Here is a 49,563-nt window from a genome sequence, read left to right as displayed (position 1 = left end):
GGACAAGCCCGCTGGTGGCACTGCCACATTATCTTTTAATTAACCTTTTACTACTGCGGCAGGCGCTACCGATACAGCCTGCGGCAGATCAAGCAACTGCTTCGCACTGGGCATCACCACCCCCAGCGAAATCACGTATTTCAATGCTTCATCCACGCTCATATCCAGCTCTTTAACGTCATCGGTTTTAGCCATAAACAAAAAGCCCGATGTCGGATTTGGCGTCGTAGGCACAAACACCGAAATCAATTCGCCACCGAGTTTGTCGCTAATTTCGCCACTGGGAATACCGGTCACAAAACCGACTGACCATGTACCCTGATGAGGAAATTGCACCAAGACCGCTTTACGAAACGCATTGCCAGAATCAGAAAACAAAGTATCTGAAACTTGCTTCACACTCATATAAATCGAGCGAACGATCGGAATGCGCTTCAAAATCGATTCGCCCAGCCCCAACAAGCGACGACCCAAAATATTAGCCGCCAAAATGCCGGTTAAAAACAGCACCAGCACCGTCAAAATCACCCCAAATCCAGGGATGTTTTCTACCCCTTTTAAATCGGGAAATAACTGCGCTAACGCTTGCAAAATCCAAAAATCAGGACGAACTTGATTCGGTACAAATGCCCCTAGCTGATCCATGGTGCTAATCAATAGATTAAGCACCCACAATGTGATCACTAAAGGAATCCAAATCAATAAACCAGTAAAAAAGTAGCGCTTAAATAATGAGGTCACAATTTTACTCAAGTAAAAATCAATTAAGAATCCGAACCGGTTGCGCTAGAACCGCCTTTAAAATCAGTTTGATACCAGCCCGAACCTTTTAAAGTAAAGCCCGCCGCCGTTACACATCGAGTGTATTTTTCGACTTGGCAAGCTGGGCATTGCGTTAAAGCATCCGCCGACATTTTTTGTAAGTGCTCGTCTTGATGACCACACTCAGTACAGCGATAAGCATAGATAGGCATAAAATATTCATACGCGACAAACCAGAAGGCGCTGATTATACCTTGTTCACACGCCAAGGTCGAAACCACGACTCATTCAAAGCAAATATTCAAACCAAATCAAAGCCGCTTTACCCCGCGCCGCATGGCTTTTGACTGGGTGCCGCAAAGGCATCACCGCATTAGCCGCAAACGTCGACGGCTGATTTCTGACTACCCATTACTTACAAAGACTTCACACCATTGTCATATTGAAACCCTATGATGTCGCATTTCGCGTACTCGAGATTTTTACCTATGCTACTTCGCCATTTCTGTTTACTACTTTGCTGCTTGGCGCTGCCGGTGCAGGCGGAGATCACGATAGGTTTACTCACCTCACGCAATAACGAACAAACGCTAGAAGATTGGCAACCGATTCTCAATGATCTTGCCATCGCCATTGGCCAGCCGGTGAAGGCATGGGTGGGCAACGATAGAGCGGTTTTATTGAATAAAATAAAAAACAATGAAATCCAAGTCGCCCGCGTTGACAATAAGCTGGCACTCGATGCCGTCGAAAATGCCAAGGCCGAAGTGTTTGCCTCCTTAGTGCAAAGTGGCAATCAGGCAACCTATCGCAGCGTGATGTTAGTCAGCGCCAACAGCCCGATCAAAAATGCCGAGCAACTGCTACAACACCCGCAACAACTGAGCTACGCTTCGGGCATCAACGGCAGCACCGCTGACTATTACATTCCGCAATACCATTTGTTTTTACAAAAAAACATCATCCCAGAAAATTATTTCAAACACATTGTGTATGGCAATGCAGAGCAATCCTTTATTGCACTGGCCACTCAGCGCGTTGACGTGGCGGTGAGTAATTCTTTTGACTTAGAGCAACTCAAAGAAAAATACCCCCGCGATCACGCCAAAATGCGCGTGATTTGGCAGTCGCCAGAATTTGCTTTTGATCCCCTGATTCAACGACAAGACCTCCCAGCGCCACTCAAAAACAAAATCAACGTCTTTTTTACTCAGTACGGCAAAACGGGTAGCAATACGGCTCTCGCCAAACAGCGGCTGTATTATGCCGATCAATTGGCGGGTTTTACCGCAGCAGACAATCGCAGCCTACGCCAAGTCACTGATTTGCAACTGTTTCATGATTTATTCAAACTGACCTTCAATAAAAAACTCGCTCAGCCCGAAAAAGCCCAGCGCGAAGAAGCCTATTACAAACGCTACCGCCAACTCACGCAATTACTTGGCGGGGCCAAATAACCCCCGCATCACGTCTGGGGTATACGCCGCTTACTTTTATTAAATTTAAGTTTCAGCAATATACCCAGACTGATGATTGCGGCTAATCGCGTAATTAAATCCCAAAGCCACGCTTGATGCGCCTATGATGAAACGAACCTCGTGCGCGACGCACCGTGCGGGTTGCATTCAGCATTACCTTACTCAATCATCAAACCGGAGCAACATCATGGCCAAGGGTCAAGCACGCAGCAATAAAGAAACTAAAAAACCGAAGAAAGAAAAATCAGCCACAGCACCGGCAGCTGGCTTTATGCCTGCAGCAAAATCCAGCGACAAAAAATAATAAGCCCCTTATGGCTTAACGATCGGCTTGAAACTAAGCCGTTCATTTTTTAGCCCAGCGGCTTGCTCATGCAACACTCTGCAATACCCTCCTTGTAACTGCTTGTACCTACTTATTCCGATCTGTGGCGTAATTTTATCCTTTCGCACCCGCCAAAAGATTCAATGGATGATTCAATTGAATCTCGCCCTATCACACCAAAAACCTGCCCAAAAAAAAGTCAGTCTTTATTTATCCTAATAAATCATTGAGATAGATCGCTTATCCACAGCTTATGCACGCATCAACTCACGCCAGTTGAGCATAAAGCCATGAAATGGCCTATTTTTTCACATGGGCTTAGCCACTTTACAAGAGACACTTAATTTCAACGACTTAAGTGACTTACCCACAGCTGGAGCTGGATTTTATCCACGACTTCTGGGGATAAAATTCAACGCTACTGCGCCAGCCATCTCTTGCCAGCCCCCGCCCTTCGGGCTTGGTAAACCCAACGTCAACAGACCCTAGCGAGCTGTAATAATTACACCTCGGTTTACAGTGAATGATTTGACCAGAAAGAGGAAGCAAAGCATGATGCGCCACGACTGAAAGGCCGATCGCTGGCCCTTATGATTGACTGCCGTATAGGCGCTGATTTAATGCGCAGCTCACAGCGACCCATTATCGGCTCATGATTTACTAGATTGGAACTTCATCATGAATTTAGAAAAAGTCATCTTTGGCTTCTTTATTTTGCTGGCCTTTACGCTCAATTTTGGCTTTGTCATTGGCCAAATCGACGTCGCCCACCAGCACGATGTGAATGAGCTGTTTGCGGCCATCGTCGTCAATTTAATCGCCACGGTGATTAAATTTGGTGATCGCACTCAAGTGGGCGCGCTGCATTTGGCCACCAGCTTGGTGGCTGATTTACAACTGATTGCCGCCAGCTTGGTATGGTGGAATGCGCTCTACATTACCCAACTCGGTATGACGCCAGCGATTACCACCACCATTGTGTCGCTCTCAGCAGGCGCTTTGGCGGCCAATCTGGTCTCGGTGATTTTATTAATTGGCGAAACCTTGCAACATCGCCGTTAAGCCTGCCATGCCCAATATTTTCTTTTTAATGCTGCGGCGCTTACGAACGCCCATCATCACGCTGATTTTGATTTACGCCGTTTCGGTGTTTGGTCTGGTACTCATTCCAGGCATGGATGACGCCGGTCAGCCTTATCGTATGGATTTTTTCCATGCGATTTACTTTATTAGCTACACCGCCACCACCATTGGTTTTGGTGAGATTCCTTATGCCTTTACCAGCGCGCAAAGGATGTGGGTTTTAGTGTGTATTTATCTGGCGGTGATTGGCTGGGCTTATGCATTAAGCTCAATTTTTGCCCTCACGCGTGATCAAGCACTCACCAAAGCGATTCAGTACACTCGCTTTACTAGCAAAGTAAAGCGCATGAACGAACCGTTTTATTTGATTTGCGGCTACGGGCAAACTGGGCGCATTCTTTGCCAAGTGCTCGACACCCAAGATATTCGTTTTGTGGTGATTGATCTGCGCGAAGAACGCATTAACGATGTGGCACTGGCCGATTATCATTTTGACGCGCCATTTTACGCTGGCGACGCCGCCAATCCTGAGTTACTCAAAATCGCCGGTCTATCTCACCCACGCTGCATTGGTGTGCTGGGCATTACCGGTAACGAAAACACCAATTTATCGATTGCCATTACCGCCTTTGTTTTACGGCCTAAGCTACTGTCGATTTGCCGCAGTAAAAACCAAGAAATTAGCGACAATATGGCGTCATTTGGCACCAATAAAGTCATTAATATGTTTGAAGCCGTGGGCCAGCAGTTTCAATTGGCAATGCATGCGCCTGCTGTTTCGCACTTACGTAAAATTTTGTCGGACTTTCCTGGCAACCCTTTCCCGCCAAGCATTAAGCCACCCAAAGGGCATTGGGTGATTGTCGGTTATGGGCGCTTTGGCCGCTCCATCCACAAAGCTTTATCGCAAGAAGGCATTAGCGTTCACATTATCGACCCCGACCCACAACCCGAGCTCGACCCGCAGATCTACCACCAAGCCTTAGGCGTGGACGCCGCCTCGCTCAAAACCGCCGGTATTGAGCACGCCGTGGGCTTATTTGTCTGCCACGATGACGACGCCAATAATCTCTCGTCGCTGGCCACCGCACGGGCGATTAACCCCGCGCTGTTTATTGTTGCGCGGCAAAACCTAGCCACCAATCATTTATTGTTCAACGCCTTTGCGCCGAATTTTATTTCAATTCGCAGCGAAGTCGTCGCGCATGAAGCATTACGTGCCATGGCCAATCCGCTATTGGCTCAGTTTGTATTGGCTTTAGTGACTAAAGAGGACGAATGGGCCAGCCAATTGACCATCGACATCGACAATCTCTGCCAAGGGATTGTGCCGGAGCACTGGACGGTGCGGTTAAACGCTAAAAACCCAGCCGCAGTGCAAGCTTTTCTAGCCCGTCCGCTGCCTTCATTACAGATCAAACATTTTTATCACAGCGTGATTGATCACGGCCGGCCACTGCAATGCATTGCATTACTGCGCCGCCATGGTGAGAAGGATATTCTATTGCCCAAAGCCGATGACATGCTGCGCTATGGCGATGAATTACTGTTTATTGGCGACCATCATGCCCAGCAATCACATCAAGCCATGTGTAGTGAAGTCAGCCTAATGGAGTACGCTCGCACCGGTGTTGAGCAACCACAAAGCTGGATATTTCGCAAAATTGCCGCGTGGCGCGAACGCAGCTAAACGGCAACGCTTTCGATCAGCCCGCCGTGTTCAGGCGGGCTACAGGCGAGTACACAGCATCACACACCATCTCGAACCACCTCCAACCATCTACAACCAGCAAGCTCAAAGTAAATTGCGTGCTTGGCCTTGCAAAAAGCCAGCCATATTATCGATCAATTGATCGGCCAAGGTTTGCATGGTTTCCACGCTGGCCCACGCTATATGCGGCGTAATCAATAAATTGGGTAGCACGACATCCAGTAATGCATTGCCCGCAGTCGGTGGCTCAGTCACCAATACATCCAAGCCCGCACCGGCAATTTGTCCGGTTTGCAGCGCCGTTAGCAAATCCGCCTCATCGACTAAACCACCGCGTGCCGTGTTAATCAGTAAGCTGGTGTTTTTCATCGCCGCCAATTCGGGCGCAGCAATCATGCCACGCGTTGCGTCATTGAGCGGGCAATGCAAACTTAAAATATCCGCCGTTGCCAACGCCTCATCCCATGCCAAATACCCCGGTCGAACACTGGCCGCGCCGCGATGCTCAACAAAAAACACCTGCATACCAAAAGCGCGTGCCAACGCCGCAGTCGCCTGCCCGAGCGCGCCCGAGCCGATCAAGCACAAACGACTCCCAGACAAATCATGCAGTGGCGCGCCAAACACACAAAAACCACTGGCCGCCTGCCACGCCCCAGCCAACACCTGCTGCCGATACGACAGCAATTGTCGCCGCAAAGCCAACATCAGCATCAGCGTATGCTCGGCCACACCATGAATTGCATAATCACGAATATTGCATACCGCAATATTCAATTCTTTCGCCGCCGACACATCGATCTGGTTATATCCGGTTGCCGCCACCGCGATGAGTTTTAAATCGGGCAAAGCGGCCATCATTTCGCGGTTAATAGGCACTTTATTACTAATGGCAACCGTCGCCCCCGCCAGCCTAGCTACCACCTCCTGGGCCAGCGTTTGCGGATACTCTTGCCAATGATGCGGCAAAGCCAACGGTTTTAAGCGCACCGGCAAACTGGCTCGATCCAAAAAAACGATTAAAGGTTCATGCATCACATTCACTCCGTAAAAAACCAAGCCAAAACTCACCCTCTAAAAAACACGCTACCCGCAGGACTGTTAACGTGTGGTTTGCTCGCCGCCTTAGTTTTGCACTAAGACAAGGCAAGCAGCGTAATCATTCTACGCCAGCGTTTTGTAAAGCAGTATCAGGGCAAAATCTGTGCACCAGCTTACGCGCCCCTCATCATCGCCCTTCAACGGCAAAATGATGGGCGGCAAATTGCTCAATCGCGGCAGTCAAGGCCAAAGCGGGCCGTGTTGGTCGCGCCCAATGGTGCCAATACAGCGGCACCGTCGTCGCCAATTCGGCGATCTCGCACATCGTTCCAGCAGTGAGCTCTGCTGCCGCTTGTGCGCGCGGCACAATCGCATACGCCAACCCCGACTTGGCCGCGGCATACAGCGCGTGGCTTTCGGGGATCACATAGCAAGGAAATTGCGCATCGAGCAAAGCAAAGCGTTCACGCAGCAAGCGCCGATGCAAGCTCTCTTTTTGCCCAAACACCGCCGCCGGTGCGCCAGCCAAACTGTGTGCATTCACCCCGCCAGCAAAATATTGCGCAACAAACGCCGCATTGGCCACGCCCACATAGGCAAGCTCACCCAAGGGTATTGCCACGCAGCCAGCAACGGGCAATGGCTGCGTACTAATACATCCAATCACATCACCCGAGCGCAATAAATCGAGCGTGTAGGCTTCATCCTCCACCACGCAATCGAGCAATAATTTTGCCGGCACTAAATTGGGCGCGATCGCCGCAATCAGGCCAATGGCCAAACTATCGGCGGTGATGCCAACACGTAAATTGCTCCATGCAACATCGTCATTGCTGGCGTCAAATCGCGTGGCTAAATCGGCTTCCAGCAAGCGAACTTGCCGCACATGCGCGAGCAGTTGTTCGCCGCTGGCGGTGGCGCTAAGCGGATTTTCCCGCCGCAACAACACTTCACCATGGCGCTCTTCGAGCTGGCGAATGCGCTGCGAAATCGCTGACGGCGTTAAATGCAAACGTTTGGCCGCCGCATCAAAGCTACCACAACGCAAAACCATATCCAGTGCTTCGAGTAATTTGTAATCAAACATAAGCAAAAATGGTGGGGGCATAGAATTAATCGTTTTACCACGATTTAGCAATCTGATTGAATAGCCGTCATAAAAATGCCAACCACAGCGCTAACGCGGCATGACCGCGATGAATGCTTAGCCCGACCCAAACCACTGGAAAACCCCATGAAAGCGCTAAACGCCGAACAGATTTGCAGCATTGCCAACGAGTTTTCGACGCCAATCTGGACTTACAACGCCGCGACGATTCGCCAGCGCATTGGCCAACTCAAGGCATTTGACACCATTCGTTTTGCGCAAAAAGCCAATTCAAACATTCACATTCTCAAATTGATGCGCGAGCAAGGCGTCAAAGTCGATTCGGTCTCGCTCGGTGAAATCGAGCGCGCGATTGCGGCGGGCTTTGCCACCGGTGTCGATGCCGACGACATCGTGTTCACTGCCGATTTACTCGATCGCGCCACGTTGGCGCGCGTGGTTGAGCTTGATATTCAAGTCAATTGCGGTAGCCCGCAAATGCTAGAGCAACTGGGCGAAGCGCATCCAGGACACCGCGTTTGGCTGCGGATCAACCCCGGCTTTGGCCATGGACATAGCCAAAAGACCAATACCGGTGGCGAGCAAAGCAAGCACGGTATTTGGCACACACAACTGCCCGAAGCATTGGCTTTGATTGAAAAATACCAACTCGATTTGGTCGGCCTGCATATGCACATTGGCTCGGGCGTGGATTACCACCATTTGCAAGACGTTTGCGCGGCGATGGTGGCGCAAGTGAAACAATCAGGCCGCGATATTCGGGCGATTTCAGCGGGCGGCGGTTTATCGATCCCTTACCAAGTGGGTGGCGAGCCGATTGATACCGCGCATTACTTTCATTTATGGGATGGCGCGCGCCAAGAGATTGCCGCCTTTTTAGGCCATCCAGTGCACTTAGAAATTGAACCCGGTCGGTTTTTAGTTGCAGAAAGTGGACAGTTAATCACCGAAGTGCGTGCCAAAAAAGACGTTGGTAGCAATCATTTTGTCTTGGTCGACGCTGGTTTCTCTGATCTGATGCGCCCAGCAATGTATGGCAGTTATCATGAAATCAGCATCTTGCGCGCCGATGGTACCCCGGCTGATGGTGCGCTACGCCCAACGGTATTGGCTGGGCCTTTGTGTGAATCGGGGGACGTATTTACTCAGGCCGAAGGCGGCGTGGTTGAGCCACGCTTACTGCCCAGCACTCAAATTGGCGATTGGGTGGTTTTTCACGATACCGGTGCTTATGGCGCCAGCATGTCGTCCAATTACAATACCCGCCCGCTGATCGCGGAAGTGCTGATTGATGGTGATGCGATCCGGCAAATTCGCCGCCGGCAAACCGTCGCCGAACTGTTAGCGCTTGAATTGTAAAGCGAAATAGTTAACACCGTGCCACATTGTAATTACTGGTAATAGGCGACACAATTGGGCCGCCCTTATTCTTACAGCGCCACATTCCACATGGGCATTACTTAGGAAACCCTTATGATTACGATTAGTGGCTACGGCACCTTAGTTGCTGCCTCACTGGTTTTGCTATTTGGTCGAATTCTGGTCGAAAAAACAGCGCCGCTAAAAGCCTTCACCATCCCCGAGCCGGTCGCAGGTGGTTTGGTGGTGGCGTTATTGATGCTATTTGCGCAGCAAGTGGCTGGCGTGACCGTTAAATTTGATACCTCATTGCAAACGCCTTTAATGCTGGCCTTTTTTGCCACCATTGGTTTATCGGCCAATTTAGCCAGCCTTAAAGCCGGCGGCAGCGTGATGATTAAATTTTTATGCGTCGTGGCTGGCTTGCTATTAATGCAAAACATCATTGGCATTAGCTTGGCCAATCTATTGGGGCTGGATGGTCATTTAGGGCTGCTGGCTGGCTCAGTCACGCTGTCGGGTGGTCACGGTACGGGAGCCGCATGGAGCTCGGTGTTTAGCGAACAATTTGGCATTCAAGGTGCCACCGAATTGGCGATGGCGTGCGCCACGTTTGGTTTGGTGCTAGGCGGCTTAATTGGCGGGCCAGTGGCCAAGTTTTTGCTGCGTAAGGTCAAAGTCCCCGGCGCAGAGCACAACCAAGATCAAGCGCCAACCGGCTTTGAAGAGCCACAAGCCACGCGCCTGATCACGGTGAATTCATTTATTGAATCACTGGCCTTAATTGCTTTGAGCTTGGCAGGCGGGCAGTTTTTGGCCGAAGTCTTATCGGGCACGGCGTTTGAATTACCGACCTTTGTGTGCGTGCTCTTTACCGGTGTAGTGCTACGTAATGTCTTGTCTGGCCTTGGCTGGTACCAAGTGTTTGAACGTGAAGTTTCGGTGTTGGGTAACGTCAGCTTGGCGCTATTTTTAGCGATGGCCTTGATGAGTTTGCGCCTGTGGGAATTGGCAAATTTAGCGCTGCCGATGGTGATTTTGCTCGCAGTACAAGCGATGGCCATGGCCGCTTACGCCATCTTTGTGACTTTCCGCGTGATGGGGTCAAATTATGATGCGGTGGTATTGGCAGCCGGTCATTGCGGCTTTGGTCTGGGTGCAACGCCTACGGCGATTGCCAATATGCAAGCGGTAACGCATCGCTTTGGTCCATCCCACTTGGCGTTCATCGTGGTACCGATGGTTGGCGCTTTCTTTATCGATATTTTAAACGCCATCATTATCAAGCTCTTTTTGGCTTTGCCGATTTATTAAGCCACGCCGCGAACGGCAAATCTGCACAATCATCAGGGTTGGTGCTAGCGCATCAGCCCTGATTCACATCTAGGCCATCACCATTGACCGCGCATTCCGATTTGCTGTTGATCCGTGCCGCGCTCATCACGCGGAAACGACGACTGTAAATCGCCGCACCACAGCCACTTAACACCATCGGCACCAAATCGAAGTATCCCAAAATTTATGCCGGTATCTGGTTGCAGAGTTCATCGGCATTCACTTAGCTGCATATACCCACCCAACGCTCTGCAAATATTAAGCACATCGCGGCTTTCACTCTGGCTCATTCAATCCACACCAATTTGCTGAGTAGCAAGCCTTCGAGCAAAATCCAGAGACATACACTAACCTTGATTCAAGCGGCACAAACAAGCTAACAGAAAGGTGGTGTTATGAAAAACGTAAGACTATTTGCAGCATCCGTGCTTGGCATGCTTTTTCTACTCTTTAATACCAGCCTCTATGCTGGCGAATTCATGATGACGCCGGCAATTCAAAGTCAGCTCGATAAACAAAAAACCCTGATTGCCACATGGGCAGCCAATCCAATCGTGGTACAAGCGGTAGAAAAACAAAATCAAATCGGCCCATTGCCCGGCATGGATAACGCCAAATGGAAACTCATTCGGCGCAGTGATGCACTGATTAATGAGTTTCAAACCAATGCCGCAGCGCAATACCTCAAATCGATGCAAGCCAAAAGCAAAGTCGCAATTAGCGAAGCATTTTTATCTGCAGCTAAAGGCGAAAAAGTCGCTTTTATAGAAAAAACCTCAAGCTATATCCATCAAGGGCAAGCCAAGTTTGACCTGCCGTTTACCACCGGAAAAGCCTGGCAAGGCAAACCAGAGTTTGATGAATCGACCCAAACCTATGCCATCCAAATCGCAGTACCGGTATTGAGTGCCAGCAAACCGATCGGGGTTTTAGTGGTCGGCATCAATTTGTCACAGCTCGAAAAGCTCGCCAATTAAAGGACGATAATGAATACCCGCACAGATCGATTTTCGGTATTAGCCAGACTGATGATTAGTTTTGGCGCATTGGCCATGTTAACGGGGCTGATCGGTGGCGTTGGCATTTGGGCATTTTCGAGAATGACCACCACCTTTCAAACCGTTGCCACCCAAGACGTGCCGGCACTGCTCAAATTAGAGCAAGCGCAAAGCGAAATGCATCAAGTCATTTTGGCCGAACGCAGTCTGCTATTTATGCAAACCGCAACCCCCAGCGCACAAGAAACACAGCAAAAGCACACCGAACACCTCGCCCAACTGGATGTACTCTGGCAGCAATACATGGCCTTAAATAAAGCCAAAATCACCCCTCCGCCCGCGTTTGAAAAAACCTTAGCCGCTTGGGCCAATGCCTCTCGCGAGGTGCTGAAGATTTTGTCTGAAGACACGCCAGCCGCTCGGCGCGACGCCGTGGATCTGTCGCTCAATGATGCGGCAGAAAAATACAATCAAGTACTCAACGCCCTCAAACAAATGACCCAGCAGCAAGTGCTGTCGCTCAGCGAGCGGGTGAAACAAGAGCACCTGATGGCCAATCAAATGGAAAAAATGATCTTTATTTTTGTCTTCGGCACATTTGGACTGGCCGGTGGCCTCGCCATTTGGTTAGCGCGCTGGGTGGGTGGCCCATTACGCCAAATTATGGTGGCCGCCCGCACCCAAGAGCTCAATAACGCCAATGCTTTGTTGTTTGATCAAAGTAATACCGACTCACTCACCCAACTCAAAAACCGCCGTTTTCTCGAAACCACCATGCAGGGCATGAGCGCCATCACCTTGAAGGCGCATCGCGCTAATCAGCTTAAAAATCAAGCCGATCAGCACGCCAACCAAGATTTGGCCTTATTAATGATTGATGTTGATCATTTTAAACGGGTGAACGATCAATTTGGCCACCATGCGGGCGATCTGGTGTTGCAACAAATTGCCCAAATTTTGCAAAAAGCCGCTCGCGATAGCGATACCGTGGTGCGCTGGGGTGGAGAAGAATTTTTAATTGTGGCCAGCAACGTCAATCGGCATAAATTTCCGATTTTGGTCGAACGAATTCGAGCTGATATCGAAAATCACCACTTTAATATTGATACCGCTCAACCCATTCGGCTCACTTGTTCAGTTGGTTTTGCTTTTTTTCCATTCATCGATCAGCACCCCGAAGCCTGCAGCTGGGAATACGCCGCCAGTCTGGCCGATTACTGCCTTTATCTAGCGAAAAATAATGGCCGAAATACTTGGGCAGGCATCTGCCCAGCCAGTGACTTTAGACCTGAAGAGCGCCCAGTTAATCTAACCAATGACATCCCACAATTGATCGAGCAGCGCAGGCTCATCGTGCTTTTGCGTCAGCAATCGTCTGATGACAGCCCAGCAGTTAAAATCACGGCGAGTGAGAGCCATGAAGCAGTGCTGATCAACGCCATCTCACCGAGCCCGAGCTAAAGCAAACCGTGAATGAAGGGCAATGCTATAATCCGCGCATTCCCAAGTGTGTAGCCAGACCAAAATGACCTTAGCGCCCTCTCCAGCCGATCTTTCTGCCGCCCTAGCCTTACTCCGTGCCGGAGAACTGGTCGGCATCCCAACGGAAACCGTCTACGGTTTGGCGGCCGACGCTAGTCAAGATGCCGCAGTAGCCAAAATATTTGCCGCCAAAGGCCGCCCCAATGATCACCCAGTCATTGTGCATATTGCCGGCGTAGCGCAACTGGCGGACTGGGCGCAGAACATTCCCGATAGCGCGTATCAACTGGCCGAAGCATTTTGGCCCGGCCCGTTAACGCTAATTTTAGAGCGCCAAGCGCATGTCAGCGATGCGGTCACCGGCGGGCAAGACACCGTTGGCCTGCGCGCGCCAGCGCACCCGATCACCCATGAATTACTGCTGCAATTTGGCGGCGGCCTCGCCGCGCCCAGCGCCAATCAATTTGGCCACGTTAGCCCCACCACCGCTGAACATGTCCGCCATGAATTTAGCACTGAGCAAGTGCGTTTAATTTTGGACGGCGGTGCCTGTGACGTTGGCGTTGAATCCACCATCGTTAGCCTAGTCGGTGACCAAGCCAAACTACTGCGCCCGGGCGGCATTTCACGCGCCGCCATCGAAGCCGTATTGGGGCACGCGATTGAGCATCACAGCACCAGCAGCACTGCCAAACAACGGGTATCGGGTTTACTCGATTCACACTACGCGCCACGTACTCCGCTCATTACCGGCCCCTTAGCCAGCATGCAGCAATTGGCAGCCACAGAAAGCGCCAATGGTAAGAAAGTGGTATTACTCACTTCGCATAGTCAAGACCATGCAGCGTATATCGAGCATGTAATGCCGGATAATCCGGCCGACTACGCCCAACAAATCTACGCCACACTGCGCCAGCTAGACCGTGAAGGCTACGATCAACTATTACTCGTTACCCCGCCGGAAGGCGCAGAATGGCTCGCTATTCACGATCGGCTGAATCGTGCAGCACACAAAAAAATCAACGCCTAGTTAAGTTGTTAACCGTAAGCAACAACAAACTACCGTTCGTCACCAAGATAAGACCGCTCTTCCCACACTAGAAAAGTGGTCTTGTCCCCAGTAAGCAAAACCCCGTACCATCAAATCACAATAACAAATCCAATTTGATCGGACATCATGCGGCACCCTAGCCAAGGCTTCACACTCATTGAACTACTCATTACGATTGCTATCGCCGCCACCTTAATGGCAATCGCCATCCCAAGCTTTAGTGACTGGCTAATCAAAACACGAGTAAAAGGCGCAGCGGAAGAAATTCAATCAACGTTGAGTTATGCCAGATCAGAAAGCATTAAACAAAACAAAGAAACTTGCCTCACCATTACCGATAAAAACAGCAGTACCTGGCAACTTGCAATTACGGCCAATTGCAGTAACAGCACAATTTATCGGCTTATCAGTGCTAACGAATTTAATAACGCAATTACCTTAACCATCGACAACACCAGCAAAATAGACAAAACACGCTTCACACCGAGGAGCCAACGCCCAGGTTTTAACAACAACGACATTACGGTAAAAACAACACAAAGTATGTCAATTGCTGGTGGTAATTACCAATTAAGAATCAATCTCACGCCAACTGGATTGATCTCAATCTGTAGCAATGGAACTTCAAGCATCGGTGGATATGTAACATGCGCTTAACTCGCCTCTCCAAACAAACAGGCTTGTCTTTAATCGAAATAATGATTTCACTGACCATCGGTTTAATGCTGATTGGTGCAGCATCGGCGATTGGCTTAGGTAGCGTGTTATCAGGTAAAGAAGGGATTCAACAAACCAATTTACATGAAGCCCTACGCTCAGTGATGGCTGAAGCCAGCCGCGATTTACGCCGTGCAGGTTACAGCAAGGACATGGATTTAAGCCCACAATTTAGAAAAGTCTACCTCAGCCAAGCCGCAACCATCGAAGGAAAAAACGCTTACCAATGCGTTATTTTTCGCTACGACAATTACGATAGCGCGGCCATTTCTTCTGGCAATGGAACTTTCGGAAGTGAGGATGTTTTTGGCTTAACCTTTAAAAACAACCAAGTATTAGTGCTACTCAATGGCGCAACTGGCACTACAAGCTGTACTGGCGAGGAAGTGGATGGCTGGTTTCCAATTAATAGCGCCAATAGTGGCGCACCCAACATCAGTAATTTTTTCTTTACTGTACGCACTACACCAACCGTAACTAAAAATACCGCCACGCCAGCCAAGCAAATTGGCGCTTTAGCGGCAGGCAATATCACACTCTATATCCGCGGCCAAAGCGCGCAAGGTGCAGGAGTTAACCTCCCCGCGTTTAATGCTGAATTAGAACAAACAGTGCAATTAAGAAACTTGCCAGTAATACAGTAATTAAGGAATACATCATGAACTTTAAACAAAGTGGCGTAGTTGCACTCACTACGACCATAGTTATTTTATTTATTGCGACCTTAGGTGTTTTATACGCCAATAAAGCCTCTTTTTTATTCCAAAAAAAATCAAACAATAATTATCAATACGATATGGCATTGCAAGCTGCCGAATATGGCATTACCGAAATCATGCCTATTCTTGCCAATGACATGGCTTTACTCAAAGCCAATCCAGATGACAGTAGTACAGTTTTTTTAGAAAAAAATACCGCCCCAGCCGCCACAGCTGAATGCAAGGCCGGCGCTAATGCAGCTGCCCCTTATAAACTCAAAAAAACAAATCTGGCTAATAATTTAACCCTAATTAAATCGCTTGATAATACCAACCCCGGTTTGGCATATAACATATTACTACAAATCAATAGTGGCAAAATCACGGCAGTGAGTACCGGTTGTGCAGGCAATACAATCGCCAATGGCGATAGCGCAATTTGCTCAGAAACAGGCAATTCCAATGCGATTGTTCGCCGCGTGATTGATTTAGGTGCTTCACTCACCCCAGCCAGCAGCGGCATTTCGTCTCGCGGTTATATCGACATTAATGTCAATGTATCCGTCGATAAAAAATCAGACAAGCCCACCAAAGCCAGCTGCGGTATTTTGTATGGCTCCGGCGGCAAAGACGCAGCTGATTCACCTGACAATTGCGACGCAACAATCAACACCAGCACTGGTAAAGCAGATAAATGGCGCCCAGAAAATGACGCTACATATTGTCTAAGCAGCGCAATCGATAAAACAGGCCTCCAGTTCACAGGCGCTAACTCAAGTACCAAAGTAGACAGTGCCTTAGCCAGCCAATCGGGTGATGAATTCTTTGCTAGTTACTTTGGCGGACTGAGCAAGGCGGAAGTTAAAGCCGCAGCCAGTAATAATGGCGTGGTGGTTTCTCCTGCTGCCTGTCCAACGACAGCGCAAGTTGCAGCAGTACGGGCAGCCAAAACCAAAATATTATGGATCGATGGCGACCTAAATCTCACGACCCCCTGCTCCAGCCTATTTGAAGGACCAAATCAGCCGCAAATCGCAGTGATTATCAATGGTGACGTCAAAAACACCGTCGGACAAATGCAAGTCAGCGATGCTTTTTTATACGCCAACAATATCTACCAAAATGGCTCATTTAAGATCACCGATGGCTCACTCGCACTTGAAGGCAACTGGGATGTCGACACGGAAGGTAAAACAATTATTGATTACCACGGCACTTCTCACGGCGCCAATACAAAAAAAGACGCGCTGAGCACCGTCATGAATAACCGCGACAACAAAACAGCAAAAGGTGCGCTACACGTCAGTTACGCACCGATTAACATTCAAATCACACTGCCATCAACCGACAAAAAACCAGATAACTGGATCGATTTTTAAGAGAACACAATGCATAAAAATACTGGCTTTAGCTTAATTGAAGTCTTAATTTGCTCGATTATCATTGGCATCGTCGGCATTACATTGGCCAAAATTCAAGGCGTATTTACGCTCAACAATGGCTTAGCAGCCCAAAAAATTGAAGCCAGTAATATTGCACAATCTCGATTGGATCAACTGCGCCAATTTATCGATACCCATAATAAATTAATCAGTACTGAAACCATCGACAATGGCACTGCGATAGATTTGGTTGGAGATGTGAGCACGACAGGCAAAAGTGCTAGTTATATCAATAGAATTTGCATTAAAAAAACTGCCGCTGAAACCAGCTGCCGCACTAGTGCCAGTGAGCTCACCATTGCCGAGCAAGATCAGCTACTCATACAGTCCACTACCTCATGGACCGATGCAAGTAATACACCGCAAAATGTAGTTCTATTTACCAAAGTGCAAAAATCAACTGCACCGTGGCCAAATCCTATTTGTCAGTGGACAGCCACCAACACCGCTGGTTATCAAAAAGGCATGTTTGCACTACACACAGAGTCCAGCAATAAAAAAAATGTTTGGCTGTGTAATAAATCAATCGGTTGCGGCGTAGCGTCACCGAGTAGTGCCGACTCGGGTTGGGTAGATGTTGGACAATTTAGCAGCACCGGCACCATTGATAGCACTAGCGCTTGCACACCACCCAATGCCGATGGTAGCCCTAAAGTAGCTTCGGCAACGGCGTCGCCAACAGTAACCCCGTCAGCAACACCGCTACCGAGCGCAACTCCTAGTGCACAAAAAGAATGGAAAGCTGGGGAGACATATCAAGCCGGTCAAGAGGTAATTTTTGAAGGTCAACGCTATGTATGCATTCAAGGCCACCCTTCACTACCAGGCTGGACTCCTGCACTAGTGCCTGCGCTTTGGAAAAAGCTATAGTCTTTTCAAAAAGACATATTTAATCAATCTCAATTGATCTATACGTCTTTTCAATTCATTTTTGGAAATAACGCTATGCAACGACGACATTATGGTTTTACCTTGATCGAACTAATGATTACAGTGGTGATCATCGGTATTCTGGCGGCAATTGCTTTTCCTAGTTATCAGGAAAGTATTCGCAAAAGCCGCCGTAGCGACGCTGTCGTTACCATCAGCAAATTGCAACAAGCCGAAGAAAAATGGCGCGCTAATAACGTCAGCTATACCGCAACACTCAGTGATCTTGGTCTTACCGCCAATTGTGAAACCTCTGGAATTAAAACTGACAATGGTTATTATTGCGTGAAGGTTTCCAATGCCAGAGGCACCACCTATACGCTCACCGCCACAGCAATCAGTGGAACGAGCCAAGTGAATGACAAAATAAATGGGGTAAGTTGCACCATGGAGATGGCCGTAAGCAATGGCAATGCACAACCGTCACCACCAGCTTGCTGGAGCAAGTAAAAAGAGCGTGACATCAAGGTGACAATTGATCTTAATTTTCATCATCCCAATACGCATTCTCGTTTAAACTACGCCCCTGCCCCAGCATGGGGCGTTTTTACTTTTAGCGAAGGACTGACATGCGCTTTTACTTCCCTCTCGTCATTATCGACGAAGATTTTCGCACCGAGAACACCAGTGGTTCCGGTATTCGTGAACTGGCTGCGGCGATTGAGGCCGAGGGTGTGGATGTGGTGGGCTATACCAGTTATGGCGACCTCACCTCTTTTGCGCAGCAGCAAAGCCGTGCCGCTGGCTTTATTTTGTCGATTGACGATGAAGAATTTGGCTCGGGTTCGGTAGAAGAAACTCGTGAAGCCTTAACCAGCTTGCGCGGCTTTGTCGCCGAGATTCGCCGCCGCAATCCAGATATCCCGATTTATATTTACGGTGAAACGCGCACTGCGCGGCATATCCCGAATGATGTCTTGCGTGAATTGCATGGCTTTATTCATATGCACGAAGACACGCCCGAATTTGTGGCGCGGCATATTATTCGTGAATCCAAATCTTATCTCGATACGCTCGCGCCGCCTTTTTTCCGCGCGCTAACGCACTACGCACAAGACGGCTCTTATTCTTGGCACTGCCCGGGGCATTCGGGTGGCGTGGCGTTTTTAAAATCCCCCGTTGGCCAAATGTTCCACCAATTTTTTGGTGAAAACATGTTGCGCGCCGACGTTTGCAATGCCGTAGAAGAGCTCGGCCAATTGCTCGATCATACCGGGCCGATTGCCGCGTCTGAGCGCAATGCCGCGCGCATTTTTAATGCCGACCATTTGTTCTTTGTCACCAATGGCACGTCAACGTCGAACAAAATCGTTTGGCACTCGACTGTTGCGCCGGGTGATGTGGTGGTCGTGGATCGCAACTGCCACAAATCGATTTTGCATTCGATCATGATGATGGGCGCAGTACCGGTGTTTTTGATGCCAACGCGCAATCATTACGGCATTATTGGTCCGATTCCAAAATCTGAATTCACGCCAGAAAATATCCGCAAAAAAATGATGGACAACCCGTTTGCGCGGGAAAAACTGCTAGAAAACCCCAACTTTAAACCGCGTATTTTGACGATCACACAATCGACTTACGACGGCATTATGTATAACGTCGAAGACATCAAAGGCATGCTCGACGGCGAAATCGATACGCTGCATTTTGATGAAGCGTGGTTGCCGCACGCGGCTTTTCACGAGTTTTATGGTGACTATCACGCGATTGGCGAAGATCGTCCGCGTTGTAAAGAATCAATGGTGTTTTCAACGCAATCCACGCACAAGTTACTCGCTGGCCTAAGCCAAGCGTCGCAAATCTTGGTGCAAGATCCAGAAAACCGTCAGCTCGATCGCGATTTATTCAATGAAGCGTATTTGATGCATACGTCGACCAGCCCGCAATATTCAATTATTGCCTCGTGCGACGTGGCGGCGGCGATGATGGAAGCGCCGGGTGGCACCGCGCTGGTCGAAGAATCCTTAATGGAAGCATTGGATTTTCGCCGTGCCATGCGCAAAGTCGATGAAGAATACGGTGAAGACTGGTGGTTCTCGGTGTGGGGTCCTGACGATTTAACTGACGAAGGTCTAGATCATCGAGATGCTTGGATGCTTAAAGCGGGCGATAATTGGCACGGCTTTGGCGACATTGCCGACGGCTTTAATATGCTCGACCCAATCAAAGCCACCATCTTAACGCCGGGCTTGGACTTGAATGGTGACTTTGATGCGCAAGGGATTCCAGCGAGTATTGTGACCAAGTATCTGGCTGAACACGGCGTGGTGGTTGAGAAGTGCGGGCTATACTCCTTCTTTATTATGTTTACCATCGGCATTACCAAAGGCCGCTGGAATACGCTACTGGCGGCCTTGCAGCAGTTTAAAGATGACTTTGATAAAAACGCCCCGCTGTGGCGCATCTTGCCCGAGTTCATTGCTAAATATCCGCAATACGAGCGCATTGGCCTACGTGATCTTTGCCAGCAAATCCACGGTATTTATAAAGAGCACGGCGTTGCTCGCTTAACGACCGAGATGTATTTGTCCGATATGGTGCCGGCGATGAAACCCGCCAAAGCCTTTGCCAAAATGGCGCATCGTGAACTTGATCGCGTAGCGATTGACGACTTGGAAGGCCGCATTACTGCGGTGATGCTCACGCCGTATCCGCCAGGCATTCCGCTATTGATTCCGGGTGAAGTATTCAACAAAACCATCGTTGATTACTTAAAATTTGCCCGTGATTTCAACCAGAAATTCCCCGGCTTTGAGACTTATATTCACGGTCTAGTCGCGGTGACCACCAGCGGCGTAACGCGCTACTATATGGATTGTGTGCGAACTTAATCGGGGTTTACGCTCAACAACCGCCAGCTTGCTGGCGGTTTTTTTATGTCCGCTGCCGACCACCCCATGCAATCGCAGCCTCTTGCTTGGCAAACAGCGCACTCGGGCTATAACAAAGCCAGAAAAACAATCGATCTAAACATAAAACCTTCAGTACCGTTTCGCACACATCCGCAGCAATAGCGCACTTAAGGTAAAACATCGCTAATTTGTCAATATTTCCGATGCGCTTCCTATTGATTAAATTACAAGCGCTGCAATTTAACTTGTATCCCGTTTCACTTTTTTGGAGATTGAAAGATGCGTTTTGACAAACTCACCACCAAATTCCAACAGGCATTGGCTGATGCACAAAGCATCGCCAACCTGAACGACAATGCTTATATCGAACCGCAACATTTACTGTTGGCGCTACTGAATGACACCGATTCAGGCACCGCCGCACTGCTGGCGCGCGCTGGGGTGAATGTGCAACCGCTGCACAGCGCGCTCAATGGCTCGCTTGCGCGCATCGCCAAAATTTCCGGCGGCGATAGCGACCTCACCGTTGGCAAAGACCTGACTCGCTTATTGAATCAAACCGATAAAGCGGCGATGCAACGCGGCGATCAATTTATTTCTAGCGATTTATTTTTGCTCGCGCTATGCGACGACAAAGGCGAAGCCGCTCGACTACTTAAAGACCATGGCGGCAATAAAGCGGCGATTCAAGCGGCCGTGGATGCCGTTCGCGGTGGCAACGGTGTGGATAATCCCGAGGCCGATCAACAGCGTGAAGCACTGAATAAATACTGCCTTGATTTAACCGAACGCGCTCGGCAAGGCAAGCTCGATCCAGTGATTGGTCGCGACGATGAAATCCGCCGCGCCATCCAAGTGTTGCAACGCCGTACCAAAAACAATCCGGTCCTGATTGGTGAACCGGGCGTGGGTAAAACCGCGATTGTTGAAGGCTTGGCGCAGCGCATTATCAATGGCGAAGTACCCGAGTCGCTCAAAGGTAAGCGGGTATTGGCTTTAGACCTAGCATCGCTGTTGGCTGGCGCTAAATACCGGGGTGAATTTGAAGAACGCCTCAAAGCGGTGCTCAATGAATTGGAAAAAGAAGCCGGCCAAGTTATCGTCTTTATTGATGAATTACATACGCTAGTTGGCGCTGGTAAAGCCGAAGGCGCGATGGATGCTGGCAATATGCTCAAGCCGGCCCTAGCACGCGGCGAATTGCATTGCCTTGGCGCGACGACGCTGGATGAATACCGCAAATACATCGAAAAAGACGCGGCACTTGAGCGGCGTTTCCAAAAAGTACTGGTGGGCGAACCGAGTGTTGAAGCCACCATTGCCATTTTGCGCGGCTTGCAAGAAAAGTACGAAATCCATCACGGCGTAGAAATCACCGATCCGGCGATTGTGGCGGCGGCGGAATTATCGCACCGCTACATCACCGACCGCTTCTTACCAGATAAAGCCATCGACTTGATCGACGAAGCGGCGGCCAAAATCAAGATGGAGATCGACTCCAAGCCCGAAGTGATGGACAAACTCGATCGGCGGATTATTCAGCTCAAAATCGAGCGCGAAGCGGTTAAACGCGAAAAAGACGAGGCGAGTAAAAAACGCTTGGCCTTAATCGAAGAAGAAATTAGCAAACTTGGCAAAGATTATTCTGATCTCGATGAAATCTGGAAAGCCGAAAAAGCCAGCGTGCTGGGCACTCAAGCGATTCGCGAAGAAATCGAGCAGGTTAAAACCGCGATGGAAACCGCCCGCCGCGCCGGTGAGTGGGATAAAGCCTCGGAATTGCAATACGGTGAATTACCGCAGCTCGAAGCCAAGCTAAAAGCCGCCGAAACCAGCGAAAGTTCGGGCGAACCTTCGGGTAAAACGCGGCTATTACGCACCCAAGTTGGTGCAGAAGAAATCGCCGAAGTCGTTAGCCGCGCCACCGGTATTCCGGTGAGCAAAATGCTACAAGGCGAGCGCGAAAAACTACTGCATATGGAAGACGTCTTGCACCAACGCGTGGTCGGCCAAGAAGAAGCAGTGCGCTTGGTGTCAGACGCAATCCGCCGTTCACGCGCCGGGCTTGGCGACCCGAATCGCCCTTATGGCTCATTCCTATTTTTGGGACCAACCGGCGTAGGTAAAACCGAGCTGTGCAAAACATTGGCGAACTATTTATTTGATTCCGAAGACCATATGATTCGCATCGATATGAGCGAATTTATGGAGAAACACTCGGTAGCGCGCCTGATTGGTGCGCCACCGGGCTATGTCGGCTACGAGGAAGGCGGCTACCTTACCGAACTGGTTCGGCGTAAACCGTATAGCGTGATTTTGCTCGACGAAGTCGAAAAAGCGCATCCCGATGTGTTTAATATTTTGCTGCAAGTATTGGATGATGGCCGTTTAACCGATGGGCAAGGTCGCACGGTGGACTTTAGAAACACCGTGATCATTATGACGTCCAACTTGGGGAGCGAGCATATTCAACGCTTGGCCGATGCCGACTATCAAATCATTAAAATGGCGGTGATGGCCGAGGTTAAAACGCATTTTCGCCCCGAGTTTATTAACCGAATCGACGAAGTGGTGGTGTTCCATGGCTTGGGCCAAACACAAATCCGCCACATCGCGCGCATTCAGCTCGATAAACTCAGCCAGCGTTTGGCACAGATGGAAATTGGTCTCACGGTGTCCGATGCCGCGCTTGATTTGATCGCCGAAGCGGGCTTTGATCCGGTGTATGGCGCAAGGCCATTAAAACGCGCCATCCAAAGTGAGCTGGAAAACGTTTTGGCCAAACGACTACTGAATGGTGACTTTGCCGCTAAAGACACCATTCATGTCGACGCCAAAGACGGCATGATGCATTTTGCATAAACAGGCAAAAGTATTCTGGCTGCGTTGTCTCGCCTTGTCGGACTAAAGTACTGCCGGCGGCTTTAACGTCTTGCCATAAAGCTTTTGCACCAATACTTCATTAATCGCACGTCGCCTTCCCCGGCAAACAAAAAGCCATTCCGAATCTCGGAATGGCTTTTTTTAGGTATATGCACAGAGCCTATTCTGTAAATGGCCTAGCGAAATATACACCTGAAATCATTAAGCCTTTACATCTACATTTTGCCCCAAATGCGCCGGATTCACGCTGGCTGGCTGCGGAATGGCTTGCAGCAAGCTGAGCGTACTTTGCGCTTGTAGATCCAAACTTTTGCGTAGCATCACCAATGGAACCGGATTGTTGGCGCTGGCACTACTGGCCGCATTCACCATGCTGTCACTCATTACAACACCCCTTTTTTGCCATAACGGTTATTTTATCGGCCTTATTCACGCTTAATGAAGGGTAGCAGCCTGAATCGGTGCAAGAAATGATAAAATGCGCCAATGAACGCACCTGCCTATATCCATCTTCGCCTCCATTCCGAGTTTTCAGTTTCTGACGGCATCGTTCGTCTGGATGACGCCGTTAAACGCGCCAAAGCCGACCAAATGCCGGCACTTGGCATGTCGGACTTAATGAATCTGTTTGGTCTGGTTAAGCATTACAAAGCCTGCCGCAATGCCGGGATTAAACCGATTATCGGCTTGGATGCGTGGATCGAAAATCCAGACAACCGCGATAAACCGTTTCGCACGCTGCTAATTTGTAAAAATCGCGCTGGCTATGGCCGTTTGTGCGAGTTGATCACGATGGCGTTTCGCGACAATCAATATCGCGGCCGGGGCGAGCTGAAAAAAGAATGGTTGACCGAAGGTGATAATAGCGGGCTGATTGCGCTATCGGGCGCCGAGCTAGGTGAAATCGGCCAGCAGTTTTTGGCGAACAATCCAGAGCTCGCCAGCGCGGCAGCCCAGTGGTGGGCGACGCAATTCCCCGATAGCTTTTACCTCGAAATTCAACGCACCGGCACCGCCGCTTGCGAAACCAGCTTGCAGCGTCAACTCGATTTGGCGGGTGAGCTCAATCTGCCGGTGGTGGCAACGCATCCGATCCAATTTATGGATCCGGACGATTTTAAAGCGCACGAAGCGCGCACTTGTATTTCGGCGGGCTTTGTCATGAACGACAAACGTCGCCCGAAAGACTTTACCGAAGAACAATATTTTAAAACCACCGCGCAAATGCAGGAGTTGTTTGCTGACGTGCCCGAGGCACTCGCCAACAGCGTAACGATTGCGCAGCGCTGCAATATTGAGATTGTGCTCGGCGAAAACGTGCTGCCGCCCTTCCCGACGCCCGAAGGCATGACGCTAGATGATTTCTTGGTGTATGAGGCTAAGCGCGGTTTAGAGATGCGCCTCGCGCAGCTATACCCCGACGAAGCAGCACGCGAAGCAGAACGCCCTCGCTATTACGATCGACTTAAAATTGAAACCGACACCATCGTTGGCATGGGCTTCCCCGGTTACTTTTTGATCGTTGCCGACTTTATCGCTTGGGGCAAAGTCAACGGCTGCCCAGTCGGGCCGGGCCGTGGTTCGGGTGCAGGCTCCTTGGTGGCGTACAGCTTGGGTATTACCGACATTGACCCCACTGCGTATGCGCTGCTATTTGAGCGCTTTTTGAATCCCGAACGCGTTTCAATGCCCGACTTTGATATCGACTTCTGCCAAGAAAATCGCTGGCGGGTGATTGAATACGTGCGGGAAAAATACGGCGCGGATGCAGTGAGCCAGATTGCGACTTTTGGTACCATGGCCGCCAAAGCCGTGGTGCGCGACGTTGGCCGTGTGCTTGATTTGCCGTATATGTTTTGTGACGGCATCTCCAAACTGATCCCTGCCGCGCCGGGCAAGCAATATAGCTTGGACGATGCGTTGGAGATGGTGCCTGAATTACGCGAGCGCGTAGAGCGCGAAGAAGAACTTAAAGAGCTCTGGGTACTGGCGAAAAAACTCGAAGGCTTAACGCGCAATATCGGCATGCATGCCGGTGGCGTGTTGATTGCACCGAATAAAATCACTGATTTTTGCCCGGTATACCAAGCCTCTGGCGACGATGCGTCGCCGGTGTCGATGCTCGATAAAGACGACGTTGAAGCCGTTGGCTTGGTGAAGTTCGACTTTTTGGGTTTGCGAAATCTAACGATTATCGAACTCGCACTGCAATACATCAAAAACCAAACCGGCGAATATCTGGACTTAATGAGTCAGGGCTTTAACGATCAAGCCGCGTATCAGGTGTTCCGCGACGCCAATACCACCGGCGTGTTTCAGGTCGAGTCGGATGGTATGAAGCGCTTGCTCGAAAAGCTTGCGCCCGATCGTTTTGAAGACATTATTGCAGTATTGGCGCTATATCGTCCGGGGCCGCTCGGCTCAGGGATGGTCGACACCTTTATTAATCGTAAAAAAGGCCTCGAAGCGCCCGATTACTTCCATCCTGATCTTGAAAAATGCTTGGAGCCGACTTACGGCGTCATCGTGTATCAAGAGCAGGTGATGCAGATTTCGCAGATTATCGGCGGCTACACCCTTGGCGGCGCCGATATGTTGCGCCGGGCGATGGGTAAGAAAAAGCCCGAAGAAATGGCTAAGCATAGGGAAACCATTGCCGCAGGGGCCGCCAAGCAAGGGTACGACCCAAAACTGGCCGAAACCTTGTTTGACTTGATGACCAAGTTCGCCGAGTACGGCTTTAATAAATCACATACCGCAGCGTATGCGGTGGTGTCGTACCACACCGCTTGGCTCAAAGCGCATCATACTGCCGCCTTTATGGCGGCAACGATGTCGTCCGAGTTGGACAATACTGACCAGCTCAAAGTGTTTTACGACGATTGCTTAAACAAAAAAAACAAACTTGAAATCTTGCCGCCCGATATTAATGAAAGTTTTTATCGCTTCGTGCCGGTAGGTAAAAAACAAATTCGTTATGCCTTAGGCGCGATTAAAGGCGTTGGCGAAAGCGCGGTGAATATGATTGTCGCCGAGCGCACAGCCAACGGGCCATTTAAAGATATTTACGATTTATGCAGCCGAACCGACAAAAAAGAAGTCAATAAACGCGTGCTCGATGCCTTGATTCGTGGCGGCGCTTTTGATGCGCTCGAACCGAATCGCGCGCGCATTATGGCCAATGTCGAGCAAGCGATGGCCGTGGCCGAGGCTGAAATCGCCAATGCCAACCAAATTAGCTTGTTTGACATGCTAGAGCCCGCTGCCGCACCGCAAGTCGAACACCTTGATGCGCCGCTGTGGGATGACAAAATCAAACTGGCCGAAGAAAAATCAGCGCTCGGATTTTATCTTTCTGGCCACCCGTTTGATGCACACGCCAGACCGATTAAAGGCTTGATTCGCACTCGACTGGATCGACTCAATAACCAGCGCGAGCCGCAATTTATTGCGGGGATTGTGGCTGGCATGCGAATTAAAAATGGCGATCGCGGCCGGATGTGTTTTTTACAGCTCGATGATGGCCACGCCAAAGTAGAGCTCACGCTGTATTCCGAGTCGTATGAAGCCAATCGCACCAAGCTCAAAGAAGACACTTTATTAGTCATCGAAGCCAAAATCTCAGAAGATCGTTTTTCGGGTGGGCAACGCATTATCGCCGATCGGGTATTTGACTTAGCTGAGGCGCGCAGCCACTTTGCGCGGGCGCTCAAAATTAACTTGGGTCAGCAGGGCGACGCTGAAAAGCTCAAGCAAATTTTGCAACCGCATGCAACCGAGCAAGGTTGTGCGGTCGAGGTTGACTACCAAAATAGCGACGCGCAATGCCAAATGACCTTAGGCCATGCTTGGCGAGTCATTTTGCGCGATGAATTACTCTCAGACCTACGCAGCTGGCTAGGCCCGCAATCGGCCGAACCACGCTTTTAAAGTCTATTGACGCTTAATTTCCTGCGGTATGGCGCGATGCTCGCGGCCAATCAAAGCATAGTCAGCGATGCATCATCATCCGATGTGTACTGGCTACAACCTGAAGTCGCAACGAACAGCCCCCAGCGCGCAGAGCTTGCTCGGTTGATTAAGTCAAAATAAAAGACCCTTGGTATAGTGCGCCAAGCCATAATACATAAGGGGCAATTTCATATACCCCACAAGCAATAGCAGGCGGATCGCATATCAAATGCATCCGCCTTTTTCTTTGCACCTCATTTTTGATCTTTATCAATTTTTTACAGCGCTCATCAGGGCTTTTTGCCAATTTTTACATTCCATTCACCGATGCAAAGGCATAAGATATTGTCATGAAAGCGCGAATTAAATCGCAGATGGATTTGCACTACGGCAATCATGCAGATGTGTTATGTAGTTGAAATTATTCAATAACATATTTTCAAAACTGATCTAAATCAACTTTTGAAATCGCATTATTGTTACGATGCCTTAATACAAACTTGCTGCTGTTTGTCCTATCTGGCAACAGCGACATTCTTTTCAGTTAGCAACTGAAAATCCGGCTTAAAGATGGTCCAACAGACCTCGCCACTAAGGAGTCTCACCCAAATGAATGCACCTCAAGACAACTTGCAATTGACAGCTTGGCGCGGTTTTAGCGCTGGCGAATGGCAGAATAAAGTATTGGTTCGTGAATTTATCCAAGCGAACTACACACCATATGTGGGTGATGATTCTTTCTTAGCCGGCCCAACTGAACGCACCACGCAATTGTGGACTGAACTGTCAGTCTTGCTTAAAGAAGAACGCAAACGCGGTGTGCTCGAAGTTTCTGCACAATTTGGTTCAACCATCACCGCCCACGGCGCTGGCTATATCAATAAAGATTTGGAAACCATCGTTGGTTTGCAAACTGATGCGCCGCTACGCCGCGCTATCATGCCAAATGGCGGCTTGAAAATGGTTGAAAACGGCCTCAAGGCTTACCATTTTGAAATGAACCCAGAAATCAAAGAGATCTTTACTAAATATCGTAAAGACCACAACAACGCGGTATTTGATGTTTACACGCCAGAAATCATGGCTTGCCGTAGCTCGGGCGTCATCACTGGTTTGCCAGATGCGTATGGCCGTGGTCGTATTATTGGTGACTATCGCCGTGTGGCTTTGTACGGTGTTGATTTCTTGATTGCCGACAAAAAACGCGAAAAAACCGAACTCGATCACGTGCCATTCACTGAAAGCGTGATTCGCCTACGTGAAGAACTATCCGAACAAATCAAAGCGCTGACCGAACTCAAAATCATGGCCAAAAAATATGGCTTTGATATCGCTCGCCCTGCAAATACCGCACAAGAAGCAGTGCAATGGTTGTACTTCGGCTACTTGGCGGCAGTAAAAGAGCAAAATGGCGCGGCCATGTCGATCGGTCGTATCTCGACCTTCCTTGACGTGTACTTCGAGCGTGATATTGCCGAAGGCACTTTGAATGAAGCGCAAGCACAAGAATTGATCGACCATCTGGTGATGAAATTGCGTATCGTGCGTTTCTTACGCACGCCAGAGTACGATGATCTATTCTCAGGCGACCCAACTTGGGTGACTGAATCAATCGGTGGTACCGGTGAAGATGGCCGTACTTTGGTCAGCAAAACGAGCTTCCGTGTCTTGCACACCCTGTACAACCTTGGCCCAGCACCAGAGCCTAACTTGACCGTATTGTGGTCAACTGCCTTCCCACAAGGCTTTAAAGAATTCTGCGCCAAAGTATCGATCGACACTTCGGCGATCCAATACGAAAACGACGATTTGATGAAACCAAAATGGGGCGACGATTACGCGATTGCCTGCTGCGTTTCAGCGATGCGCGTTGGTAAACAAATGCAATTCTTTGGCGCTCGTGTGAACTTGGCCAAAGCCATGCTGTACGCGATCAACGGCGGCGTGGACGAAAAAACCGGTAAAGTGGTGGCCAAAGGCTTCACCCCAATTACTGGCGACGTACTTGAATACGACGAGTTGATGAGCAAGTACGACATCATGCTCGATTGGTTGGCAAGAACTTATGTGACTGCGCTGAACTCAATCCATTACATGCACGACAAATATGCTTACGAGCGTATTGAAATGGCCCTGCATGATCGTGACATCTTGCGCACGATGGCTTGCGGTATCGCCGGTCTATCGGTAGCAGCCGACTCATTGTCAGCAGTGAAACACGCTAAAGTGCACATCAAACGCAATGAAGCTGGTTTAGCCGTGGATTATGTGATCGAAGGCGAATACCCAGCTTACGGTAACAACGATGATCGCGCTGATGATATCGCGGTTTGGTTGTCGACTGCGTTTATGGAAAAAATCAAAGCGCAACCGGTGTTCTACCGTGAATCAATGCCAACTCAATCGGTATTGACCATCACTTCGAACGTGGTTTACGGCAAAAAAACCGGTAACACCCCTGACGGTCGTCGTTCAGGCGCCCCATTCTCACCGGGTGCAAACCCGATGAATGGTCGTGATACCAATGGCTTTATCGCTGCCGGTTTCTCGGTATCGAAAATTCCATACGAATCAGCACTGGATGGTGTGTCTTGGACTGCATCAATGACACCAGACGCTTTGGGTCACAACGCAGCAGACCGCGTGAAAACCTTGGCCGCATCGATTGACGGTTTGTTTGGCCCACACGGCGAAGAATGCTCAACTTGCATGACTACCGATGCGATTGATGAAAAAATGGATCAACTCTTCCATTTGAACATGAATGTATTGGACAAAGACACCTTGCTTGATGCGGTTGAACATCCAGAAAACTACCCGCAATTGACGATTCGTGTTTCAGGCTATGCGGTGAACTTTGTTAAATTGACTCGCGAACAGCAAATGGACGTGATCAACCGGACTTTCCACGCGAAGTGCTAAGAGTGCGTAGCGCCGCCCGTGATGCTGATTTTTGCGGTAGTTAAGATCAAGATCACGCAGGCGCGCTGCAGTTAATTCACATTCTTGTAGTGATGAATCATGGCAATATCCCAGCGGGGTATTGCCATACAAGCATCAGCCCATGATAACTACAAGCACATACCTAAGAGGACGGCATAATGGCTCAATTATTTCATTTGAACATGAATATCCTGAACAAAGAAACACTCGAAGACGCAATGGCCAATCCTGATAATTACCCACAATTGACCGTGCGCGTATCGGGCTATGCAGTGAACTTTGTTAAACTGACTCGCGAACAGCAACTTGATGTGATCAATCGCACGTTTCACGATAAGTGCTAACAGCAGAGTTATTGATGCTAGGCTGACGCTCTGCCTAGCTCAAACACGGATCGCAAGGCACGGCCTGCGGTCCGTTTTTACATTTAAAATAGCAAGACCCCAAAACTATAAAATCACTGGAAATCATCATGGCACTCGACAAACCTGCAGGCGAAATCGTCCCTGCCGCCTTTGATGCCGACGGCAATCAATACGGCTACATCCATTCCATTGAAACCGGCGCCGCCGTTGATGGCCCCGGCATGCGCTTTGCACTGTTTGTTAGCGGCTGCCAATTTCGCTGCTTGTACTGCCACAATCCCGACACTTGGAAATTGCACAACGGCAAGCAATACACTGTCGATGCCATCGTTGCTGAGATTGCCAAATACGCCAGCTTTTTACGCATCGCGGGTGGCCTGACTATTTCTGGTGGTGAGCCTTTAATGCAAGCGCATTTTGTCGGCGAGATTTTCCGCCGGGTCAAACACCAGCTTAAAGTACATACGGCACTCGATACCCAAGGCTTTTTGGCGGCGCACTTACCGGATGAATACTTCGAAAATATCGATTTGATCCTACTCGACATCAAGCAATTTGACCCGATCAAATACGAAGCGCTGACCAGCAAACCGCTGCAACCCACGCTCGATTTTGCTGAACGCATGATCCGCCTTAAAAAGAAACTGTGGATTCGCTACGTTTTGGTACCCGGCATTAGCGACGACGAGCAAGATGTTGCCGGCCTAGCCAATTACCTCAGCGAACTCGAACGCCAAGCCCCGGGCTTGATTGAACGCGTGGAAATTTTGCCCTTTCATAAAATGGGCGAAAACAAATGGGTTGATCTGGGAATGAAATACGAACTGACCGACACTCGCCCGCCAAGCCAAGAAATGGTCGAGCGCGTGCGCGCCCAATTTAGCGCCAAAGGTTTGTTTTGCTGTTAATCCCAGTAAACAACGGCTGTTTTTGATTAAAGCAGGCGAGCCTTAGCCTTTATTTTTAGAAAAACTAACTGCCAGCGTTCGCGCTGGCTTTTTTTTGGTCAAAATCAGATCAGTCAATCGAGAATTACACCGACTTAGGGTATATTAACGCTCAAATTACAGCAGGATTAAACCATGGCCGGAACTAGCCTTTTAGTATTACTCGATGACATCGCCGCCGTGCTCGACGACGTGGCGCTGATGACCAAAGTCGCAGCAAAAAAAACCGCCGGCGTATTAGGCGACGATCTCGCACTCAATGCTCAGCAAGTCTCCGGTGTGCGCGCCGAACGCGAACTGCCCGTCGTTTGGGCTGTGGCCAAAGGCTCATTCAAAAACAAACTGATTTTGGTGCCTGCTGCACTACTCATTAGCTTTATCGAAGACCAATTGCGCGCCAATGGCATCAATATTCCATTGATTATGCCGCTGTTAATGCTGGGTGGATTGTATTTGTGCTTTGAAGGCTTTGAAAAAATCGCCCATCCTTTTTTGCACACGCACGCTGAAGACGTCGCCGAGCATCAGGCATTGAGCGATGCAGTGAACAACCCCGCAATCGATTTGGTCGCGTTTGAGAAAGAGAAAATCCAAGGTGCAATTCGCACCGACTTTGTGCTTTCAGCAGAAATCATCGTCATCACCCTCGGTACCGTGGCCGCCGTCAGCTTTAGCAGCAAAGTCGCGGTGCTCACCGGCATCGCCATTATCATGACCGTCGGCGTGTATGGTTTGGTCGCCGCCATTGTGAAAATGGACGATGCCGGCCTTTATCTCAGCCAAAAACCCAACGCCAACGCCATTAGCCGCAGCATCGGTCGCCTATTACTCGCTGGCGCGCCAGTTTTAATGCGCGTGTTAGCCGTGGTCGGCACCTTGGCAATGTTTATGGTCGGTGGTGGCATTATCATCCACGGCATCCCCGTCATTCACCACCTTATCGAAGCCGCAGCCCACAGCACCAGCACCCTCCCCGCCATTGGCAGCGTATTGTCCACATTAGCACCGTCATTTCTAAACGCCATTGCCGGTGTGATCGCTGGGGCAGTGACATTAGTCGTCGTGACCATTATTGGAAAAACACTGGGCGCGTTTAAAAAATAAAGCCTGTGGCTATTTCTTATTTGGCGTTCGTTGATGGCGTTAAATTGCGGATAAGGGATAGCCAGTAATCGGCCGAAGCGGAAATTGAATTTGTTGGCGCTGAGCTTGCCAAGTCCAACAATCGCGGTAAACGTTGGGCTGCATTTCATTTAGCCCAACCTACTGGAAAAATACTTCGATTTAAAAAATAAAGTCATATAACAACGTGTGCTCAATAAATATTTATTTAACCTTTCCCTTTAACCTGACTTTTATACAAAAAAATCATGAATCATCTAAACCTAAATTTAATTAAGAAAATATTTCAATTTTTACTACTATTAGCCAGCATAATTTTCATTATTGCACATTTTGAAATAGACTCAACTCTTTCAAACTGGGTAAAAAAATATAAAACTGAATGTTTGCTTTTTTATTCCGTACTAATTACGGCATCTATTTTCAGTTTAATATCTAATTTATGCGGATGGATTATCTCTATAACTACTGAAAAATTTCAGCTACAACGTTTAGAAAAAATACTAAGAAATCTAAAGCCAGCTGACAAACTAATTCTTAATAATTTCATTACAAACAATGAACGTCAGATCTTTTTGGCACCTTCAAATCCAAGTATTGATTGGTTACTATCTTGTAAAATATTACATGACACTGGCGAAATTAAATCCGATCAAAAACGTGGATACAGAGTTGCAATATGGGCAAGAGACTACTTATCTAAAAATCCAAATTTACTCTACTAAGCACCGTAGCTCCGATTAGCGCAGCGTAATCGGAGGAATGGCATGCGTACGATTACGCTGCGCTAATCGTACCTACCTATATCATTGAGCATCTGCTTCGGGTCAAAAACACTCTATTACCAAGTTGCTAAGCCTGTATTACCCAACAAAAAACCGCCAAAATCAGGCGGTTTTTTTATTGTGTTCAAGCGAATTATTTATTCACTGTCGATGCATCAATTCGGCTGCGTTCATCCAAATTGATGGGCTCTTTATCCCACAATAAAGCGCGGCCGTCGATTTGGCCTTGTTTGAGTTCTGGGTTTTTTGCCAAAACATCTTCAATAAAATGGGTGTATTCAGAAACGTAGCAATTATCTTTGCCGAACATGGTGCTCTCCCGAGGTGATTTATTTTGCCGCCATTATAACTGAGCTGGCGAAGGGGCTGTGTGCTTTTGCTTGGTCGATGCGGTTATTGCCGCAGCATCTAGTTTTGGCCACACCATTTTTGCAGTAGGGTCGGCTTTAGCCGACTAGCTAAGCAGCCGACCCTAAAAAATCACGTTACATGCTTTCGGGATAACCCCCAAGCATCAGCTGAAATACGCTGCGCGACATTCCTATCAATCCGCCATTGCCTCTTCAAGCACTTCAATAAACCGCGCATTTTCAGCGGGCAAGCCAATCGACACCCGTAAGCTATTGGGCATGCCGTAGCCCGCCAATGGCCGCACAATCACGCCACGCTCGAGCATAAATTGATTGAGCATCCGCGCGTCGCCACAATGGAAAGTGACAAAGTTACCGGCTGACTCAATAAAGCTAATGTCCATTTGGCGAAATGCCGCAGTGATTTGCTGCATGCCTTGGTTATTGATCCGCACCGACTCTTGTAAAAAAGCCTCGTCGTCCAGCGCGGCGGTTGCTGCGGCTTGCGCCAAACTATTGACGTTAAACGCTTGGCGAACGCGATTGAGCATATCAATGATTTCAGGGCTGGCTAGCGCAAAGCCAACGCGTAAACCCGCTAAGCCAAAGGCCTTGGAGAAGGTTCTAACGACGATTAAATTTGGGAATTTTTTTAGCCATTCAATCGAATCACTACGTTTGGCGGCGGGTAAAAATTCGGTATACGCTTCGTCGAGCACCACCAGCACATGGCTTGGACATAACTCTAAAAACTCAATCAAATCGCCCGGGCGCGCCAAGGTGCCGGTGGGATTATTTGGATTAGCAATCCAAACGATTTTAGTGCTAGGTAAAATGGCGGCGCGCATGGCGTCTAAATCATGGCCGTAATCGAGCGATTTCACGCACAGTCCTGTCGCGCCCATGGCCTGTGTGGCCAAGGGATAGACGGCAAATGCATATTCGGAATACACCGCAGTATCACCCGCCTGCAAAAAAGCATGTGAGATCAGTTCCAGCACGTCGTTTGAGCCATTGCCCAACACAATTTGCTCGCTGGCCACTTGGTATTTTTCGGCAATTTTGGCTTTAAGCGCAAAGCCGTTCCCATCGGGATAGCGCGCTAAGTCGGCGATTGCTTGTTCAACTGCCGCGCGGGCTTTAGGCCCCATGCCCAGCGGGTTTTCGTTCGATGCTAGTTTAACGATCTGTGCGGGATCAAGCCCCATTTCACGCGCCAGTTCAGCGACCGGTTTACCGGGTTGATACGGCGCAATCGCGCGGATATATTCGGGGGCAAGCGTCAACATCGTCATCCTTAGTCGTTCAAGCTATCGGCCGTGGCAAGTTCATGGCCGAGGTTTAATTTTTTTGTCATGCGAAAGCTCGCTGGCAGCTTAAACATCGCCAAGCGCTGTACCGTCGACTCAACTAATACGTCAAAGCCATAGCGCTGATAAAAACGCACCGCAGCAGTATTGGCGCTGTCGACATCTAAATGCAGGCTAAAATAGCCTGCTTCACGGGCTGCCATACAAACCTGCGCCAACATCCGCTCGCCTAAATGCTGGCGGCGACAATCCGGATGAACGGCAATCGTGCGCAAATACCACGCGTTTTTGGGCACATGTGGGAATAAAAAATCCAGCTGCGATTGGCGATCTTGCAAAATCTGCAAGTCGAGCGCTAAAGCACCAATTTCAAATGCATCGCTCACTTGCAATTGCGCGCCAAAACCGGCTGAGTAATGAAACACCAAGGCAATGAGCTCATCGTCGCTATTGCGCAACACTTGCGCGTTGCGATGGCTGTAACTGCCGGTTTCAGCTTGCCAAAGCTGCGCTAAATTGAGCACCACCAGTTCGGGCGGCAAGGCAAACCAATAATCATAAAAAGGCGCATCGGACTGATAAATCAGTGCCGCAGCCCGCTTGGCATCACTGGGTAAAGCATGCGTTAAGTTTTCCACCATTCACCTGCGCGACGAGAAGGTTTACTTTGCAATAACTCGATCAGCTCGATGGGATCATTGGCGCACAGCAATTGAGCCGCATCACTGCCGCTCACAAAGCCCTCTTCTACCGCTTGTGCCACCATGATTTGCAATGGCGCAAAATAATTCGCGGTATTGAGTAGACCAACAGGTTTTTCGTGCAGACCGATTTGCCCCCAAGTTAAAATTTCAAATAACTCATCAAACGTACCAAATCCACCCGGCATGGCAATAAAGCCATCGGCCAATTCTGCCATCCGTGCCTTGCGGGTATGCATCGAATCGACAATCTCTAATTGGCTGCACGCGCCATACCCCAGCTCACGCTCAACCATAAACTGCGGAATCACGCCAATCACCTGACCACCGGCATCTAAACATGCCTCAGCGACAGCGCCCATTAAGCCAACATGACCACCGCCATACACCAAGGTTAAGCTACGCTCGGCCAAAGCGCGACCCAGTTGTTGCGCTTGGTGACGATAGATTTCTTTCGTTCCAAAGCGTGCACCACAAAACACCACGACTGATTTCATTGCATGCCTACCTAGCTGATTGAAATTGACGACACTACACTACGACGCCAACATCACCATTAAATGACAGCTTGTGGGTATGAACCCAAAACTTTCACAAAAGCGGCAACATCTTGCAAATCTTTTAACGCCGCTTGCAATGGTACATCGTCAATAAAGCCATCAACATCGGCAAAAAACACGTATTCCCACAGCCCAGTTCGACTTGGTCGCGATTCAAACTTACTCATCGACACGCCATTTCTGGCTAGCGGCTCGACCAAGGTATGCAAAGCACCGGGGCGATTAGGCGCTGAAATCACCAACGATGTTTTGTCTTTACCTGAGCGCGCCGCTTGCTGATAACCCAGCACCAAGAATCGGGTGGTGTTATTCGGTTCGTCTTCAATATTGACCGCGAGTTTATTCAGCGCGAATTTCTCCGCCGCCGAATCCCCGGCAATTGCGGCGCTGCTTGAGTCTAGGCTGGCTAAACGCGCGCCTTCGGCATTGCTGGCCACAGAAATACGCTCGACCTCATCACCCAGATGTTTATTAAGCCACTCATGGCATTGCGCCAAGCTTTGGGCGTGCGAATACACCCGCTTAATCCCCGCCATATCGGTGGTTTGCCGCAAGAAATGATGATGAATCCGTAGCACCACTTCACCGCAGATTTGTAGTGGTGTAGTCACCATTAAATCCAAAGTGCGCCCGACAGCACCTTCGGTGGAGTTTTCCACTGGTGCCACCACATAATCTGCACCGCGCGCCTCAACCACGCGAAACGCTTCGTCAATTGAAGCGCATGCCAAGGTCGATGCCGCATGGCCAAAATGCTTAATCGCCGCCGCTTGGGTAAATGTGCCTTCTGGCCCCAAAAAGGCGATGGTTAATGGGCGCTCAAGCGCCAAGCACGCCGACATGATTTCACGGAATAAGCGCGCGCAGGTTTCACCCGACAATGGCCCCGGATTGGTGTCTTTAATGCGAGTGAGCACTTGCGCTTCGCGTTCTGGGCGGTAAACCACGCCGCTGCCTTTGATTTCGCCGATCGTACGGGCATGCTGGGCACGTTGATTGATCAAAGCGAGAATTTGCTGATCAATCGCATCAATTGCATCACGGTGTTGTTTTAACAAATGATCTGACATGTCTAAAGCTCAGTAAGAGTGATTTAAAGCCTTCAGCGCGCCGCGCTTTAGCTGGCGTTTTATTCAGGTTTAAAGCGTGCGGCGTCAATAATCGACCATAAATGAATGATCCAACCGAGCAAAATAAACCAAAGTAGCGCAGCAGAAACAAACATCAACGCCGCCTTTAATACCCGACCTTGTAAGAGCTGCCCTAAGCCGGGAATAAAAAAACTAGCGAGTGCGGCAAGTACATTACCGCCAGAACCTGGACCGGCCATCGATTAACCCTTCATCTTTGCAAATTCATTCATATATTCGGCCAGCGCTTGGCAACCGGCCAATGGCATGGCGTTATAAATCGAAGCGCGCATACCGCCCACCGAGCGATGCCCTTTAAGCTGCAATAAATGCCGTGCTTCGGCCCCTTCGAGGAAGGCTTGATCGAGCTGTTGATCGGCCAAAGTAAATGGAATATTCATTCGCGAACGATTCGCCAACGCCGTTGGGCAATGGTAGAAGCCATTGGATGCATCAATTGCGGCGTAAATTACATTGGCTTTTTCGATGTTTTTCGCTTCCATCGCCGCCACGCCACCCTGCTGCAACACGTGCTTGTAGACCAAGCCCGCCACGTAAATACCAAACGACGGTGGCGTGTTATACATCGAGCCATTATCGGCATACGATTTGTAATTGAGCATGGTGGGTGTATCGCTGCGCGCCTTACCCAGTAAGTCGCTCCGAACGATACTCACTGCTACACCCGATGGCCCCATGTTTTTTTGCGCGCCAGCATAAATCATACCGAATTGGCTCACATCGAACGGACGCGACAAAATATTGCTCGACATATCACAAATCAGCGGCACGCCATTGGCTTGCGGAATGTGGTTAAACTCAACGCCGCCGATGGTTTCATTACTGCAGTAATGCAAAAATGCGGCATCCGGCGTGCGTTGCCAAGACGATTCATCCGGCACATAGCTAAAGTTTTTATCTTCACTGCTGGCGACAATATTCACGTTGGCGTAGCGGCTCACTTCTTTAATCGCCACTTTCGACCAATGCCCCGTATTCACAAAGTCCACCGTACTGCCGACAGGGGCGAAATTGAGTGGCAACATCGCAAATTGCAAATGCGCCCCGCCTTGTAAAAACAGCACTTTGTAGTTTTCAGGAATCGCCATCAGCGTGCGCAAATCGGCTTCGGCTTCAGCCAAAATTTGGCCAAATTCAGGCCCACGATGGCTCATTTCCATCACGCTCATGCCTGAGCCATGCCAATCGAGCATTTCGGCTTGGACTTGCAGCAATACTTCGTGCGGCAAAACCGCCGGACCAGAGGAAAAATTAAACACTTGAGTCATGAGCATTCTCTTAAAACAGGTAATAAGACAACGATTGAGGCTAGCAAAAGCGCGGAAAAACCCAGTCACTTTATTGGAGCTGCGCCGTGATTTGGTATTTTGCTGCCAGCCCAAATAAGCACACCAAGATATTTTGCGCTGAACTTTAAAAAGACTCGTGGTGAGTGTTAGCCGATTAGCTCAACAAGAAATGCGCCCGCGCCGTGGCGACGGGTTTAGATTCATCCTCTTGCCATGCGGTCATTAATACATTGGCCACCCGCTTGCCTTGGCGAACAATCTCGCAACGCGCGTGTAAATCCAAGGCTTTGGCCGAACGCAAATAATCAATCGAAAAGTCAATGACACGAGGAATGCCAGTGCTTTCTTGCGCCCACATTAAATGGAGTACGGCGGCGTTTTCTAAAAAGCCACCAATCACACCGCCATGAATGGCCGGCAATAGCACATTGCCGATATTGTGCTCGGCAAAAGGTAGGTAAAACGCAGGCCGACCATTTTGCTCAATCGCTTGAATCCCTAGCAATTTGGCATAGGGTATTTGATCCAAGGCTTCATTTAGATTAGCAAAGCAAGCAATACCCTCAGCCATTATGCAGATTCCTTGGTTGTTGCCATCCGCGCAAAAGTAGACACCGAATGCGCAATCGGCTTATCCGGATCGGCCTGATAAGCCGTGGCGCGCATAAATGCAATCGAATCAGTCAGGCGATAGCATTCAGCAGTGCAATACAGTGGTAAGTCGGGTTTGGCCGGCCGCAAATAGTCGATCCGGAGATCAAGCGTAGCGGCGGCTTCGGGCTGGTCGAGCAAGGTATATAGCGAAATCCCGCTAGCCGTATCAATCAATGAGGTCACAACGCCACCATGCAAAACGCGCGTTTCGGGGTTGCCGATCAACGCGGCTTTAAATGGCAATTTGAGCGTTACTTTACCGCGTCCTGCGGTAACCAATTCCAAGCCTAATGTTTTGCAATGCGGTAACGCCATAAACCATGGCGCAACTTGGGCAAAAAAATCAGGTGCTGCAACAGGTAACCACAGTCCGTTCATTGTTGGCCTTTATTCGCTAGGGGTTGCTGGATCAATATCGACTACGTCCGTTGGTGCCACTACAGCTTCTACAACGTCTGCAGCTTCTGCGCTCTCTTCGATCAACTCAGATTCATCGCCTTCAGGTTCGTCCACTTCAGCGACTATTTCTAAACCGGACAAATGTTCGCCCTCATCCAGATTAATCAAGCGAACACCTTGTGCCGAGCGACCTGTTTCCCGAATTTGGTTGACCTTAGTCCGGATCAGCACGCCACCGGTGGTAATCAACATCACGTCGTCCGACTCTTCAACCAAACTGGCGGCAACCAATTTAAAGCCGGTTTTTTCGGTCAAGTCCATCGCAATCACGCCTTGCGTACCACGGCTGGTATGGCGGAAGTCGCCCACCGGAGTGCGCTTACCATAACCGCCATCGCTGGCCGTCAACACCATTTGCTCGTCTGAATTGGCCACTAACAGCGAAATCACTTTTTGCCCTTCAGCCAATCGCATCCCACGCACACCAGCAGCAGTTCGACCCATAGCGCGAACATCACCCTCAGCAAAGCGCACCGATTTACCGGCATCAGAGAACAGCATCACTTGATCTTCGCCATGCGTCAGCGCTACACCAACCAAGTAGTTACCTTCATCTAGGTTGATGGCAATAATGCCGTTGCGTTTCGGACGAGAGAAGTCAGCCAATGAGGTTTTCTTCACCGTACCGTCAGCCGTAGCCATAAAGATATATTGATCTTGAACGAATTCTTTCACCGGCAAGATGGCGTTGATTTTTTCGCCCTCTTCCAGCGGCAACAAGTTCACAATCGGCTTGCCACGACTGGTTCGGCCGCCTTGTGGCAATTCATAAACTTTGAGCCAATACACGCGACCGCGTGAGCTAAAGCACAAGATATAATCGTGCGTATTAGCCACAAACAGACTGTCAATAAAGTCATCGTCTTTGGTTGCTGCCGCTTGCTTGCCACGACCACCACGTTTTTGTGAGCGATATTCGTCCACCGCAGTGGCTTTCATATAGCCGCCATGCGTCAACGTCACCACCATGTCTTGCGGGGTAATTAAGTCTTCGAGACAGAGGTCTTCGCCATACGCGATAATTTCAGAACGACGGGCATCGCCATAATTGGTTTTAACTTCCAGCATTTCATTGCGAATGATTTCAGTAACCCGTTCAGGACGCGCCAAGATATCGAGTAAATCGAGGATTTTTTCGACGACTTCTTTGTATTCAGCAATGATTTTGTCTTGTTCAAGCCCGGTTAAACGCTGCAAACGCAGTTCCAAAATCGCTTGAGCTTGCACATCTGAAAGGCGGTAGCCTTCATCCGATAAACCAAAGCAATCGAGTAAACCTTCTGGGCGTGACGCATTGGCATCGGCACGGGCCAGCATTTCACCGACTAAACCCGATTTCCAAACGCGGCTCATTAAGCCGGTTTTGGCTTCCGCTGGCGTTGGTGCCGCTTTAATCATCGCGATGATTTCGTCGACATTCGATAAGGCAACGGCCAAGCCTTCAAGTACATGACCACGATCACGCGCTTTACGCAGCTCATACACCGTACGGCGTGTAACGACTTCACGGCGATGCTTTAAGAAACACTCCAACACTTGCTTTAAGTTCAATAAACGCGGTTGACCATCAACCAGCGCCACCATATTGATACCAAAGCTGTCTTGCAGCTGAGTATGTTTGTAGAGGTTATTGAGCACCACATCGGCCATTTCACCGCGTTTGAGCTCAATTGCGACTCGCATACCCGATTTGTCTGACTCGTCGCGCAGGTCAGAAATACCTTCGATGGTTTTTTCGCGAACCAATTCGGCGATGCGCTCTAAAAGACGCGCTTTATTCACTTGGTACGGCAGCTCATCCACGATGATGGCTTGGCGATCGCCATTTTTGCCGCACTCTTCAAAATGAGTCCGCGCGCGCATCACAACGCGGCCACGGCCAGTGCGATAGCCTTCACGAACGCCGTGAATACCGTAAATAATACCGGCAGTTGGAAAGTCTGGCGCAGGAATGTAATCAATCAACTCATCAATCGTAAGCTCGCTATTGTCGAGCAAAGCCAGACTGGCATCGATCACTTCATTGATATTGTGCGGAGGGATATTGGTCGCCATCCCTACTGCAATCCCTGACGAGCCATTGACTAATAAATTAGGAATACGGGTAGGAAGGACAGTTGGTTCAAGTTCTTTTTCATCGTAATTGGGCGTGAAATCGACGGTTTCTTTGTCGATATCGGCCAAAAGTTCACTCGATATTTTTTGCAAACGACACTCAGTATAACGATAGGCCGCCGCGCGGTCTCCATCAATCGAACCGAAGTTACCCTGACCATCGATCAAGGTGTAACGCAAAGAGAAGCCTTGCGCCATCCGCACCAATGCCTCATAGGCAGCAGAATCGCCGTGTGGGTGATATTTACCCAACACATCACCAATCACGCGAGCACATTTAACGTAAGGGCGATTCCACACATTACTGCTTTCGTGCATCGCAAACAAAATACGACGGTGAACGGGTTTTAAACCATCGCGTACATCAGGCAACGCTCGTCCCACGATCACGCTCATGGCGTAATCGAGGTAGGAATGACGCATTTCCTCTTCGAGGCTGACGGGGATCGTTTCTTTGGCAAAGCTGAATTGTTCGTGCATTGATAAGGCCGGTTAGTGAAAAACGTAGGGACTATCAAAGCCACACTTAATTTAGAATTCAGTGTGGCGAAATTTTTAACTGTCTTTTGGAAACTTTGTTACAAATAAACACTGACTAGTCTCGTTTAACTATTCTATAGTTAGCATCAAGTTTACCACGTGGATGCCTCTGATCCAATTTTTGCGTAAATGGTGCTGTATTGCACTGTGCAATGTTACAAATTCTTTAAGGTTGCGCCAGTGCAAGCTTTTTATTTGCGTCAAATTTACCTAAGACAGTAGAATGGGTACTGGTACAGTATTATCGTTTACTATAACGAATAGTAAGTTACATTCATTTATTGATTTATAAACGGGGAATCCACATGCTGACAATCAAGCAAACTCTGACATCATTCGCTATCGTTGCTGCATTTGCTGCCGCTGGCGCTCAAGCCGCGACTGAAATCTACGTAACAAACAGCACCAACGTTTCTGAAGCAAACCCAGAAGGCGCTGTAAAGATTTCTGATGGTACTTGTGTACAAACTGGCTCTTGGACTGCTGAAGCAGCTAAGAGTGTTAAAGGTTGCCAAGGTTACGTTGCTCCAGTTGTTAAAGCCGTTGTTGCTCCAGTTGTTCCAGCTCCAGTTAAAACAACTAAAACATTCGAATTGAAAGCTGATTACTTGTTTGATTTCAACAAATCTACGTTGAAACCAGCGGGTAAAGATGCATTGGATACGCTGTTTACTGAAGTTCAAGCAATGGATCCTAAAGATGGTACTGCAGCCGTAGTTGGTTACACTGACCGCATCGGCTCAGACAAATACAATATGGTTCTATCTGAAAAACGTGCAAACACTGTACGTGACTACCTGTTGAGCAAAGGCGCTCCAGCAGACAAAGTAACTGCAGTTGGTAAAGGTAAAGCAGATCCAGTAACTGGCGATACTTGCCAACAAAAAAATCGCGCTAAATTGATCGAGTGCTTGGCACCAGATCGTCGCGTTGTTGTTGAAATCACCGGCACTCAAGTTGTTGTTAAGTAATTAGCATTCAATAATATTAAGCCCCGCCTCGGCGGGGCTTTTTTATTATTCAAACGGATAAGAGATTTGATAATGAACAAACTCCTTCAGCTGGTGTTAGTAGGATCAACCGCCCTAATACTTACAACAAAGCCTGTTTTTGCTGATAACGTATCAAAAATACAACAATACCTCAGTGGTACAATGTCACTAAATGCCAGCTTTACTCAAGACGTAACGGCTAAAAACAATAAAACTCAAACCTCAACTGGACAACTCAGCTTACTTCGTCCGGGTAAGTTTCGTTGGACTTACGAAAAGCCCTATCCACAAGAAATTATCAGCGATGGCAAACAAGTTTGGCTTTACGACGCCGACTTGGCACAAGTCACCATAAAACCGGTCGGCAAAGCCCTTGAGGCAAGCCCTGCTGCAATACTGGCAGGAGACAATAAACTGGAAACCAATTTCAACATCACAAATTTACCTAGTCGTGCGGGACGCGACTGGATTGAATTAATTCCCAAGCAAAATGACAGTAGTTTTGCTCGAATTCGGATCGGCTTTAGCGATAACAATTTAAACCTATTAGAATTAGATGATCATTTTGGGCAAACGACTAAAATACAGCTCAAACAGATCACTCGAAACCAAGCCATAGACAGCAAACAGTTTAATTTCACCCCCCCCACAGGGAGCGACATCATTCGTGAGTGATCTTTTTACCCGCAAAGCCATACAACCGCTTGCTGAAATATTGCGACCTAAGTCAATTGATGCCATTGTTGGGCAACAACACTTACTCGCTACGGGGAAGCCACTCGCTCTCGCTTTGGCGGGGGGCAAAGCGCATTCAATGATTTTTTGGGGGCCACCTGGGGTCGGAAAAACCACCTTAGCTCGTTTATTGGCCGACGCCTTCGATTGCGAACTCATTGCACTCTCTGCCGTTTTTTCCGGCGTAAAAGACATCCGACTGGCAATGGATGAAGCAGAACGAAATCAAAAACTCAATCGTCAAACTATTTTGTTTGTTGATGAAGTCCATCGCTTTAATAAGTCGCAGCAAGATGCATTTTTACCCTTTGTGGAATCAGGGCTGATTACTTTTATTGGCGCTACGACTGAAAACCCCTCGTTTGAAGTCAATGCGGCATTACTTTCTCGTGCCCAAGTCTATGTTTTAAATCCGCTCAATGAACATGAACTCACACAACTAATAACAAGAGCCCAAGCGCACATCACCCCCGCACTCACAATCTGCGCAGATGCAATTCCGGTTTTAGTTGATCTGGCTGATGGCGATGGACGACGCCTGCTCAATTTATTTGAACAAGCCAGCCAAGCCGCACACACCAGCAACAGAACAGACATAGACGCAGCATTTTTAAGCGAAGTGCTTAGCATAGGCAGCCGTCGTTTCGATAAAAATGGCGATCATTTTTATGATCAGATCTCAGCCTTGCATAAATCAGTACGGGGCTCAAGCCCTGATGGTGCGCTCTACTGGCTAAGCCGAATGCTCGATGGCGGTGCCGATGCGCGATATTTAGCGCGCCGAATTGTTCGCATGGCCTGGGAAGACATCGGGCTTGCTGATCCTCGTGCAATGCAAATCGCCAACGATGCTGCTACGACCTATGAAAGGCTAGGCTCGCCAGAAGGCGACCTAGCCCTCGCTCAGGCGGTTATATACTTAGCCATTGCGCCAAAATCCAATGCCGGTTATCTCGCTTACAAAGCAGCAAAATCACTAGTCAAACAAGATAAATCTCGTGAAGTACCTTTGCATTTACGTAATGCGCCAACCCCATTAATGGCCGAATTGGGGCACGGCCATGCATATCGCTATGCGCACGATGAAGATGAAGCCTATGCAGCCGGCGAAACTTACCTACCTGACGGCCTCGATAAAATTCAATTTTATCAAGCAAGTTCACGAGGGCTAGAACAAAAAATAAGCGCCAAAATGGCTCATCTTGCTGAGCTTGATGCAATCTGGCTAGAAAAAAATGCCTCGATAAAAAAACCATTGAGTAAGTAGATTTATCCATTGATTCACCTATAACTTGCATAAACTGAATTCATTACTATAGTTCTCAGCACACAACATTCTAGGAATAGCACGAAAGCCGTACATCCAACAACAACACAAACTAAATGCAAAAAATCAAGCCAGAAACCTTGTTAATTATTACTTATAATTAACAAGCCATAACTGTAAAATTAAAAGATCGGTAAGCAATGTAATCCACTATCGATTATTTTGGCGTTTTATCTCCTTTGTGCTGGTCTAGTCATCATTTTAGGCTGGTACATTTCTATCCATGAAAGTGAAAGGTAAATATTATGACCACAGTTGAACGCAATGGTGAACGCGCACTGACGGCACCACTAGCCACACCAACCGACCTTGGTGCAAATGCCACACGTGATATTACGGCCGCTATGAACTTAATTTTGGCCGATGTTTTTGCGCTTTATCTAAAAACCAAAAATTTTCATTGGCACGTGAGTGGACCACACTTTCGCGACTACCATCTGATGCTCGACGAGCAAGGTGACGAGCTCTATGCAATGACCGATCCAATTGCTGAGCGCGTACGGAAAGTGGGCGGCCGAACACTCACCTCGATTGGGCATATTGCACGCACTCAGCGTGTTCTAGATAATGATGCTGAGTATGTACAACCCTTGGATATGTTGGCCGAGCTGTGTGACGATAGCAAAAATCTTGTTGCTCGTTTGCGCGAAGCACACAACGTATGCGATGAATACCACGACACAGCGACAGCTAGCTTGCTAGAAGAATGGATTGATCAAGCAGAGCGTCGTACATGGTTTCTATTTGAATCAAGCCGCCGAGGTTAATGAGCGCCACGCTTCGTTTTATGCCATACAATAAAAAATGCGGCATCAGAAATCATCTGATGCCGCATTTTTATTGCAACAAAAATAAGCAATTCTTACAACAACGCCAGATAGCCAAGCGCCGTAATACTAGCAAAATCGCGCAATAGGCTTCGAGCCAAGCATGCCTTGGTGTAAAATCAGCTCACCCTATTTCAGTGACCCATAAAATGCTCGATATCCAACTTTTACGCACCGACCTTGCTGCAGTGACCGCTCGTTTAGCCGAACGAAAGTTTGTGCTGGATGCACTGGCATTCCAAAAACTGGAAGATGCACGCAAAATATTGCAAACGCAAATGCAAGACTTGCAAGCCAAACGCAATGCCTCTTCCAAGCAAATTGGTGCAGCCAAGGCCAAAGGTGAGGACGTAAGCCTCATTATGGCAGAAGTCGCCAGTCTGGGTGATGAGCTAAAAGCAGCAGAGCTGGCTTTCGCCCAACTCGCCGAACAACTCAATACATTACTGCAATTGATTCCAAACTTACCTGATGAATCGGTTCCCGCAGGTAAAGACGAAACCGACAATATTGAAGTCAGTCGTTGGGGAACACCGCGCGCATTTAATTTCGAGATTAAAGACCATGTTGATTTAGGCGCACCACTGGGCCTCGATTTTGAAACTGGCGCAAAACTATCTGGCAGCCGCTTTAGCCTACTGCGTGGATCAGTGGCTAAACTGCATCGCGCCCTCGCGCAATTTATGCTCAACACGCACAGCAATGAGCATGGCTATGAAGAAATGTACACGCCCTACATCGTCAACGACTCGGCACTCTTTGGCACCGGCCAATTACCCAAGTTTGCCGAAGACATGTTCAAAGTTACTCGAGGTGGTGACGAAGAAGGTCATGTAGATCAATATCTGATTTCAACTTCTGAAATCACCCTCACCAATACCGTCGCTGGCGATCTACTTAAATCTGAGCAACTGCCAATCAGGCTAACAGCCCATTCACCTTGCTTTCGCTCTGAAGCCGGTTCTTACGGTCGTGACGTACGTGGCTTGATTCGCCAGCACCAATTTGACAAAGTCGAAATGGTACAAATTGTTCATCCGGATCATTCTGATGACGCACTTGAAGAACTCGTAGGTCATGCAGAAAAAATCCTGCAACTACTCGAACTGCCATACAGAAAAGTATTACTTTGCACTGGAGATATGGGCTTTAGCAGTCAGAAAACCTATGATTTAGAAGTTTGGCTGCCCGCACAAAACACCTTTAGAGAAATCTCAAGCTGCTCAAATATGGGTGCATTTCAAGCTCGCCGCATGCAAACACGCTTTAAAAACGCGCAAGGCAAAAATGAACTGGTGCACACATTAAATGGTTCTGGCCTAGCGGTCGGTCGTACTTTAGTCGCCGTCCTTGAAAACTACCAAAATGCCGATGGCTCAATCACCGTCCCTGCGGTTCTGCGCCCTTACCTCGGCGGCCGAGAACGATTAAGCGCCTGATTTTAGCCAATACCACAAAAGCGCACGCCGACGTGCGCTTTTTTTGCGCCGTGCGCCAAGGTCCGCTACTCTGTAGACTCAATCACCCTATCTGGCACTGCTTATGAATATGACCAGCATATGGCTTACGCTCGCTGTTGCACTGTGTATTCTTGAAATATTCTCAAGCACATTTTATATGATCGCCATTGCCATTGGTTTTCTTGCTGGCGCCGCAGCGGCCGCCTTCAAACTCAGCCTGTCATTGCAAATTGGCATGAGTGCACTTTTTGCACTCATTAGCGCTTTTATTATTCGACACTGGAAACTGACTCACTTACAAAACAAAAACAGTGGCATCGACAATGAAATTGGCCAGCGCGTCAGTATTGAAGCTTGGCAGGATGAAAATCATGCCCGTGTTCGCTACCGAGGCAGCCAATGGAATGCCGTTCTCGCCCATGATTGTCAACGCGGGCATGACATCCATTGGTACATCAGCGCCCAGCACGGCGCCACGCTGGAAATATCAAACAAACAGCCACTTTAATCACTCAAGGGAAACGTTATGCCATTTGAATTCACCTTAATACTTCTCATTGCAGTCATCATCTTTATCGCAAAAACATTCAAAATCGTCCCGCAGCAAAGCGCACTCATCATCGAGCGATTAGGTCGATTTCATGCGGTACTTGCACCAGGATTAAATTTTGTCATTCCTTTTGTAGATCGTGTGGCCTACAAACATTCACTCAAAGAAATCCCTCTCGATATTCCCAGCCAAGTTTGTATTACTCGCGACAATACACAACTACAAGTTGATGGCATTTTATACTTTCAAGTGGTTGATCCAAAAATGGCGTCCTACGGCACGTCAGACTTTGTAATGGCCATCAGCCAACTGGCACAAACCACTTTACGCTCGGTCATCGGTAAGCTTGAAATGGATAAAACCTTTGAAGAGCGTGATGATATTAATCGCACCGTTGTCGCAGCACTGGATGAAGCCGCCACCAGCTGGGGAGTCAAAGTCTTACGCTACGAGATCAAAGACCTTACCCCGCCACAAGCAATTTTGCACTCAATGCAACAGCAAATCACCGCAGAACGTGAAAAACGCGCCCGCATTGCCCAATCAGAGGGTGTTAAGCAAGAGCAAATCAATTTAGCAACAGGGCAAAGAGAAGCTGCAATTCAAAAATCACAAGGCGACATGCAAGCCGACATCAACCAATCAGAAGGTGAGCGTCAGGCACAAATCAATCGCGCAACAGGTGAAGCAGAGGCACTGCGCTTAGTGGCACATGCCACCGCAGAAGCCGTTGCCGTCGTCGCGAAAGCCATCGAGTCACCCGGCGGACTGGAAGCGATTAATTTAAAAGTCGCCGAACAATACGTCGCTGCGTTTGGCAATATCGCCAAAACCAGTAATACGATGCTTCTCCCGAGTAATGCCGCCGATGTCGCAGGAATGGTTGCTACCGCGATGAGTGTTGTGAAAGCAGCAAACAAAGAAAAAACAAACTAAAGTAAATGCACCAACGCAGGAGCTTACTCATGGCTGATGAAAAATTTCGTTTAGTAACCCGCAGTGACTTTGATGGTCTGGTTTGTGCTGTATTACTCAATGAACTTGATATGATTGACGATATTTTGTTTGTTCATCCCAAAGACATGCAAGATGGCAAAGTCCCGATCACTAATCGGGACATCACCACCAATCTGCCCTATGTTGCTGCGGCGCATTTAGCTTTTGACCATCAT

45 protein-coding genes and 1 pseudogene are annotated in these 49,563 nt (G+C 48.8%); 29 read left to right on the top strand and 17 right to left on the bottom strand.

Going from position 1 to position 49,563, the window contains the following annotated elements:
• Positions 1 to 39: 39 nt before the first annotated feature.
• Together Q0V82_RS09210 and Q0V82_RS09205 are read right to left on the bottom strand one after the other, a co-directional pair.
• On the bottom strand, positions 40 to 741 hold the full coding sequence (locus Q0V82_RS09210; protein ID WP_297574966.1) for a DUF502 domain-containing protein: 702 nt from the start codon (positions 739 to 741) through the stop codon (positions 40 to 42).
• 23 nt (positions 742 to 764) lie between these two features.
• Positions 765 to 974, bottom strand: coding sequence for an FmdB family zinc ribbon protein (locus Q0V82_RS09205; RefSeq protein ID WP_297574963.1), 210 nt, complete (start codon positions 972 to 974; stop codon positions 765 to 767).
• A 276-nt stretch (positions 975 to 1,250) separates the two neighbouring features.
• Here Q0V82_RS09205 and phnD point away from each other — a divergent pair, with 276 nt between their 5' ends.
• From phnD to Q0V82_RS09190, 3 genes are all read left to right on the top strand, one after another.
• Complete coding sequence (gene phnD, locus Q0V82_RS09200; RefSeq protein ID WP_297574958.1) at positions 1,251 to 2,219, top strand: phosphate/phosphite/phosphonate ABC transporter substrate-binding protein; 969 nt, start codon at positions 1,251 to 1,253, stop codon at positions 2,217 to 2,219.
• A gap of 1,024 nt (positions 2,220 to 3,243) precedes the next feature.
• Positions 3,244 to 3,627: a DUF6394 family protein gene (locus Q0V82_RS09195; protein ID WP_297574956.1), complete on the top strand. Its 384-nt coding sequence runs from the start codon at positions 3,244 to 3,246 to the stop codon at positions 3,625 to 3,627.
• Between the two features lie 7 nt (positions 3,628 to 3,634).
• Positions 3,635 to 5,338 (top strand): TrkA family potassium uptake protein, encoded by a 1,704-nt coding sequence (locus Q0V82_RS09190; protein WP_297574954.1) that lies wholly within the window; start codon positions 3,635 to 3,637, stop codon positions 5,336 to 5,338.
• Positions 5,339 to 5,443: 105 nt separating this feature from the next.
• On the opposite strand, the gene Q0V82_RS09185 is transcribed toward Q0V82_RS09190, so the two are convergent.
• Positions 5,444 to 6,394, bottom strand: a complete 951-nt coding sequence (locus tag Q0V82_RS09185; protein ID WP_297574952.1) for a D-2-hydroxyacid dehydrogenase — start codon at positions 6,392 to 6,394, stop codon at positions 5,444 to 5,446.
• 193 nt (positions 6,395 to 6,587) lie between these two features.
• Entirely contained in the window at positions 6,588 to 7,508 is a 921-nt protein-coding gene (locus Q0V82_RS09180; protein ID WP_297574950.1) for a LysR family transcriptional regulator ArgP, read from the bottom strand.
• Positions 7,509 to 7,634: 126 nt separating this feature from the next.
• Between Q0V82_RS09180 and lysA the strand changes: the two genes are divergently transcribed.
• Positions 7,635 to 8,867 carry a diaminopimelate decarboxylase gene (gene lysA, locus Q0V82_RS09175; RefSeq protein ID WP_297574947.1) on the top strand — a complete coding sequence of 411 codons (1,233 nt, stop codon included), beginning with the start codon at positions 7,635 to 7,637 and terminating at the stop codon, positions 8,865 to 8,867.
• Between the two features lie 114 nt (positions 8,868 to 8,981).
• Positions 8,982 to 10,181, top strand: a complete 1,200-nt coding sequence (gene gltS, locus Q0V82_RS09170; protein WP_297574944.1) for a sodium/glutamate symporter — start codon at positions 8,982 to 8,984, stop codon at positions 10,179 to 10,181.
• 52 nt (positions 10,182 to 10,233) lie between these two features.
• On the opposite strand, the gene Q0V82_RS09165 is transcribed toward gltS, so the two are convergent.
• Positions 10,234 to 10,383, bottom strand: coding sequence for a hypothetical protein (locus Q0V82_RS09165; RefSeq protein ID WP_297574942.1), 150 nt, complete (start codon positions 10,381 to 10,383; stop codon positions 10,234 to 10,236).
• Between the two features lie 298 nt (positions 10,384 to 10,681).
• Between Q0V82_RS09165 and Q0V82_RS09160 the strand changes: the two genes are divergently transcribed.
• From Q0V82_RS09160 to clpB, 10 genes are all read left to right on the top strand, one after another.
• Positions 10,682 to 11,179: a hypothetical protein gene (locus Q0V82_RS09160; protein ID WP_297574939.1), complete on the top strand. Its 498-nt coding sequence runs from the start codon at positions 10,682 to 10,684 to the stop codon at positions 11,177 to 11,179.
• Positions 11,180 to 11,188: 9 nt separating this feature from the next.
• Positions 11,189 to 12,661, top strand: a complete 1,473-nt coding sequence (locus Q0V82_RS09155; protein WP_297574936.1) for a diguanylate cyclase — start codon at positions 11,189 to 11,191, stop codon at positions 12,659 to 12,661.
• Between the two features lie 64 nt (positions 12,662 to 12,725).
• Positions 12,726 to 13,712, top strand: coding sequence for an L-threonylcarbamoyladenylate synthase (locus Q0V82_RS09150; RefSeq protein ID WP_297574933.1), 987 nt, complete (start codon positions 12,726 to 12,728; stop codon positions 13,710 to 13,712).
• A 147-nt stretch (positions 13,713 to 13,859) separates the two neighbouring features.
• A complete protein-coding gene (locus tag Q0V82_RS09145; RefSeq protein WP_297574930.1) occupies positions 13,860 to 14,390 on the top strand; it encodes a GspH/FimT family pseudopilin in 531 nt (176 codons plus the stop codon).
• A complete protein-coding gene (locus tag Q0V82_RS09140) occupies positions 14,381 to 15,094 on the top strand; it encodes a PilW family protein (protein WP_297574928.1) in 714 nt (237 codons plus the stop codon). Before Q0V82_RS09145 ends, Q0V82_RS09140 begins: the two co-directional genes overlap by 10 nt.
• A gap of 14 nt (positions 15,095 to 15,108) precedes the next feature.
• Positions 15,109 to 16,527, top strand: a complete 1,419-nt coding sequence (locus Q0V82_RS09135) for a pilus assembly PilX N-terminal domain-containing protein (RefSeq protein WP_297574925.1) — start codon at positions 15,109 to 15,111, stop codon at positions 16,525 to 16,527.
• Positions 16,528 to 16,536: 9 nt separating this feature from the next.
• Complete coding sequence (locus Q0V82_RS09130; RefSeq protein ID WP_297574922.1) at positions 16,537 to 17,460, top strand: carbohydrate-binding protein; 924 nt, start codon at positions 16,537 to 16,539, stop codon at positions 17,458 to 17,460.
• Between the two features lie 75 nt (positions 17,461 to 17,535).
• Positions 17,536 to 17,970, top strand: a complete 435-nt coding sequence (locus tag Q0V82_RS09125; protein ID WP_297574920.1) for a type IV pilin protein — start codon at positions 17,536 to 17,538, stop codon at positions 17,968 to 17,970.
• A 119-nt stretch (positions 17,971 to 18,089) separates the two neighbouring features.
• Positions 18,090 to 20,354 (top strand): arginine/lysine/ornithine decarboxylase, encoded by a 2,265-nt coding sequence (locus tag Q0V82_RS09120; RefSeq protein ID WP_297574917.1) that lies wholly within the window; start codon positions 18,090 to 18,092, stop codon positions 20,352 to 20,354.
• A gap of 300 nt (positions 20,355 to 20,654) precedes the next feature.
• Entirely contained in the window at positions 20,655 to 23,237 is a 2,583-nt protein-coding gene (clpB, locus tag Q0V82_RS09115) for an ATP-dependent chaperone ClpB (RefSeq protein ID WP_297574914.1), read from the top strand.
• Positions 23,238 to 23,459: 222 nt separating this feature from the next.
• Here clpB and Q0V82_RS09110 read toward each other — a convergent pair whose 3' ends face one another.
• On the bottom strand, positions 23,460 to 23,642 hold the full coding sequence (locus tag Q0V82_RS09110) for a YjfB family protein (RefSeq protein ID WP_173531891.1): 183 nt from the start codon (positions 23,640 to 23,642) through the stop codon (positions 23,460 to 23,462).
• Positions 23,643 to 23,744: 102 nt separating this feature from the next.
• On the opposite strand from Q0V82_RS09110, the gene dnaE reads away from it, so the two are divergent.
• Positions 23,745 to 27,188 carry a DNA polymerase III subunit alpha gene (gene dnaE, locus Q0V82_RS09105; protein WP_297574909.1) on the top strand — a complete coding sequence of 1,148 codons (3,444 nt, stop codon included), beginning with the start codon at positions 23,745 to 23,747 and terminating at the stop codon, positions 27,186 to 27,188.
• Positions 27,189 to 27,336: 148 nt separating this feature from the next.
• Here the strand turns inward: dnaE and Q0V82_RS09100 are convergent, their stop codons facing one another.
• The gene (locus Q0V82_RS09100; protein WP_297574906.1) at positions 27,337 to 27,516 is read right to left on the bottom strand and encodes a hypothetical protein; all 180 of its coding nucleotides are present in this window, start codon (positions 27,514 to 27,516) and stop codon (positions 27,337 to 27,339) included.
• 302 nt (positions 27,517 to 27,818) lie between these two features.
• Here Q0V82_RS09100 and pflB point away from each other — a divergent pair, with 302 nt between their 5' ends.
• The 5 genes from pflB to Q0V82_RS09075 all read left to right on the top strand — a co-directional run bounded on the left by pflB (position 27,819) and on the right by Q0V82_RS09075 (position 33,311).
• Positions 27,819 to 30,131: a formate C-acetyltransferase gene (gene pflB, locus Q0V82_RS09095; protein ID WP_297574903.1), complete on the top strand. Its 2,313-nt coding sequence runs from the start codon at positions 27,819 to 27,821 to the stop codon at positions 30,129 to 30,131.
• A gap of 176 nt (positions 30,132 to 30,307) precedes the next feature.
• The gene (locus Q0V82_RS09090; RefSeq protein ID WP_374758537.1) at positions 30,308 to 30,496 is read left to right on the top strand and encodes a glycine radical domain-containing protein; all 189 of its coding nucleotides are present in this window, start codon (positions 30,308 to 30,310) and stop codon (positions 30,494 to 30,496) included.
• Positions 30,497 to 30,624: 128 nt separating this feature from the next.
• On the top strand, positions 30,625 to 31,425 hold the full coding sequence (gene pflA, locus Q0V82_RS09085) for a pyruvate formate-lyase-activating protein (protein WP_297574899.1): 801 nt from the start codon (positions 30,625 to 30,627) through the stop codon (positions 31,423 to 31,425).
• 174 nt (positions 31,426 to 31,599) lie between these two features.
• Positions 31,600 to 32,568: a DUF808 domain-containing protein gene (locus Q0V82_RS09080; RefSeq protein ID WP_297574896.1), complete on the top strand. Its 969-nt coding sequence runs from the start codon at positions 31,600 to 31,602 to the stop codon at positions 32,566 to 32,568.
• Between the two features lie 266 nt (positions 32,569 to 32,834).
• Entirely contained in the window at positions 32,835 to 33,311 is a 477-nt protein-coding gene (locus Q0V82_RS09075; RefSeq protein WP_297574894.1) for a super-infection exclusion protein B, read from the top strand.
• Between the two features lie 193 nt (positions 33,312 to 33,504).
• Here Q0V82_RS09075 and Q0V82_RS09070 read toward each other — a convergent pair whose 3' ends face one another.
• From Q0V82_RS09070 to gyrA, 10 genes are all read right to left on the bottom strand, one after another.
• On the bottom strand, positions 33,505 to 33,681 hold the full coding sequence (locus Q0V82_RS09070) for a DUF3460 family protein (RefSeq protein ID WP_173531898.1): 177 nt from the start codon (positions 33,679 to 33,681) through the stop codon (positions 33,505 to 33,507).
• A 234-nt stretch (positions 33,682 to 33,915) separates the two neighbouring features.
• Positions 33,916 to 35,010, bottom strand: coding sequence for a histidinol-phosphate transaminase (gene hisC, locus Q0V82_RS09065; RefSeq protein WP_297574891.1), 1,095 nt, complete (start codon positions 35,008 to 35,010; stop codon positions 33,916 to 33,918).
• A gap of 8 nt (positions 35,011 to 35,018) precedes the next feature.
• The gene (locus tag Q0V82_RS09060; RefSeq protein ID WP_297574889.1) at positions 35,019 to 35,672 is read right to left on the bottom strand and encodes an N-acetyltransferase; all 654 of its coding nucleotides are present in this window, start codon (positions 35,670 to 35,672) and stop codon (positions 35,019 to 35,021) included.
• Complete coding sequence (locus Q0V82_RS09055) at positions 35,657 to 36,229, bottom strand: TIGR00730 family Rossman fold protein (protein WP_297574887.1); 573 nt, start codon at positions 36,227 to 36,229, stop codon at positions 35,657 to 35,659. The genes Q0V82_RS09060 and Q0V82_RS09055 overlap by 16 nt, the downstream gene beginning before the upstream one ends.
• A gap of 59 nt (positions 36,230 to 36,288) precedes the next feature.
• Positions 36,289 to 37,362, bottom strand: coding sequence for a prephenate dehydratase (pheA, locus tag Q0V82_RS09050; protein ID WP_297574885.1), 1,074 nt, complete (start codon positions 37,360 to 37,362; stop codon positions 36,289 to 36,291).
• A gap of 59 nt (positions 37,363 to 37,421) precedes the next feature.
• The gene (locus Q0V82_RS09045; RefSeq protein ID WP_297574883.1) at positions 37,422 to 37,622 is read right to left on the bottom strand and encodes a DUF6677 family protein; all 201 of its coding nucleotides are present in this window, start codon (positions 37,620 to 37,622) and stop codon (positions 37,422 to 37,424) included.
• Positions 37,623 to 37,625: 3 nt separating this feature from the next.
• Positions 37,626 to 38,711: a 3-phosphoserine/phosphohydroxythreonine transaminase gene (gene serC, locus Q0V82_RS09040; RefSeq protein WP_297574881.1), complete on the bottom strand. Its 1,086-nt coding sequence runs from the start codon at positions 38,709 to 38,711 to the stop codon at positions 37,626 to 37,628.
• A 175-nt stretch (positions 38,712 to 38,886) separates the two neighbouring features.
• A complete protein-coding gene (locus Q0V82_RS09035; protein ID WP_226763734.1) occupies positions 38,887 to 39,303 on the bottom strand; it encodes a PaaI family thioesterase in 417 nt (138 codons plus the stop codon).
• Positions 39,303 to 39,764 (bottom strand): PaaI family thioesterase, encoded by a 462-nt coding sequence (locus Q0V82_RS09030; RefSeq protein ID WP_297574879.1) that lies wholly within the window; start codon positions 39,762 to 39,764, stop codon positions 39,303 to 39,305. The genes Q0V82_RS09035 and Q0V82_RS09030 overlap by 1 nt, the downstream gene beginning before the upstream one ends.
• A 9-nt stretch (positions 39,765 to 39,773) precedes the next feature.
• Positions 39,774 to 42,440: a DNA gyrase subunit A gene (gene gyrA / locus Q0V82_RS09025; RefSeq protein WP_297574877.1), complete on the bottom strand. Its 2,667-nt coding sequence runs from the start codon at positions 42,438 to 42,440 to the stop codon at positions 39,774 to 39,776.
• A 365-nt stretch (positions 42,441 to 42,805) separates the two neighbouring features.
• Here gyrA and Q0V82_RS09020 point away from each other — a divergent pair, with 365 nt between their 5' ends.
• The 8 genes and pseudogenes from Q0V82_RS09020 to Q0V82_RS08985 form a co-directional block, all read left to right on the top strand.
• A complete protein-coding gene (locus tag Q0V82_RS09020) occupies positions 42,806 to 43,471 on the top strand; it encodes an OmpA family protein (protein ID WP_297574875.1) in 666 nt (221 codons plus the stop codon).
• Between the two features lie 72 nt (positions 43,472 to 43,543).
• A complete protein-coding gene (gene lolA / locus Q0V82_RS09015) occupies positions 43,544 to 44,167 on the top strand; it encodes an outer membrane lipoprotein chaperone LolA (protein WP_297574873.1) in 624 nt (207 codons plus the stop codon).
• A complete protein-coding gene (locus Q0V82_RS09010) occupies positions 44,160 to 45,494 on the top strand; it encodes a replication-associated recombination protein A (RefSeq protein ID WP_297574871.1) in 1,335 nt (444 codons plus the stop codon). The genes lolA and Q0V82_RS09010 overlap by 8 nt, the downstream gene beginning before the upstream one ends.
• 305 nt (positions 45,495 to 45,799) lie before the next feature.
• On the top strand, positions 45,800 to 46,321 hold the full coding sequence (locus Q0V82_RS09005) for a Dps family protein (RefSeq protein WP_297574869.1): 522 nt from the start codon (positions 45,800 to 45,802) through the stop codon (positions 46,319 to 46,321).
• A gap of 209 nt (positions 46,322 to 46,530) precedes the next feature.
• A complete protein-coding gene (gene serS / locus Q0V82_RS09000) occupies positions 46,531 to 47,820 on the top strand; it encodes a serine--tRNA ligase (RefSeq protein ID WP_297574867.1) in 1,290 nt (429 codons plus the stop codon).
• A 103-nt stretch (positions 47,821 to 47,923) separates the two neighbouring features.
• Positions 47,924 to 48,349 (top strand): NfeD family protein, encoded by a 426-nt coding sequence (locus tag Q0V82_RS08995; RefSeq protein ID WP_297574865.1) that lies wholly within the window; start codon positions 47,924 to 47,926, stop codon positions 48,347 to 48,349.
• 18 nt (positions 48,350 to 48,367) lie between these two features.
• Positions 48,368 to 49,327: an SPFH domain-containing protein gene (locus Q0V82_RS08990; RefSeq protein WP_297574863.1), complete on the top strand. Its 960-nt coding sequence runs from the start codon at positions 48,368 to 48,370 to the stop codon at positions 49,325 to 49,327.
• A gap of 29 nt (positions 49,328 to 49,356) precedes the next feature.
• Positions 49,357 to 49,563: pseudogene (locus tag Q0V82_RS08985) on the top strand (exopolyphosphatase); the annotation flags it as partial.

This window comes from uncultured Deefgea sp., from assembly GCF_947072475.1.
Classification (GTDB): Bacteria; Pseudomonadota; Gammaproteobacteria; order Burkholderiales; family Chitinibacteraceae; genus Deefgea.
Note: the sequence above shows the minus strand (reverse complement) of the source record. Positions and strands in the feature narration are given on the sequence as shown.

Bases quoted from the DNA above. Each gene is read 5' to 3' on its own strand.
- Q0V82_RS09205 (WP_297574963.1), bottom strand. From the start codon at position 974: ATGCCTATCTATGCTTATCGCTGTACTGAGTGTGGTCATCAAGACGAG.
- phnD (WP_297574958.1), top strand. From the start codon at position 1,251: ATGCTACTTCGCCATTTCTGTTTACTACTTTGCTGCTTGGCGCTGCCG.
- Q0V82_RS09195 (WP_297574956.1), top strand. From the start codon at position 3,244: ATGAATTTAGAAAAAGTCATCTTTGGCTTCTTTATTTTGCTGGCCTTT.
- Q0V82_RS09190 (WP_297574954.1), top strand. From the start codon at position 3,635: ATGCCCAATATTTTCTTTTTAATGCTGCGGCGCTTACGAACGCCCATC.
- Q0V82_RS09185 (WP_297574952.1), bottom strand. From the start codon at position 6,394: ATGCATGAACCTTTAATCGTTTTTTTGGATCGAGCCAGTTTGCCGGTG.
- Q0V82_RS09180 (WP_297574950.1), bottom strand. From the start codon at position 7,508: ATGCCCCCACCATTTTTGCTTATGTTTGATTACAAATTACTCGAAGCA.
- lysA (WP_297574947.1), top strand. From the start codon at position 7,635: ATGAAAGCGCTAAACGCCGAACAGATTTGCAGCATTGCCAACGAGTTT.
- gltS (WP_297574944.1), top strand. From the start codon at position 8,982: ATGATTACGATTAGTGGCTACGGCACCTTAGTTGCTGCCTCACTGGTT.
- Q0V82_RS09160 (WP_297574939.1), top strand. From the start codon at position 10,682: ATGATGACGCCGGCAATTCAAAGTCAGCTCGATAAACAAAAAACCCTG.
- Q0V82_RS09155 (WP_297574936.1), top strand. From the start codon at position 11,189: ATGAATACCCGCACAGATCGATTTTCGGTATTAGCCAGACTGATGATT.
- Q0V82_RS09150 (WP_297574933.1), top strand. From the start codon at position 12,726: ATGACCTTAGCGCCCTCTCCAGCCGATCTTTCTGCCGCCCTAGCCTTA.
- Q0V82_RS09145 (WP_297574930.1), top strand. From the start codon at position 13,860: ATGCGGCACCCTAGCCAAGGCTTCACACTCATTGAACTACTCATTACG.
- Q0V82_RS09140 (WP_297574928.1), top strand. From the start codon at position 14,381: ATGCGCTTAACTCGCCTCTCCAAACAAACAGGCTTGTCTTTAATCGAA.
- Q0V82_RS09135 (WP_297574925.1), top strand. From the start codon at position 15,109: ATGAACTTTAAACAAAGTGGCGTAGTTGCACTCACTACGACCATAGTT.
- Q0V82_RS09130 (WP_297574922.1), top strand. From the start codon at position 16,537: ATGCATAAAAATACTGGCTTTAGCTTAATTGAAGTCTTAATTTGCTCG.
- Q0V82_RS09125 (WP_297574920.1), top strand. From the start codon at position 17,536: ATGCAACGACGACATTATGGTTTTACCTTGATCGAACTAATGATTACA.
- Q0V82_RS09120 (WP_297574917.1), top strand. From the start codon at position 18,090: ATGCGCTTTTACTTCCCTCTCGTCATTATCGACGAAGATTTTCGCACC.
- clpB (WP_297574914.1), top strand. From the start codon at position 20,655: ATGCGTTTTGACAAACTCACCACCAAATTCCAACAGGCATTGGCTGAT.
- Q0V82_RS09110 (WP_173531891.1), bottom strand. From the start codon at position 23,642: ATGAGTGACAGCATGGTGAATGCGGCCAGTAGTGCCAGCGCCAACAAT.
- dnaE (WP_297574909.1), top strand. From the start codon at position 23,745: ATGAACGCACCTGCCTATATCCATCTTCGCCTCCATTCCGAGTTTTCA.
- pflB (WP_297574903.1), top strand. From the start codon at position 27,819: ATGAATGCACCTCAAGACAACTTGCAATTGACAGCTTGGCGCGGTTTT.
- pflA (WP_297574899.1), top strand. From the start codon at position 30,625: ATGGCACTCGACAAACCTGCAGGCGAAATCGTCCCTGCCGCCTTTGAT.
- Q0V82_RS09080 (WP_297574896.1), top strand. From the start codon at position 31,600: ATGGCCGGAACTAGCCTTTTAGTATTACTCGATGACATCGCCGCCGTG.
- Q0V82_RS09075 (WP_297574894.1), top strand. From the start codon at position 32,835: ATGAATCATCTAAACCTAAATTTAATTAAGAAAATATTTCAATTTTTA.
- Q0V82_RS09070 (WP_173531898.1), bottom strand. From the start codon at position 33,681: ATGTTCGGCAAAGATAATTGCTACGTTTCTGAATACACCCATTTTATT.
- hisC (WP_297574891.1), bottom strand. From the start codon at position 35,010: ATGTTGACGCTTGCCCCCGAATATATCCGCGCGATTGCGCCGTATCAA.
- Q0V82_RS09060 (WP_297574889.1), bottom strand. From the start codon at position 35,672: ATGGTGGAAAACTTAACGCATGCTTTACCCAGTGATGCCAAGCGGGCT.
- Q0V82_RS09055 (WP_297574887.1), bottom strand. From the start codon at position 36,229: ATGAAATCAGTCGTGGTGTTTTGTGGTGCACGCTTTGGAACGAAAGAA.
- pheA (WP_297574885.1), bottom strand. From the start codon at position 37,362: ATGTCAGATCATTTGTTAAAACAACACCGTGATGCAATTGATGCGATT.
- Q0V82_RS09045 (WP_297574883.1), bottom strand. From the start codon at position 37,622: ATGGCCGGTCCAGGTTCTGGCGGTAATGTACTTGCCGCACTCGCTAGT.
- serC (WP_297574881.1), bottom strand. From the start codon at position 38,711: ATGACTCAAGTGTTTAATTTTTCCTCTGGTCCGGCGGTTTTGCCGCAC.
- Q0V82_RS09035 (WP_226763734.1), bottom strand. From the start codon at position 39,303: ATGGCTGAGGGTATTGCTTGCTTTGCTAATCTAAATGAAGCCTTGGAT.
- Q0V82_RS09030 (WP_297574879.1), bottom strand. From the start codon at position 39,764: ATGAACGGACTGTGGTTACCTGTTGCAGCACCTGATTTTTTTGCCCAA.
- gyrA (WP_297574877.1), bottom strand. From the start codon at position 42,440: ATGCACGAACAATTCAGCTTTGCCAAAGAAACGATCCCCGTCAGCCTC.
- Q0V82_RS09020 (WP_297574875.1), top strand. From the start codon at position 42,806: ATGCTGACAATCAAGCAAACTCTGACATCATTCGCTATCGTTGCTGCA.
- lolA (WP_297574873.1), top strand. From the start codon at position 43,544: ATGAACAAACTCCTTCAGCTGGTGTTAGTAGGATCAACCGCCCTAATA.
- Q0V82_RS09005 (WP_297574869.1), top strand. From the start codon at position 45,800: ATGACCACAGTTGAACGCAATGGTGAACGCGCACTGACGGCACCACTA.
- serS (WP_297574867.1), top strand. From the start codon at position 46,531: ATGCTCGATATCCAACTTTTACGCACCGACCTTGCTGCAGTGACCGCT.
- Q0V82_RS08995 (WP_297574865.1), top strand. From the start codon at position 47,924: ATGAATATGACCAGCATATGGCTTACGCTCGCTGTTGCACTGTGTATT.
- Q0V82_RS08990 (WP_297574863.1), top strand. From the start codon at position 48,368: ATGCCATTTGAATTCACCTTAATACTTCTCATTGCAGTCATCATCTTT.